The organism is Phyllobacterium trifolii (assembly GCF_014192095.1).
Taxonomy (GTDB): domain Bacteria; phylum Pseudomonadota; class Alphaproteobacteria; order Rhizobiales; family Rhizobiaceae; genus Phyllobacterium; species Phyllobacterium trifolii.
This window is the reverse complement of sequence record NZ_JACHXN010000012.1, coordinates 57,672-114,458: the sequence shown is the minus strand read 5'-3', so window position 1 is coordinate 114,458 and position 56,787 is coordinate 57,672. Positions and strand designations below refer to the sequence as shown.

General features: G+C 56.5%; 55 protein-coding genes and 1 other RNA gene (2 of these 56 running past the window's edge). 27 read left to right on the top strand and 29 right to left on the bottom strand.

The features are described 5' to 3' along the window. The 5 genes in view from kdpB to FHS21_RS18525 are tightly spaced (at most 60 nt apart) and all read left to right on the top strand, a layout consistent with a single transcriptional unit that may run on beyond the window. Window positions 1-1,560, top strand: partial view of a potassium-transporting ATPase subunit KdpB gene (gene kdpB, locus FHS21_RS18545; RefSeq protein ID WP_112523917.1) — the 3' portion only. It extends 534 nt beyond the left edge of the window; the window shows 1,560 of its 2,094 coding nt (coding positions 535-2,094); its start codon lies off the left edge, out of view; it ends in the stop codon at window positions 1,558-1,560. Between the two features lie 12 nt (window positions 1,561-1,572). Further along, a complete protein-coding gene (kdpC, locus tag FHS21_RS18540) occupies window positions 1,573-2,142 on the top strand; it encodes a potassium-transporting ATPase subunit KdpC (RefSeq protein ID WP_112523914.1) in 570 nt (189 codons plus the stop codon). Window positions 2,143-2,202: 60 nt separating this feature from the next. After that, window positions 2,203-4,908: a DUF4118 domain-containing protein gene (locus FHS21_RS18535; RefSeq protein WP_183663618.1), complete on the top strand. Its 2,706-nt coding sequence runs from the start codon at window positions 2,203-2,205 to the stop codon at window positions 4,906-4,908. Beyond that, window positions 4,905-5,597 carry a response regulator transcription factor gene (locus tag FHS21_RS18530; protein ID WP_112523907.1) on the top strand — a complete coding sequence of 231 codons (693 nt, stop codon included), beginning with the start codon at window positions 4,905-4,907 and terminating at the stop codon, window positions 5,595-5,597. Before FHS21_RS18535 ends, FHS21_RS18530 begins: the two co-directional genes overlap by 4 nt. A gap of 39 nt (window positions 5,598-5,636) precedes the next feature. Then, complete coding sequence (locus FHS21_RS18525; protein ID WP_183663616.1) at window positions 5,637-6,086, top strand: PTS sugar transporter subunit IIA; 450 nt, start codon at window positions 5,637-5,639, stop codon at window positions 6,084-6,086. A gap of 3 nt (window positions 6,087-6,089) precedes the next feature. Here FHS21_RS18525 and FHS21_RS18520 read toward each other — a convergent pair whose 3' ends face one another. The 4 genes from FHS21_RS18520 to FHS21_RS18505 all read right to left on the bottom strand — a co-directional run bounded on the left by FHS21_RS18520 (window position 6,090) and on the right by FHS21_RS18505 (window position 9,840). After that, window positions 6,090-6,353, bottom strand: coding sequence for a hypothetical protein (locus FHS21_RS18520; RefSeq protein ID WP_183663614.1), 264 nt, complete (start codon window positions 6,351-6,353; stop codon window positions 6,090-6,092). Window positions 6,354-6,421: 68 nt separating this feature from the next. Beyond that, the gene (dapA, locus tag FHS21_RS18515; protein ID WP_183663612.1) at window positions 6,422-7,402 is read right to left on the bottom strand and encodes a 4-hydroxy-tetrahydrodipicolinate synthase; all 981 of its coding nucleotides are present in this window, start codon (window positions 7,400-7,402) and stop codon (window positions 6,422-6,424) included. A 390-nt stretch (window positions 7,403-7,792) separates the two neighbouring features. After that, window positions 7,793-9,235: a TRAP transporter large permease gene (locus FHS21_RS18510; protein ID WP_112523900.1), complete on the bottom strand. Its 1,443-nt coding sequence runs from the start codon at window positions 9,233-9,235 to the stop codon at window positions 7,793-7,795. Beyond that, window positions 9,232-9,840, bottom strand: a complete 609-nt coding sequence (locus tag FHS21_RS18505) for a TRAP transporter small permease subunit (protein WP_112523897.1) — start codon at window positions 9,838-9,840, stop codon at window positions 9,232-9,234. The genes FHS21_RS18510 and FHS21_RS18505 overlap by 4 nt, the downstream gene beginning before the upstream one ends. Window positions 9,841-10,055: 215 nt before the next feature. On the opposite strand from FHS21_RS18505, the gene FHS21_RS18500 reads away from it, so the two are divergent. After that, window positions 10,056-10,550, top strand: coding sequence for a GFA family protein (locus FHS21_RS18500; protein ID WP_112523894.1), 495 nt, complete (start codon window positions 10,056-10,058; stop codon window positions 10,548-10,550). A 2-nt stretch (window positions 10,551-10,552) separates the two neighbouring features. After that, entirely contained in the window at window positions 10,553-11,389 is an 837-nt protein-coding gene (locus FHS21_RS18495) for an aldo/keto reductase (RefSeq protein ID WP_210283568.1), read from the top strand. Here FHS21_RS18495 and FHS21_RS18490 read toward each other — a convergent pair. Together FHS21_RS18490 and FHS21_RS18485 are read right to left on the bottom strand one after the other, a co-directional pair. Then, window positions 11,386-13,179 carry a chloride channel protein gene (locus FHS21_RS18490; RefSeq protein WP_183663610.1) on the bottom strand — a complete coding sequence of 598 codons (1,794 nt, stop codon included), beginning with the start codon at window positions 13,177-13,179 and terminating at the stop codon, window positions 11,386-11,388. The two genes, FHS21_RS18495 and FHS21_RS18490, sit on opposite strands and share 4 nt — an antisense overlap. Window positions 13,180-13,315: 136 nt before the next feature. Then, a complete protein-coding gene (locus FHS21_RS18485; protein ID WP_183663608.1) occupies window positions 13,316-14,116 on the bottom strand; it encodes an SDR family NAD(P)-dependent oxidoreductase in 801 nt (266 codons plus the stop codon). A 104-nt stretch (window positions 14,117-14,220) separates the two neighbouring features. On the opposite strand from FHS21_RS18485, the gene FHS21_RS18480 reads away from it, so the two are divergent. Continuing rightward, window positions 14,221-15,165: a GlxA family transcriptional regulator gene (locus tag FHS21_RS18480; RefSeq protein ID WP_183663674.1), complete on the top strand. Its 945-nt coding sequence runs from the start codon at window positions 14,221-14,223 to the stop codon at window positions 15,163-15,165. Here FHS21_RS18480 and FHS21_RS18475 read toward each other — a convergent pair. The 9 genes from FHS21_RS18475 to FHS21_RS18435 all read right to left on the bottom strand — a co-directional run bounded on the left by FHS21_RS18475 (window position 15,155) and on the right by FHS21_RS18435 (window position 23,895). Then, window positions 15,155-16,408, bottom strand: a complete 1,254-nt coding sequence (locus FHS21_RS18475; protein WP_112523882.1) for a Zn-dependent hydrolase — start codon at window positions 16,406-16,408, stop codon at window positions 15,155-15,157. The genes FHS21_RS18480 and FHS21_RS18475 overlap by 11 nt on opposite strands. 11 nt (window positions 16,409-16,419) lie before the next feature. Further along, complete coding sequence (locus FHS21_RS18470) at window positions 16,420-17,190, bottom strand: glutamine amidotransferase (RefSeq protein ID WP_183663606.1); 771 nt, start codon at window positions 17,188-17,190, stop codon at window positions 16,420-16,422. A 30-nt stretch (window positions 17,191-17,220) separates the two neighbouring features. Beyond that, a complete protein-coding gene (locus FHS21_RS18465; RefSeq protein WP_183663604.1) occupies window positions 17,221-18,312 on the bottom strand; it encodes a phosphotriesterase family protein in 1,092 nt (363 codons plus the stop codon). Continuing rightward, window positions 18,313-19,251, bottom strand: coding sequence for an ABC transporter permease (locus FHS21_RS18460; protein WP_114431221.1), 939 nt, complete (start codon window positions 19,249-19,251; stop codon window positions 18,313-18,315). Window positions 19,252-19,337: 86 nt separating this feature from the next. Further along, entirely contained in the window at window positions 19,338-20,141 is an 804-nt protein-coding gene (locus FHS21_RS18455; RefSeq protein WP_112523872.1) for an ATP-binding cassette domain-containing protein, read from the bottom strand. A 73-nt stretch (window positions 20,142-20,214) separates the two neighbouring features. Next, a complete protein-coding gene (locus FHS21_RS18450) occupies window positions 20,215-21,153 on the bottom strand; it encodes an ABC transporter substrate-binding protein (RefSeq protein WP_112523868.1) in 939 nt (312 codons plus the stop codon). A 155-nt stretch (window positions 21,154-21,308) separates the two neighbouring features. Further along, window positions 21,309-21,917: a cupin domain-containing protein gene (locus FHS21_RS18445; protein WP_112523865.1), complete on the bottom strand. Its 609-nt coding sequence runs from the start codon at window positions 21,915-21,917 to the stop codon at window positions 21,309-21,311. 113 nt (window positions 21,918-22,030) lie between these two features. After that, the gene (locus tag FHS21_RS18440) at window positions 22,031-22,921 is read right to left on the bottom strand and encodes an MBL fold metallo-hydrolase (protein WP_112523863.1); all 891 of its coding nucleotides are present in this window, start codon (window positions 22,919-22,921) and stop codon (window positions 22,031-22,033) included. An 80-nt stretch (window positions 22,922-23,001) separates the two neighbouring features. Next, window positions 23,002-23,895, bottom strand: a complete 894-nt coding sequence (locus FHS21_RS18435) for a DMT family transporter (RefSeq protein WP_183663602.1) — start codon at window positions 23,893-23,895, stop codon at window positions 23,002-23,004. 300 nt (window positions 23,896-24,195) lie between these two features. Here FHS21_RS18435 and FHS21_RS18430 point away from each other — a divergent pair, with 300 nt between their 5' ends. The 4 genes from FHS21_RS18430 (at window position 24,196) to FHS21_RS18415 (ending at window position 29,627) form a co-directional block, all read left to right on the top strand. Further along, window positions 24,196-25,572: a c-type cytochrome gene (locus FHS21_RS18430; protein WP_183663600.1), complete on the top strand. Its 1,377-nt coding sequence runs from the start codon at window positions 24,196-24,198 to the stop codon at window positions 25,570-25,572. Continuing rightward, window positions 25,569-26,066, top strand: coding sequence for a (2Fe-2S)-binding protein (locus FHS21_RS18425; RefSeq protein WP_183663598.1), 498 nt, complete (start codon window positions 25,569-25,571; stop codon window positions 26,064-26,066). Before FHS21_RS18430 ends, FHS21_RS18425 begins: the two co-directional genes overlap by 4 nt. Then, window positions 26,066-28,327, top strand: coding sequence for a xanthine dehydrogenase family protein molybdopterin-binding subunit (locus FHS21_RS18420; RefSeq protein ID WP_183663596.1), 2,262 nt, complete (start codon window positions 26,066-26,068; stop codon window positions 28,325-28,327). The genes FHS21_RS18425 and FHS21_RS18420 overlap by 1 nt, the downstream gene beginning before the upstream one ends. 145 nt (window positions 28,328-28,472) lie before the next feature. After that, window positions 28,473-29,627 carry a fumarylacetoacetate hydrolase family protein gene (locus FHS21_RS18415; RefSeq protein WP_183663594.1) on the top strand — a complete coding sequence of 385 codons (1,155 nt, stop codon included), beginning with the start codon at window positions 28,473-28,475 and terminating at the stop codon, window positions 29,625-29,627. Here FHS21_RS18415 and FHS21_RS18410 read toward each other — a convergent pair. The 4 genes from FHS21_RS18410 to FHS21_RS18395 form a co-directional block, all read right to left on the bottom strand. After that, window positions 29,624-30,562 carry a phosphatidate cytidylyltransferase gene (locus FHS21_RS18410; RefSeq protein WP_112523844.1) on the bottom strand — a complete coding sequence of 313 codons (939 nt, stop codon included), beginning with the start codon at window positions 30,560-30,562 and terminating at the stop codon, window positions 29,624-29,626. The two genes, FHS21_RS18415 and FHS21_RS18410, sit on opposite strands and share 4 nt — an antisense overlap. Next, on the bottom strand, window positions 30,555-31,214 hold the full coding sequence (locus FHS21_RS18405; RefSeq protein ID WP_112523841.1) for a lysophospholipid acyltransferase family protein: 660 nt from the start codon (window positions 31,212-31,214) through the stop codon (window positions 30,555-30,557). Before FHS21_RS18405 ends, FHS21_RS18410 begins: the two co-directional genes overlap by 8 nt. Window positions 31,215-31,233: 19 nt before the next feature. Next, a complete protein-coding gene (locus tag FHS21_RS18400; RefSeq protein WP_183663592.1) occupies window positions 31,234-31,656 on the bottom strand; it encodes a hypothetical protein in 423 nt (140 codons plus the stop codon). 93 nt (window positions 31,657-31,749) lie between these two features. Further along, a complete protein-coding gene (locus FHS21_RS18395; RefSeq protein WP_183663590.1) occupies window positions 31,750-33,300 on the bottom strand; it encodes an EAL domain-containing protein in 1,551 nt (516 codons plus the stop codon). A 353-nt stretch (window positions 33,301-33,653) separates the two neighbouring features. Between FHS21_RS18395 and FHS21_RS18390 the strand changes: the two genes are divergently transcribed. Then, on the top strand, window positions 33,654-34,040 hold the full coding sequence (locus tag FHS21_RS18390) for a hypothetical protein (RefSeq protein ID WP_112523831.1): 387 nt from the start codon (window positions 33,654-33,656) through the stop codon (window positions 34,038-34,040). A 118-nt stretch (window positions 34,041-34,158) separates the two neighbouring features. Here FHS21_RS18390 and FHS21_RS18385 read toward each other — a convergent pair whose 3' ends face one another. The 3 genes from FHS21_RS18385 to FHS21_RS18375 form a co-directional block, all read right to left on the bottom strand. Beyond that, entirely contained in the window at window positions 34,159-35,259 is a 1,101-nt protein-coding gene (locus tag FHS21_RS18385; RefSeq protein WP_183663586.1) for a porin, read from the bottom strand. A gap of 590 nt (window positions 35,260-35,849) precedes the next feature. Next, window positions 35,850-36,773 carry a helix-turn-helix domain-containing protein gene (locus FHS21_RS18380; RefSeq protein WP_112523824.1) on the bottom strand — a complete coding sequence of 308 codons (924 nt, stop codon included), beginning with the start codon at window positions 36,771-36,773 and terminating at the stop codon, window positions 35,850-35,852. A gap of 309 nt (window positions 36,774-37,082) precedes the next feature. Continuing rightward, complete coding sequence (locus FHS21_RS18375; protein WP_112551787.1) at window positions 37,083-37,367, bottom strand: hypothetical protein; 285 nt, start codon at window positions 37,365-37,367, stop codon at window positions 37,083-37,085. A gap of 228 nt (window positions 37,368-37,595) precedes the next feature. Between FHS21_RS18375 and FHS21_RS18370 the strand changes: the two genes are divergently transcribed. From FHS21_RS18370 to FHS21_RS18360, 3 genes are all read left to right on the top strand, one after another. Then, window positions 37,596-38,660: a glycosyltransferase family 2 protein gene (locus FHS21_RS18370; RefSeq protein WP_112523819.1), complete on the top strand. Its 1,065-nt coding sequence runs from the start codon at window positions 37,596-37,598 to the stop codon at window positions 38,658-38,660. Between the two features lie 79 nt (window positions 38,661-38,739). Beyond that, on the top strand, window positions 38,740-39,123 hold the full coding sequence (locus tag FHS21_RS18365; protein WP_112524209.1) for a DUF6152 family protein: 384 nt from the start codon (window positions 38,740-38,742) through the stop codon (window positions 39,121-39,123). A 53-nt stretch (window positions 39,124-39,176) separates the two neighbouring features. Then, entirely contained in the window at window positions 39,177-39,605 is a 429-nt protein-coding gene (locus FHS21_RS18360) for a DUF2214 domain-containing protein (RefSeq protein ID WP_246411095.1), read from the top strand. Window positions 39,606-39,660: 55 nt separating this feature from the next. On the opposite strand, the gene FHS21_RS18355 is transcribed toward FHS21_RS18360, so the two are convergent. Beyond that, window positions 39,661-41,133 (bottom strand): S10 family peptidase, encoded by a 1,473-nt coding sequence (locus FHS21_RS18355; RefSeq protein ID WP_183663672.1) that lies wholly within the window; start codon window positions 41,131-41,133, stop codon window positions 39,661-39,663. A 425-nt stretch (window positions 41,134-41,558) separates the two neighbouring features. Between FHS21_RS18355 and FHS21_RS18350 the strand changes: the two genes are divergently transcribed. Further along, complete coding sequence (locus FHS21_RS18350; protein WP_183663670.1) at window positions 41,559-42,053, top strand: (2Fe-2S)-binding protein; 495 nt, start codon at window positions 41,559-41,561, stop codon at window positions 42,051-42,053. A gap of 11 nt (window positions 42,054-42,064) precedes the next feature. Then, on the top strand, window positions 42,065-44,329 hold the full coding sequence (locus FHS21_RS18345; protein ID WP_183663583.1) for a xanthine dehydrogenase family protein molybdopterin-binding subunit: 2,265 nt from the start codon (window positions 42,065-42,067) through the stop codon (window positions 44,327-44,329). A gap of 67 nt (window positions 44,330-44,396) precedes the next feature. Here FHS21_RS18345 and FHS21_RS18340 read toward each other — a convergent pair whose 3' ends face one another. Next, window positions 44,397-44,696 (bottom strand): hypothetical protein, encoded by a 300-nt coding sequence (locus tag FHS21_RS18340; RefSeq protein WP_183663581.1) that lies wholly within the window; start codon window positions 44,694-44,696, stop codon window positions 44,397-44,399. A 247-nt stretch (window positions 44,697-44,943) separates the two neighbouring features. Continuing rightward, window positions 44,944-45,954 (bottom strand): DNA topoisomerase IB, encoded by a 1,011-nt coding sequence (locus FHS21_RS18335; RefSeq protein WP_112523807.1) that lies wholly within the window; start codon window positions 45,952-45,954, stop codon window positions 44,944-44,946. A gap of 117 nt (window positions 45,955-46,071) precedes the next feature. Here FHS21_RS18335 and FHS21_RS18330 point away from each other — a divergent pair, with 117 nt between their 5' ends. Both FHS21_RS18330 and ku (FHS21_RS18325) read left to right on the top strand, forming a co-directional pair. Continuing rightward, entirely contained in the window at window positions 46,072-46,371 is a 300-nt protein-coding gene (locus tag FHS21_RS18330; RefSeq protein WP_112523804.1) for a putative quinol monooxygenase, read from the top strand. A 75-nt stretch (window positions 46,372-46,446) separates the two neighbouring features. Beyond that, entirely contained in the window at window positions 46,447-47,253 is an 807-nt protein-coding gene (ku, locus tag FHS21_RS18325) for a non-homologous end joining protein Ku (RefSeq protein WP_183663579.1), read from the top strand. Here the strand turns inward: ku (FHS21_RS18325) and ligD are convergent. The 3 genes from ligD to FHS21_RS18310 form a co-directional block, all read right to left on the bottom strand. Continuing rightward, window positions 47,250-49,808 (bottom strand): DNA ligase D, encoded by a 2,559-nt coding sequence (ligD, locus tag FHS21_RS18320; protein WP_183663577.1) that lies wholly within the window; start codon window positions 49,806-49,808, stop codon window positions 47,250-47,252. The genes ku (FHS21_RS18325) and ligD overlap by 4 nt on opposite strands. A 3-nt stretch (window positions 49,809-49,811) precedes the next feature. Next, window positions 49,812-50,660, bottom strand: coding sequence for a non-homologous end joining protein Ku (gene ku, locus FHS21_RS18315; RefSeq protein WP_183663575.1), 849 nt, complete (start codon window positions 50,658-50,660; stop codon window positions 49,812-49,814). Between the two features lie 193 nt (window positions 50,661-50,853). Then, on the bottom strand, window positions 50,854-51,300 hold the full coding sequence (locus FHS21_RS18310) for a GNAT family N-acetyltransferase (protein WP_112523792.1): 447 nt from the start codon (window positions 51,298-51,300) through the stop codon (window positions 50,854-50,856). A gap of 121 nt (window positions 51,301-51,421) precedes the next feature. Here FHS21_RS18310 and ssrS point away from each other — a divergent pair. From ssrS to FHS21_RS18275, 7 genes are all read left to right on the top strand, one after another. Then, window positions 51,422-51,578: non-coding RNA, 6S RNA (gene ssrS, locus FHS21_RS18305), on the top strand. 64 nt (window positions 51,579-51,642) lie between these two features. Continuing rightward, a complete protein-coding gene (locus FHS21_RS18300) occupies window positions 51,643-52,230 on the top strand; it encodes a 5-formyltetrahydrofolate cyclo-ligase (RefSeq protein ID WP_183663573.1) in 588 nt (195 codons plus the stop codon). A gap of 65 nt (window positions 52,231-52,295) precedes the next feature. Continuing rightward, entirely contained in the window at window positions 52,296-53,120 is an 825-nt protein-coding gene (locus tag FHS21_RS18295) for a TIGR00282 family metallophosphoesterase (RefSeq protein ID WP_183663571.1), read from the top strand. Window positions 53,121-53,201: 81 nt separating this feature from the next. Then, window positions 53,202-53,939, top strand: coding sequence for a TerC family protein (locus tag FHS21_RS18290; RefSeq protein WP_112523789.1), 738 nt, complete (start codon window positions 53,202-53,204; stop codon window positions 53,937-53,939). A gap of 49 nt (window positions 53,940-53,988) precedes the next feature. Then, window positions 53,989-54,564: a biotin transporter BioY gene (locus tag FHS21_RS18285; protein ID WP_112523786.1), complete on the top strand. Its 576-nt coding sequence runs from the start codon at window positions 53,989-53,991 to the stop codon at window positions 54,562-54,564. Next, the gene (locus FHS21_RS18280; protein WP_112523783.1) at window positions 54,561-54,986 is read left to right on the top strand and encodes a DUF1284 domain-containing protein; all 426 of its coding nucleotides are present in this window, start codon (window positions 54,561-54,563) and stop codon (window positions 54,984-54,986) included. Before FHS21_RS18285 ends, FHS21_RS18280 begins: the two co-directional genes overlap by 4 nt. A 152-nt stretch (window positions 54,987-55,138) precedes the next feature. Then, the gene (locus FHS21_RS18275) at window positions 55,139-55,888 is read left to right on the top strand and encodes a YebC/PmpR family DNA-binding transcriptional regulator (RefSeq protein ID WP_183663569.1); all 750 of its coding nucleotides are present in this window, start codon (window positions 55,139-55,141) and stop codon (window positions 55,886-55,888) included. A 54-nt stretch (window positions 55,889-55,942) separates the two neighbouring features. Here FHS21_RS18275 and FHS21_RS18270 read toward each other — a convergent pair whose 3' ends face one another. Then, a protein-coding gene (locus FHS21_RS18270) for an APC family permease (protein ID WP_210283566.1) crosses the window boundary here: on the bottom strand, window positions 55,943-56,787 show its 3' portion. The gene runs 580 nt beyond the window's last position; 845 of the gene's 1,425 nt are visible here — the last part of the coding sequence; its start codon lies beyond the right edge, outside the window — the gene reads right to left on this strand; it ends in the stop codon at window positions 55,943-55,945.

Sequence of the window (56,787 nt, the reverse complement as noted above, 5' to 3'; positions counted from 1 at the left end):
ACGCAAGTTTTGTCCGACTGGCTGCGCGTCCGCATCACAGCGGCGGCCGGTTCGACCTTCATTGACCGGATGATCGCACTCGTTGAAGGTGCCGAACGCCAGAAGACGCCCAACGAGATTGCGCTCAACATCCTTCTTGCAGGCATGACGCTGATCTTCGTTCTTGCTACGGCGACAATTCCGAGCTTTGCCTCCTATGCGGGCGGCGCAATCCCGGTCGTCGTGCTCGTTGCCCTGTTCGTGACGCTGATCCCCACGACAATCGGCGCATTGCTGTCGGCAATCGGTATTGCTGGCATGGACCGACTCATCCAGTTCAATGTGCTGGCAATGTCCGGGCGTGCCGTCGAAGCTGCGGGTGACGTTGATACACTGCTCCTCGACAAGACCGGCACGATCACCTTCGGTAATCGTCAGGCGACTGAGTTCTTGCCCGTCAAGGGCGTATCGGAACAGGAACTTGCCGATGCCGCACAGCTTGCTTCACTGGCGGATGAAACGCCGGAAGGCCGCTCAATCGTCGTACTGGCCAAGGAAAAATACGGCATACGGGCCCGGGATATGCAGACGCTGCATGCGACCTTTGTGCCCTTCACCGCACAGAGCCGCATGAGCGGTGTCGATATCGATGGCTCATCGATCCGCAAGGGCGCCGTCGACGCTGTTCTTACCTATGCCAATCAGATGTCGCTTGCGACGTTCGGAGCTGGCGGAACGACTGTTGCGACACGGGCCACGGCCGAGACCATTCGTGATCTGCAGGCTATCGCCGACCAGATCGCCAAGGGCGGTGGCACACCGCTTGCAGTTGTCCGCGATGGCAAGCTACTCGGCATCATATACCTGAAGGATATCGTCAAGGGCGGCATTCGCGAACGTTTCGCCGAGCTGCGCCGTATGGGCATCCGCACGGTGATGATCACCGGCGACAACCCGCTTACCGCTGCCGCCATTGCAGCAGAAGCCGGCGTCGACGATTTCCTCGCGCAGGCAACGCCCGAAAACAAGCTCACGCTGATCCGCGACGAGCAGTCGAAGGGCAAGCTTGTCGCCATGTGTGGCGACGGTACCAATGATGCTCCGGCACTTGCCCAGGCAGATGTAGGCGTCGCCATGAACACCGGTACTGTTGCAGCCCGCGAAGCTGGCAACATGGTCGATCTGGACAGCGATCCTACCAAGCTGATCGAGATCGTCGGCATCGGCAAGCAGTTGCTGATGACTCGCGGTGCGTTGACGACCTTCTCGATTGCCAATGATATTGCCAAATACTTCGCCATTATCCCGGCGATGTTCCTGGCGTTCTATCCGCAGCTCGGTGCACTCAATATCATGGGACTGCAGACACCCCAGAGCGCCATCCTGTCGGCGATCATCTTCAATGCGCTCATCATCGTCGCCCTTATCCCGCTGTCGCTCAAAGGCGTCAAATACCGGGCTGTCGGTGCTGGCGCGCTGCTGAGGCGCAACCTTCTGATTTATGGCCTCGGCGGCGTCATTGTCCCCTTCGTCGGTATCAAAGCTATCGACGTGGTCATCACAAGCCTCGGCTTGGCGTAAAGGATTATTCCAATGTTAAAACAACTCAAACCCGCGATTATCATGATCATCGCCTTCACGGTCATAACCGGCCTTATCTATCCTTTGGGCATGACCGGCATCGCTCAGGTCCTGTTCCCGCGGCAGGCCAATGGCAGCCTCATCGAGAAGAACGGTACCGTCATCGGTTCCGAACTGATCGGTCAGGCCTTCGCCGCCGACAAGTACTTCCATGGCAGGCCATCTGCTGCGGGTGACGGGTATAATGCCGCTGCGTCCAGTGGGTCCAATCTTGGACCGACAAATCCGAAATTGATCGATCGTATCAAGACGGATCTGGCCGCCTTGCAGGCAACCAACCCGAATACTCCGGTGCCGATGGATCTCGTTACCACCTCAGGTAGCGGTCTGGATCCGCACGTCTCGCCGGAAGGGGCCTATTTCCAGGTGCCGCGCGTCGCCAAGGCGCGTGGTATCGATGAAACCCGCGTCCGCCAGCTGGTTGATCAGAACGTCCAAGGCCGCGAGCTCGGTTTCATGGGTGAACCGGTGGTGAATGTGCTGGCGCTCAACCAGGCACTTGATGGCCTGACGGCACAGTAGTTGAATGGGAGCCGGGGATCTGCAGCCGCAAACCCCCGGCTCTGGCATGAGAGGCCCACAATGCCCACTGACAGCCGCGACACCGACAGGAGGCCATCGCCTGATGCACTCCTTGAAAATGCGGAGCGCGAGACGCGAGGACGGCTGAAGATTTTTCTCGGGGCGGCACCCGGTGTGGGCAAAACCTATGAAATGCTGATGGCTGGCCGAGCGGCACTTGCAGATGGCAAGGATGTGGTGATCGGTGTCGTCGAGACGCATGGCCGCATGGAAACACAGGCGCTGGTCAACGGTTTCGAAGTGATCGGGCGCACGCAGATCAACTATAAGGATCATCATCTCCAGGAGATGGACCTCGATGCAATCCTCGCACACCGGCCAAGCCTCGTTCTGGTTGATGAACTCGCACATACAAATGCTCCAGGCACGCGACATCCGAAGCGGTACATGGATGTGCAGGAGATCCTGGCACACGACATCGATGTCTATTCGACAATGAACATCCAGCATGTCGAAAGCCTGAATGATGTCGTGGCGCAGATCACCAAGGTGCGGGTGCGCGAAACAGTGCCGGATTCGGTCATCGACCAGGCCGATGAGGTCGAGATCATCGATCTGACGCCCGCTGATCTGATCAAGCGTCTGCAGGAGGGCAAGGTCTACGTTCCTGCCAACGCCAAGCGCGCCATGGAAAACTATTTTTCGCCGGGCAATCTGACTGCCCTGCGCGAGCTTGCGCTGCGGCGTACCGCGCAACGTGTCGATGATCAGCTGCTCACCCATATGCAAGCGAATGCGATATCCGGGCCCTGGGCAGCCGGCGACCGGGTTCTCGTCTGTATCGATGAGCATCCAGGCGGCGCTTCACTTGTCAGATATGCCCGCCGTCTTGCGGATAGGCTTCGGGCGCCGTGGACAGCTGTTAACGTGGAAACACAGCGCTCGACGCGTTTTTCAGAAGCGGATCGTAATCGGATCGCATCTACCCTGCGCCTTGCGGGTCAGCTGGGCGGTGATGCGATCACACTTCCGGGCCGGGATGCGGCCGAGGAAATTGCTCGTCACGCACGGGAAAACAATGTTACACACATTGTCATCGGCAAGCCGCACAAGGCGCAATGGCGCGAACTCTTTGAAGGGTCGGTATCTCATGATCTGATCCGCCGGGCTGGCAATATCAGCGTGCATGTCATCTCGGGAAGCGAAGAGGGTGCGGGTCCCACGGTGCGGACCGCTGAGCAGGCGCCGATGGCGAGCATCAGGATCAGAGCCTATCTCTTGAGCACCGCCTATGTGATCGGTGCACTCGCATTCGGCCTTTTGCTCTCGAGCGTGGTTGACGTGCGCAACATTGCGCTCGTCTTTCTCATGGCAGTGCTCGCTTCGGCCGTTTCAGCCGGACTCTGGCCGGCTTTGTTCGCATCCGTCCTTAGCGCCCTGATGCTCAATTTCTTCTTTCTCCAGCCGCTCTACACGCTCGATATTAGCGATCCGGAAAGCGTCATCGCGCTAGCCTTTTTCTTTGGTGTCGCAGTCATTGCCAGCAATCTGACCGCACGGGTCCAGCGTCAGGCTTCGGCGGCACGTCAACGTGCACGAACGACCGAAGATCTGTATCTGTTCAGCAAGAAGCTCGCTGGGACCGGCACGCTCGATGATGTATTGTGGGCGACGGCGTTCCAGATCGCATCCATGTTGAAAGTGCGTGTGGTCCTGCTCCTGCCGGATCATGGGACAATCGAAGTGAAGGCCGGCTATCCGCCTGACGATACGCTGGACGATGCGGACATCGCGGCGGCGCGCTGGGCTTGGGAAAACAACCGTGCAGCAGGTCGGGGAGCCGACACGCTACCGGGTGCGAAGCGGCTTTATCTGCCATTGCGGACAGGACGCATGGCGGTCGGCGTCATAGGGCTGGATAGTGACAAACAGGGGCCGCTGCTCACACCGGAGCAGCAACGCCTGCTCGATGCACTGGCTGATCAGGCGGCTGTCGCCATAGAGCGCACGCAGCTTGTGGCCGATGTCGACCGTGCCAAGCTCGCAGCGGAGGCCGACCGCCTTCGCTCGGCGCTGCTGACGTCGATCTCGCACGATCTGAAAACCCCGCTTGCGGCCATCATGGGCGCAGCAGGTACCCTGAAGGAGTTTGCACCTGCCTTGCCGATTGAGGCGCGGGTGGAACTACTCGGGACTGTCATCGACGAGTCCGAGCGGCTCAACCGGTTCATTGCCAATCTGCTAGACATGACCAGGATAGAATCTGGGGCAATGGAGCCGAATTTCGCGTTCCACTACGTTGGCGACATTGTCGGCACCGCGCTGAGCCGGGCTAGAAAAATCATTGGGCAGCACAAGACGGAGGTTAATATTCCGCCCGACCTGCCGATGCTGAGGGTCGATCCGGTGCTGTTCGAGCAGGTATTGTTCAACCTTCTCGACAATGCTTCCAAATATGCACCGGAAGGTTCCTCGCTGCGAATTCAGGCCTGGACCGATGATGGCTGGGTAATCCTGCAGGTCATCGACGAAGGGCCGGGCATCCCCGCCGAAGATCTGGAGCGGGTTTTCAATACATTCTATCGCGTACGCAAGGGCGATCAGGTCACAGCCGGCACGGGGCTTGGCCTGTCGATATCACGCGGCTTCATAGAAGCCATGGGCGGCACCATTAAAGCGGAAAGGCGTATCGACCGGTCGGGTACGATCTTCACGATCAGGATGCCTGTTCCGAAGGAGACGCCAAACCTGGAAGAACTCATATGACAAATTCGAGTGTCAAGATCCTGGTTGTGGATGACGAGCCACCCATCCGCAAGTTGCTCCGGCTCGGCCTCAGCACGCAGGGCTACAACGTAATCGAGGCTATGAACGCTACCGCCGCGATCGAACAGATAGCTTTGGCGCAGCCGGATCTCATCGTGCTCGATCTCGGACTGCCAGACCTGTCCGGTTACGAACTGCTGCGCCGCTGGCGCGATGCGGGTTCGGATCTGCCAGTGGTCATTCTTTCAAGCCGGACGGATGAAGGCGGAATCGTGCAGGCGCTGGAGCTCGGCGCAGATGATTACATCACCAAGCCGTTCGGCATGAATGAACTCGTCGCTCGCATACGTGTCGCATTGCGACACAGGTTGCAGCAGCAGGGCGAGAGGCCGATTTTCGAGACAGGTGGGCTTTCGGTCGATCTGGTCAAGCGCATCGTCAAGGTCGATGGCAAAGAGGTCAAGCTGTCGCCAAAGGAGTATGAGATCCTGCGTGTCCTCGTACAGCACGCGGGCAAGGCTCTGACGCACCGGTTCCTCTTGGCGCAGGTGTGGGGAGGTTCGACGGATGTGCAATATCTGCGCGTTTACGTGCGGCAACTCCGGCAGAAGATCGAGCGGCTGCCCGATCAACCGCAATATATCACGACCGAGACCGGCGTCGGCTATCGCCTCAGAGAAGTAGAGTGAGCACCCGCGCACGCGAGTGAAAATAGAATGAGAACTGCCATGAAATTAGCCGACTATATAAAGCCGGAAAATGTAATCTTGAATCTTGATGTGTCATCCAAGACGCAGGCGCTGCAGGCAATGTCTGCCAGTGCAAGTAAACTTGCGGCAATTCCAGCCGATACGATTCTGAGTGCGCTGCTAAAGCGGGAAAAGCTGGGGTCGACTGGCGTAGGACAGGGTGTTGCCCTTCCGCATACGCGTATCGCCGGCACTAGCCGACCTGTCGCGTTGGTTGCTCGACTGACGCAGCCCATTGACTTCGAATCGATCGATGGCAAGCCAGTGGATATTGTCTTCCTGTTACTGACGCCGGACGAGGAACCCAACAAGCATCTCAATGTGCTGGCGTGTTTTTCCAGGAAGCTGCGCTCGCCCGGTGTCCTTGATCAAATGAGAGCGGCGAAAGACGCAACGTCGCTTTATTCGTGTTTTACAGAGGAACTTTAGCGCTCAGGCTCGTCTACGGTAAGATGGTTCGGATAGGTCCTGCCAGGGATCGGCGAGCAGACAATTATCGTCCTCGGCGCACCAGACCGCACCCGGCTGGTGCTCACTCTGCGCAACGGCAAAATGTATGGCCGATTGCTTGTCCGCAAAGAGACCGCCGACCAGACGCTGCCTGTCACAGACGATCCAGCAGCCGTCAATGTTGCGACCGACAAGAAAGCGGTAACAATTGTTCGAGTTGTCGTGTTTTTTTACAGCATATGCCATGATTTCTCACTTTCAGCTTCAGGCTTACCGGCCTGAAGCGATTGATTTTGTTGAATTGCGTTTTGGTACTAGACGCGCCAGACGAGCGGTGCGGTCTGAGCGTCGGAAGGCGTCTCGACTTGCTTGAAGATTGCATTGGCGCCGTCATCTGTCCCACCCAGATGATCCAAGGCCGATCGGATCTCTCCCGCTGTTTCGACGGAAACGGGCACGAGCGGCAGGCGAACTTCTTCACTCATGCCACGGCGATGCTTGAGCGCATACTTCACCGGGCATGGATTTGTATCAAGGTCAAAAGCCTTAAAGACTGGCTGCATTCTTTGCTGAATGTATCTGGCGGTAGCCCAGTCACCGGCTTTGCACGCATCGCGCAGGGCGACGAAAACGTGCGGTAAAACGTTGGCGATGACCGAGATCATCCCGTCGCCACCCAGCAGATTAAATGCATATGCAGTCTCATCGTGACCGGACAGCAGTATGAAGCGGTCATGGAATATCGTGCGAATATATTCGACGCGCTTGACTTCTCCCGTCGCGTCTTTGAGACCAACGATCGAAGGAATCTGGGCAAGCCGGTCGAGAGTGTGCATGGTAAGGTCGACACCCGTACGCGACGGCACATTGTAGACGATGATCGGCAGGTTGGTATTCTGCGCGATAGCCTCGAAGTGCCGCACAATGCCCTCCTGGCTCGGCTTGTTATAGTATGGAGTGACAATGAGGGCAGCGTCGGCGCCGCAGGACTGGGCCGCGGACGTATGGGCAATCGTCAGTTCGGTGCTGTTTGTGCCTGTACCGGCAATGACCGGCACGCGTCCGCGTGAAGTTCGTACGCAAGTTCTGATGACCTTCAGCCGCTCGTCCCAGGCAAGGGTAGGGGCTTCACCGGTGGTCCCGCATGGGACAAGGGCATCGATGCCGCATTGTATATGCCACTCCGAGAGGGTGGCGAGAGCATCATAATCGATAACGCCGTTCTGGAAGGGCGTGACGAGTGCGGTCATCACGCCCTTCCATCGTGAAGGGTCGTCTTTGCTGTTCGTAGTCATGGATTTCCTCTTATTACGATCTATCTGCAGACCCGCCCCGAACGCCGGCAAACTGCCGGCAGCAGGATGGGCCAGCTCCCTTCGCTCAGAGAGAGACACTGAGTGCGACGGCGAGTCTCAAACCGGCGGCCCCTGCCAATAGAGCAGTGAGCACCAGCAGCGTTATTAGCCTCTGGCCGTGCTTCGCAGTAAGGTTCGTTTGTTTAGTCTGGTCTAATCCTACAGTATTCATCGAGATGGTCATTTCCATGCACTCCAATGATTTGGGTACACAAAAGAAATACCATGCCCGCCGATATGAATTCCATTGCGGGTTCAGAGTAAAGATATCAAGAATTCATAAAGCGCTCTGGCTCGGCCGGCCGATGCCGACCGACGTTTCGCAGCCAATTACTTGAACGACGGCGGCTGCCCAAGATCGAACGACGGCGGATTGCCGAGGTCGTTGCCCGGAGCGGATGGCAAATTCAGCTGGATATTTTGCAGGTCGACCGCGGGCGTCGAATCAAGGAAGTAGGTAACCATCCCCGGAAAGGCGATGAGTAGACCCACAAGGATCAGCTGCAGAACCAGCCATGGGATTGCTCCCATGTATATATCGCTGGTCTTGATCGATTTTGGCGCGATGCCCCTGAGATAAAACAACGCAAAGCCGAAGGGCGGGTGCATGAAACTCGTCTGCATATTGGCGCAGATCATGACGCCGAACCAGATGAGGTCGATTCCCAGTGCGGATGCCGCGGGCGCTAGCAGTGGAATGACGATGAAGGCGATTTCGAAAAAATCGAGGAAGAAGGCGAGGATAAATATGAAGATATTGACGAAGATCAGAAAGCCGACGACGCCTCCCGGCAGGGAGGTCAGCATGGTTTCGATCCAGTGACCGCCGCCGACGCCCTGAAACACCAGACTGAACACGCGCGCGCCGAGCAGAATGAATACAACCATGGCGGTGAGGCGCATCGTCATATCCATCGCCTGATAGACGAGCTTCCAGGTCAGGCGGCGGTTCAGCCAGGCAATGAACATGGCACCGACAACACCCATCGCTCCGGCTTCCGTGGGTGTGGCAAGGCCCATGAAGATCGTGCCGAGCACGATGAAGATGAGAGCAAGCGACGGGATCATGCCGCGAGCGCAGCGTGCCAGCAGCGGCCAGCCACGGAGGGTGCGCGCTTCCGGCGGAAGCGCGGGAACGTGATCCGGCCTGATGATACTGAGGACGAACACCCAGCCCGCGAACAGCAGCACCTGAACGATGCTCGCTCCGGTCGCACCGATATACATATCACCCGGCGACTTGCCGAGCTGATCGGCAAGGACGATGAGCACAAGCGATGGCGGAATAAGTTGGGTGATCGTGCCGGAAGCCGCGATGACACCGGTGGCGTGGCGGATATTGTAGCCGTATTTCGCCATCACGGGCAGCGAAATGAGCCCCATTGCGATCACCGAGGCTGCAACGGTTCCCGTGATTGCGCCGAGAATGGCACCGACAAGGATGACCGCGTAAGAAAGGCCGCCGCGAACGCCACCGAACAGCTGACCAAATCCTTCAAGCAGGTCCTCGGCGAGGCCGCACCGTTCAAGGATGACGCCCATGAACGTGAAAAACGGGATGGCCAACAGCAACTCGTTGGAGAGGACCGAAAACATCTGGTAGGTGAGATTACCGAGGAAGTCCGGGCTGATTTCGCCCATTTCGATGCCAATAAAGCCGAAGAAAAGCCCGACTGCGGCGAGGGAAAATGCTGCGGGATAGCCGATCACCATAAAGATGATCAGCCCGAAGAACATCAACGGGGCAAGATTGTCAGCAAAGAATGTCATCATTGAACGGGTTTCTCGTAGGCAAATTCGCGAACATAATCAGTGGTGAGGGCGAGATAGCATTTGATGAGTTCTGAAATGCCCTGCAGACCCACCAGTGCGAAGCCCACCGGAAGGCTTAACTTGACGGGCCAGAGCGGAAGACCGCCGGAGTTGGACGATCCTTCATTGGTTACCCACGACAGGACGAACCAGGGCCACGTGAAATAAATCATCAGGCAACATATCGGCAGCAGGAAAAACAGGCCGCCAAGCAAATCGATCCACGTCCTCGTTCTTTCGCTGACGGAGCCGTAAACGAGGTCGACGCGCACGTGCTCGTTCAATTTCAATGTCCAGGCACCGCCCAGCATGACCATGCCGGCGAAGAGATACCACTGCAGTTCTGAAAGCGAATTTGAATTGCGGCCGTAAACGGCAAGGATGCCGCGAAACAGGCCGCCGACACCGACATTGTGGTCCAGCCAGATCATCGTGCCGATACTGTAACGCAGGAACGCGTTGAAGGCGCAAACCAGCGATGCAAACAAGACAAAATAGATCGCGACTATGGCTATGCGACGATTGAATTCATCGATCCAGCCCGTGATGGCCAGCCATCGTGACATGCAGCGTCCCCTCCCATTCACACCTTTCTGCAAGTCGGCACCTCTTGTTTGAGTTTGCAGCCGGTCTTGCGGGTTGACAGAGTTAACCCAAGGAATCGAACGTTGCAATGGCGCAGCTTTCATCAATTTCACCGAATGAAAGCAGGAGCCGTCGATCCGGAGCCTTCACTTCCTGATGCAATTGCGCAATCATCGGGAGGCAAGGAGGAACATCAATGGCGACAGATTCGGATGTCTCGGGCGGCCTGACCGGGGGTTGCGTTTGCGGCCATGTGCGCTACCGCATGGAAACTGCGCCGATCGTTGTCCACGGCTGCCACTGCCGTTATTGCCAGCGGATGTCGGGTTCGGCTTTCGCGGTCAACGCCATGATCGAGGCGGACCGCATTATACTCACCGGTGAGGGCAAGCCTGATGCGATTCACACGGCGTCGGCATTGCCAGCTGGCCAGATGATCCATCGCTGCCCGCGCTGTTCCGTACCGCTATGGGCCAATCATTCCCAGCTTGGTGAGACTTTCGCGCTTGTCTACGTCGGCACGTTGGACGACGCTTCAAAGCTATCTCCCGATATTCATTGTTTCACAACGACCAAGCATTCATGGGTCGCGTTGCCAGCGGGTGTTCCGGCCTTCGAAGGCAATTACGATGCGGAACAGGTCTGGAGTGCTGAAGCCAAAGCGCGCTTCACAACGGCGATGCAAGGTTAGATATGATGAAGCAGACGGCTCTTCCCTCAGGTGAGATGGTTCCGGTGCTCGGTCAGGGAACATGGTTCATGGGCGAGGACAGACGGCAGTTCTATCAGGAAGCGGATGCACTGCGGCTTGGCCTCGATCTCGGCATGAGCCTGATCGATACGGCGGAAATGTACGGCAATGGCGGGGCAGAAGAAGTGGTCGCCGAAGCTATCGAACACAGGCGCGACGAGGTGTTTCTCGTAAGCAAGGTCTTACCGTCAAATGCATCACGAAGGGGGACCGCACTTGCCTGCGAACGCAGCCTCAAGCGACTGAAATGTGAAACGATCGACCTTTATCTGCTCCACTGGCGCGGTGGCTACGCGCTTGAAGAAACGGTGGCTGGATTCGAAGACCTGATCAAGGCCGGGAAGATCCGGCATTGGGGTGTCAGCAATTTCGACACGGAAGATATGGAGGAGCTTCAGGCGGTTGACGGGGGCGAGGCTGTCTCGACCAACCAGGTGCTCTACAATCTCAGTCGGCGCGGCGTCGAGTTTGAGCTATTGCCCTGGTGCCAGGCACACAAGATGCCGATAATGGCCTATTCGCCGATCGAGCAGGGGCGGATGCTCAATCATCCGGCACTCGCGCGCATTGCCAAGGAGTGCGGGGCGAGTCCGGCGGCGGTGGCATTGGCCTTCGTTCTTAGCCACGACGGTGTCATCGCTATTCCAAAATCGAGTACTTCCAAGCACATACGGGAGAATCGCCGCGCGGTAGATGTGAAACTGACGGCTGACCAGCTCACCGTTCTGGATGAAGCTTTCCCTCCACCGCGACGAAAACGACCGCTTGAGATGCTCTAGATTTCTCCGGAAACATCGCGCCGCTGTCTGTCCAGTTCTTCGCTGTAGCGGCGGAGAGTATGGCTTTCAGTGAGGAGACCGATGACGCGGCGCTCGACAAGATCATTGACGACAGCCAGTTCTTCGCTTTCCGCCTTGTCAAAAATAGCGGCAGCCTGTTTGGCGTTCATCTGTGGTTGCAGGAAGTCGTTCTTGTATTTGATCAGGCCGACGATCGATTGGCCTTCGTCGGAGCTTTCGGTCACACCCGAATGTGCCTCCGGTACCAGAACCATGCCGGCATATTTGTTGTTATCGTCGACAATGATCACGCGCTGGGTTGAACCAAGCGGGAAATCACGGCGGAACTCATCGATGCTCAGATTGGACGGCGCTGTACGGACATCGACACGCATAAGCTTGGCCACGGTTAGATTGCGGATCCAGCCTACATCATGCGCACTTCTGATACTTTCGCCTCTCAGGTGGAAACGCCAGGTAGCGAAGGAATAGCCGAACAGATTGCGTACAGTGAGCGAGGCGGTAATCACCGCCGCAAGGACCAATACCGTTATCGGAAAATCGCCGGTGATCTCGAGGGCAAGGAACGTCATGGTCATGGGGCCGCCGATGACCGATACGGCCAGCGCGCTCATGCCGACAACGGCGTATATTACCGGTGTCAACGTGGCATGGGCGAAGACATAGGGCGCGGAATAGGCAAAGAGCTTGCCGAGCAACGCGCCCATGAACAGCGAGCCGAAAAACAGGCCGCCGCGGAAACCCGAACCGATGGAAATCGCCGAGGCGAATGATTTAAGCAGGAGCACGCCAATCAAAGCCGCAATTGGTGTTGTGTTATCGAGATTGAGGTGCAGCGCGCCATGGCCGCCGGAAAGAACCTGAGGTGAGATCAGCGCCAAAAGGCCGATGAGTGCACCGCCAAACAACGGCCGGATCGGTCCGGGAATAAAGCTCTTTCGCGCAATCTGCTCGATAAACGCAACCCCCTTCATGAGAAGGATGCCGGCCAGCGCGCAGAAGACGCCGAGAAGCAGAGCCGGGATATAATCTGCCGGGACCACTGTTCCGAAACTGCCGATATCGATGATGAAATTATTGCCGGCGAGCATCCGCGCGATAATTGTTGCAGCGAGTGCTGAAACGACGACGGGCGCCAGACTAAGGATCGTATAAGAGCCGATGATCAACTCGAAAGCGTAAAATGAACCCGTCAGCGGGGCATTGAACGCAGCCGCAATTGCGCCGGCTGCGCCACAGCCGACGAGGATGCGCAGGTCCGAACGACGCAATTGCAGGGAGAGGCCAATCTTCGAAGCAAGGCCCGATGCGAGCTGGGTGTAGCCGGCTTCGAGACCAACCGATGCTCCAAACCCGTTGGAGATGAGGTTTTGAGCAGCAATGATGAGACTGTCATTGAGTGAAAGACGTCCGCCATGCAGCGCGTTTGCCTCAATGGGGTCGACCATGGGCCTTTTCCGATAACGGTTGAGAATGAGCAGCACCAATCCCAAAATGGCGCCGCCCGTCACAGGTGCGACGAGCAAGAGCACATAGTCATTCGCCATGATCGACGAGAGCCGTTCGCCTTCGTTCAACCCGAAAATCAACTCGTGCATCTGCTGCGCGACGAAGCTCATGGCGGTGACGACAAAGCCCGACACGATGCCGACAGCGGCCGCCGCAAGAACGAGGCCGAGTTCGGTGCTGCGGGCAAATGCCCTCAGACGGCTTGGTGCAAGAAATATGGAGAATACGCCCAATCGGCGCAGTGCCAGTTTGCGAGACATTGTCGGCCCGGTGAGGTTTGATCAGAATGGACAGGTCGACAGCCGAGTATACGTCTATTGTGTCAATGCGTTGGCACGATTCGTAGCTTTTTTTCAGATTATGGCGCGCGCGAGCCCTGCGCGCGCCATCGGTTCTTTAGTGACTCAGCAGGCGGGCAGCCGGCCTGCTGTGTGACAGGTTGGGACCGAGCGCCTGACGCGCCACCTCGAAGGTGTTCCAGTCGACCGCATCCGGAAGAGCGGGGATGGTGACAAGTTCCCCCTGGTCGAGGCCAGCTAGAGAGGCATCAACCATGTCTTCGGCCGACATGACGATGCTCTCGGGAAGATTGCTGACGGGCAAGCCGGCGATATCCCAGAATTCCGTGCTGGTAGCGCCTGGAAGCACGACCTGAACGCGGATGCCCTTGTCCGCGAGTTCATGATGCAGCGATTGGCTGAACGCGAGGACGAAAGCCTTGGTACCGCCGTAGACCCCGTTCAGGAGTTCAGGGGAAATCGCAGCGATTGAGGAGATATTGATAATCGTGCCGCCACCGCGCTCGACGAGGCCGGGAGCGGCCGCCTTGGTAAGTCGGCTAAGGGACACGACGTTCAGCATGATCATGGCATCCATCTTGGCCGCGTCGGACTCAAGCAGCGGCGCGGCTGCGCCGACACCGGCATTGTTAACAAGCATCGTTATGCTCGCGTCGGTACGCAGGATGTCTTCAACGCGCGTTATGCCTTCCTCACTGCCGAGATCCGCAGCGACGACCTCGACTGTACGCCCGGTTTCCGTCGTCAGGCGGGATGCCAGAGCGTCAAGTCTTTCACGGTTGCGCGCAACCAGAATGAGGTCATAGCCGCGCTTGGCAAGCCGGTCCGCATAGACGGCGCCGATGCCAGAGGATGCGCCGGTGATAAGGGCAGTGCCCTTGGATAATGTGCTGGTCATGTATCTGCTCCATTGTTCGGGGATCATTCCCGCCGATGGAGAGACTTTACATTTCGGCCGCCATGTCTTAAATGTCGTATATACCACCTTTTAGGACATTCATGATGCAGCACATTGGAATCATCCTGTTCCCTGGGTTTCAGGTTCTCAATCTGGCCGCTACAACAGTGTTCGAGTTTGCCAATCTGGCTCTGGATGAGCCTTACTATGAAATAAGCCTGCTGTCGGAAAGGGGTGGGCTGGTCGCTTCGTCTGCAGGATTTTCTATCGGTACTGTACCTTTCAGCGATGCTGCATTTGATACGGTGTTGGTCGTCGGTAATAATGACGTCGAGCCGGTGTCATCGGGCCTGATCGATTTCTTGCGCGAAGTCGCCCCGCGATCACGCCGCATTGGCTCGACATGCACCGGTGCTTTCATCCTTGCCGAGGCTGGGCTCCTGGACGGGCGGCGCGCGACTACCCACTGGTTCCATGCCCGGGATTTCCAGCGGGCTTTTCCAAACGTGAAGATGGAGGAAGATCGTATCTTCATCATAGACGGGCCGATCTGGACATCTGCCGGCATGACCTCCTGTATCGATCTGGCTTTGGCCCTGGTGGAGAAGGATCTGGGGACCGATATAGCCAAGTCAGTTGCCCGAAAGCTCGTCGTCTATCATCGCCGTGCGGGTGGGCAATCGCAGTACTCGGCGCTGCTCGAACTTGATCCGAAGTCTGACCGAATCCAAAAGAGTCTCATCTATGCCAGGGAAAATCTGCACAAGGAGCTATCGGTAGAGCAACTCGCGGAGGTCGTGCATCTGAGCCCACGCCAGTTCAGCAGGGCGTTTCAGGCGGGAACGGGTCAATCACCCGCCAAGGCCATCGAGAACCTGCGCGTAGAGGCGGCGCGGTTGATGATTGAAAATGGGCGCATGCCGATCGATACAATCGCCCGCGATGTTGGCTTCGGTGATCGTGAACGCATGCGCCGCGCATTTCTGCGGGCTTTCGGGCAGCCACCGCGATACATGCAGCGGAACGCTCGAATAGCGGCTATTTCATAGCCATCTGAAGCGCGACCAGAGTTGATTCCAGCAAAACCTGTGCGCCTAGTATGGAATGTTCGGGCTCGACGAATTCCGCTTCATTGTGGCTGAGACCATCGCGGCAGGGCACGAAGATCATGGCAGCATCGGTGACCCGTGCAAGGAAAAGCGCATCGTGGAACGCGCCCGATAGCATTGGCTTGGAGGCGACACCGAGACGCGTTGCGGCCCGATCGACAGCTTGTAATAGCAGCGGAGAAAATTGCGCCGGCGGCATGTCGAACGTTCGGCGGATGACTGCTGCACAGCCGAATGCCGACGCCTTTTCTTCGCAGGTTACGCGAACATGGTCCTCCAGCCGCGCCAGTTCTGAAGCGTCCGGATGGCGCAGGTCGACACTGAAGGACACCTTACCGGGAATGGCGTTGATTGACGCCGGCTCTAGCGATATGCGGCCGATGGTCAATCGGGCCCGCTCGTCATTGGGCATGACGGAATTGTAAAGCTCCTGCAGCGCTTCGGTGACTGCCACGAGCGGATCGCGGCGGAACGAGAGTTGTGTCGTTCCTGCATGGGCGGTCTGGCCCGTAACCACGACCTCGAGCCAGCGCGTGCCTTGAATCGCATGGACAATACCGATGGGGATGTTCTCGCGCTCAAGCGATGGTCCCTGTTCGATATGCAGTTCAAGATAGCCGGACAGCGGGCTTCCCAGAGAGCGCAGGATCGCTTCCGGAAGGGCGTCGAGCGTCGCCGCAAGTTCCTCACCCAATACCCTGCCGTCTGGAGAATGGGTGGAATACCACTCGATCGGAATTGCACCCGAGGCAAAGGCCATCGATCCCATGCAGCCCGGAGCGTATTGGCTGCCTTCCTCGTTGGTCCAGGCGACCACCTCCACGGCTCTAGGTGTCTGGATACTGGCATCCTCCAGGGATTCGAGCACTTCGAAGGCTGACAATGTACCAAGCGCGCCGTCGAAGCGACCGCCCATAGGCTGGCTGTCGAGATGACTGCCGATCAGGAAGGGCGGAAGGTCGTTGGAAAGCCCAGGCCGGTGGATGAACAAATTGGCCATTGGATCCTGGAAAACGCCAAAGCCGCGCTCTAAAGCCAGATTTGCAAGTTTAGCCCGAGCACTCCGATCTTCGGGAGACAGCGCCTGGCGGTTGACGCCGCCAGCCGGGGTTGCGCCAATAGCGGCAAACTCATCCAGCCTTTGAAGGAGACGTTCGCCATTGATCCTTGCCCTCGTGTTCATTGCAGTTTGGGTCAATCTTTTGCAATCGCCCAGGCAAGCATCTGCTCGAACAGCGTCTTATAGCCCTTCCACGCTATAAAATCCGAAGGGAGCCAGTGCGGCCCGACATCGGAGGTCCAGGCGAGCGTGCGGCCTTTGCCGTAGGTGCCCGTGACCAGAAGGGGCTGCGATCCGTAGTCGGTCGATACCGTTGCAAGGACTTCTGCCCCGTCCTTGACCGTGACCTCGTTATAACCGAGCAGGATCGGCCAGTCCTTGCCGAGCCCGTGCAAAATGGGATGGCCGCCAGAGCCGGTTACGACAGGGTTGAACCCTTCGGGCACCTCAACGCGATCATCGACGGAAAGACAAGTAACGGGCAGGACCTCTTCAACTGCCGTTTTGTGATAGCGCGCACCGCCATTGATGCCCTGGAAACTGTAGTAACCTCCAAACATCAGCAGCGCACCACCATTGCGAACATAGTCGCGCAACAGGCGAAGGCGGTTCGGCGTAGTCTTCGAATGAATCCATGTATCGGGATGCAGGAGCAATGTGTTGGCGCCGATATCGGAGAGAATGATCGCCTCATATTCGGACAGCGCTTCAATCGTCTGCGGGAAATCGCGCTGCGCTTCGTGCGCCGGCATGAATTTCACGTCGAAGTCGCTGTTCTTCAACGCCTTCAGCAATTCGTCGGCGCCGGTGTGGTAAGTGACGGTCGGAAACTGGTCAAAACCCTTGATATGGGTTGCGGTGGAAACCCACGACTCGCCAGCGAGAAGAACTTTGTGTTTGGACATGAAAACTCCTTGAATACCTAAACGCAGCGATCAAGCCGCAGCGGAAAATACGGATCTGGGGTTGTCTGTGAGCATGCGCTCGATGGTTCCGGCGTTGACGCCGTGGCGCTTGAGGCGTGGCACAAAGTGCTTGAGAATATAGCCGTAACCAAAGCCGCCATAGCGTGTCAGCATCATCTTCAGGAATACGTCCTGAGAAAGCAGAACGCGGTCGCCAAAACCCATATCGACGAGTGAGCGAATGGCACGGGCGTTCTGTTCGTCGGATGGTGATTGAGCGTCTTGATCGGCGTAGTAATAATCCATGCCGATCATATCGTATTCGAGGAACGCCCCGCGCTTGGCGAGCCCGGCCTGGTAGGGCAGATCGTCGTGACTGGGGTTCATATGGCAGAGTATGGTGTGGCGAAGGTCGGTGCCTTCTCCTTCGACGATGTCCAGCACTTCGTTGGCGAGACGCTCCCAACCCGGCAGATGGATCGATAGCGGCACGCCTGTCATACGCGACGCGCGGGCGGAGGCACGCAGGGACTTGCGCTCTTCGGAGGTGAAGTCCTTGCTGACGCCAACCTCACCGATGATACCCGCCATGATCTCGGGTTGCGTATCGCCGCCGCCAACATCGTTGACGAGAAATTCGGTGACCGCATCGACATCCATCTCCTTAAGCCATTCTGGATGGGTGTGTTGCAGGTAGAAGCCGGAGCCCATGACAATCTTCAGATTTGCCATCCGGGAGATGCGCCGCAACTTCACCGGATCGCGGCCGATACCGATGTTGGTGGGATCGACGACGGTGTGACCACCGAGCGCCTGAAAGCGCTTGAGTTCAGAAAGGGCTAGATCCGTATCATCCAAAGAAACGTTGTCGCGATTCATGTATGGATTCATGCGCAATTCGCCGATGATCTCGATCGATACGGGCTGATCCGCGATAGCCAATTCGTCAGGATGGCACGGGCATTTCCACGTTGTCGCTCCATCCAGCAGAATGTGCTCGTGCATAAGGGTGACGCCCATTTCGCCGACAGGCAGAGGGCCCTGGACGGTCATCACCGTTCCGGATTTAATGCCAATCGGCGCTCGACCGCGTTCATTGGCCTGAAAGTCTAAACCGATCATTCATCTGCTCCGAATCGCGCCGCGAAACAGCCGGAAGTTCAGCCAGATCGCAACCAGGATGATCGTACCGGTGACGATAGGTGTGAAGAATGGTGACATGTGCGCAAGGATAAGGCCATTGCCGATAACGGCGACCGTCAAAGCCCCGAGCACCGTACCGATCAGCGTGCCGCGGCCACCAAAAAGGCTGGTGCCGCCAAGCACGACGGCGGCAATCACTTCCAACTCAAAGCCTTGTCCGGCATTGGACGAACCAGAACCGAGGCGGGCGGCGAGGATGATACCAGCAGCTGCCGCCGCAGTGCTCGAGAGGACATAAACCATCAACGTTGTCAGCCGCGTATCGACACCGGCGCGGCGTACAGCCTCGGCGTTGGCACCAATGCCCGTTACGTAGCGGCCGAAGCGGGTTTCGTTGAAAACCAGATAGGCGACGACTAGCACGACGAGGGCAATCAGTGCCGGGACCGGCACGCCGAGAAACCAGGCGCGACCGATGACCGTGAAAGGGCTCGTTGCTTCGACCGGAATGGAATAGCCGCCAGTGATAAGCAGGGCTATGCCGCGGATGACGGACAGCCCGGCCAGCGTGACGATGAAGGCGGGTATGCGCTCATAGGCGATGAAGAAGCCTTGGATTGCACCAATGGCAGCGCCGAGGAGCAGCATGGCTATGATGACCAGTGGCCAAGGCAAGCCCGCTTGCAATGTTACGGCCGACAGGGTGGCGACGAGCGCGAGAACAGAACCGACCGAAAGGTCGATACCGCCCGTTGTAATGACGAAGGTCATGGCAGCCGCCACGATCAGCAGTGGTGCCGATTGCCTGACGATGTTGAGGAGATTCGGCGCCGTTAGAAAGGCGTCGGTGATGCCGGAGAACAACAGGCACACAACGAGAAAGAAGATGGCGATAGAAACGACGCTGCCGTTGGCCATGAAACGATCGTGCAGCGTGCTTTTTCGTACGCGCGTTTGAGCGACGGCTGGGTGCAGCGCATCGTTGTTTGAAGTCGATGGATTGCTCACGGCCGTGCTCCATTGTCTTCGCTGCGGCGCGCCGAACGTGCTTGGAATTTGCGGCCAACAATGAGGTTCACGACGTCTTCGATGCTTGTGTCTTCAATGCGCCTTTCGGCGACATTGCGGCCCTCATACATAACCTGGATGCGGTCGCAGACCAGGAACAGATCCTGCAGCCGGTGGGTGATCAGGATTACGCTGACGCCGCGGGCGCTGACGGCACGGATAAGATCGAGAACTGCCTCGACCTCCGCCACGGCGAGCGCCGCCGTTGGTTCGTCCATGATAAGAACGGACGGTTCGAAGGAAGCTGCACGACCGATGGCAATCGATTGACGCTGGCCACCAGAGAGATTTTCAACCTTCAAACCCGTATCCGCAATGACAATGCCAAGCCGGTCAAGCATGGTGCGGGCCTCATCGTGCATCCGCCTTTTGTCAAGAAAGGGCATGCCCAATATCCGGCGTCTCGGCTCCCTTCCAAGAAATATGTTACCTGCCACGTCGACGGTATCGCACAGGGAAAGGTCCTGATAAACCATCTCCACATGCTCAGATCGTGCATCGGCGGGCGAGGAAAAAGACACGGTCTTGCCGTCGATCTCGATAGTTCCTGCGTCCGGTATAACGGCGCCGGACAGGACTTTGCTCAGGGTCGATTTGCCGGCACCATTGTCGCCGACGAGACCGAGCACTTCGCCGGGCTTCAGGCTCAACGACACATTGTCGAGTGTCTGGATCGTATTGTACCGCTTGGATATGCCGGTCATGCGGACCCGGTAGGTTTCATTGCCAATATCGTTCATCGCAATACCATTGGGTTAAAATGACGACAGGATTGGGCGCGGCATGTGCGGCCGCGCCCTTGCAGCACTTGTTCTACTTGAACATGCCGCGGAACTGGTCGACGTTGTCCTTCGTAACGATTGTCACCGGCACATTGATGATGGGCTCGATTTTTTCGCCCTTCTTCAGCTTGGTCAATGCCTCGATGGCAGCCTTGCCCTCGCCAGCAGGATCCTGCTGAACAACAGCTGTGACCCAGCCGGCATCAATGCCTTCAACGGCCTGTTTTGTCAGATCCCATCCGAAGACCTTGACGTCTCCCGTGCGACCCTGGCTCGTAACCGCCGAAACGGCGCCAACCAGAGCCGGCTCACCTGTCGCGTAGAGCGTCGTCATGTCCGGATTGGCGGTCATCAGGTTTTCGGCGGCAGTCAGAGCCACATCCTGTACGTTTTGGCCATCGACGGTATCGAGGAAAGTGATTTTCTGGCCGCTGTCCGCAACAGCCTTCTTGAAGCCGTCCAGACGCTGGTTCTGAATGAACGAATTGAGAGCGCCAATCACGCCGATCTTTGCAGTTCCCGACATGTTGGACTTGACGTAGTCAGCATAGAACTTGCCGATGTCTTCGCCCGCCTTGGTGTTGTCGACACCGACGAAGGCGACATTGTCCCCATCGGGGATCTGCGCATCGATGGCGATGACCGGGATGCCGGCAGCTTTGGCAGCAGTGATTGCAGGCTTGACGCCGTTCACATCGATCGCAACCAGGATAATGCCGTCGACCTTCTGGGTGATGTAATTCTCCATGGCGTCATTCTGGGCACTTGGAACATTGTTGGCGTTGAAGATAACCAGTTTGGCGCCGGCCGCGTCGGCGGCCTTCTGCGCACCTTCGTTGATCTGGTTGAAGAAAAGTGCCTGCTGGTTGATCGTGACCAGCGCAAAGGTATCGGCCCAGGCGGACGAGCCAACGACAAGAGACATGGCGACGGCTGCAGCACAGCCCGAAAGTATTTTGGTAAGACGCATCCCGATTCCCCTTTTATTTGATGGAACGCCCATGTGAGGGCTTGCTTAAAAAACTGAACGCGAGGGCATAATTCAAGAGACTTGAATGCATGTCAAGTAGTTTGAACCGACATTGGAGCAAGTTCAATCTAATGCCAAAAGGGCGGCCACCGCGCCTAGAACGTCGGTGGTGTATTGACCCAGAAGATACTTGCACGCTTGTTGCCCGTGTTCCGGTAGGAATGGGGCAGATCGGAGTTGAAGACGAATGCGTCCCCTTCCGTCAGCTGAAAATGTTTTTCGCCGACGGTAAGTTCCACTTCGCCCGCCAGGATATAGCCCACTTCTTCGCCTGCGTGCTGGATCGGGCCTGCGCTGGCTCCATCCTTTTCGATATGATGGATGTTGCATTGGAGCAGGTGCCCAGGCGAATAGGGAATGACGCGCTCCAGCGAGATGCCTTCACCGCGCCGCAAAGGATCAAGCGCGATCAGTGGCCTTGCGCCTGCGCGAAAGACGATACCTTCCTCGCCGTCCGACTCTTCGAACATCCAGCCGATATTGGTTTCGAGAACCTGGACCAATCGGTGCAGCATCGGCAGGGAAGGCGATGCCTTGCCATTCTCGATTTTCGACAACAGGCTTTCTGAACAGTTGGCGGCTTCGGAGAGGGCCTTCAGTGTCAGGCCGCGTGTCTGCCGTGCCAGTTTCAGCCGTATGCCAAGCCGAGCCGGATTTGTCTCGGTGATACCGTTTGGCTGTTTTTCGAGTTCAATCTTGTTCATGCCTTGCCGTGACCTGTCAGCTGGTCATTAGGTTGTGAATTCGTAAATCTGGCCAGCAGATTTAGAGTGCACGACCTCGCATACCTTGGCGCTCATGACCTGACAATGCAAGGTCAATCCCATTTCGCGTCGCCGAGTGCATTCAAGGGTATTTTCAGAAAACGTTCACCGTTCGCTTCTGGTTCAGGCAGCCGACCACCATTCATGTTGACCTGCAGGGCTGCCAGAATAAGTCTGGGCATGGGCAGGGTCTTGTCGCGGGCTTGTCTCATTGCCACGAACTCTGCTTGAGAATTGCATTGAGAGACGTGGATATTGTGGCGCTTCTGGTCGCCCACAGTGCTTTCCCACAGAGGTTCACGCCCCCCTGGTTGATAGTCGTGACCGACAAAGACCCTGGTCTCGTCCGGGAGCGCAAGAATCGCTTCAATGGACTGCCATAGATGCTCGGCGCTCCCTCCGGGAAAGTCACAGCGGGCGGTTCCGCCGTCCGGCATGAACATTGTATCGTGAATGAAGGCGGAATCGCCAATGACATAGGTGATCGATGCAAGTGTATGGCCCGGTGAGAACATCACGGTCCCGGTCAGCTTCCCAATACTGAAATAATCTCCGGCATTGAATAGGTGGTCCCATTGCGATCCGTTTGCCGGAAAATCCGGCCAGTTGTAGAATTGCTTCCATAAGGCCTGAACCTCGACGATATGGCTGCCGATCGCGGTCGTTGCGCCCGTGCTAGTTCGCAGATAGTTGGCTGCCGAAAAATGGTCGGCGTGCGGGTGGGTCTCGAGTATCCACTCGACCTTTAGGCGATTGGCGTCAACGAACTCCAATATTCGGTCAGCGTTGACGGTTGCCGTTGCTCCGGACTTTTCGTCGAAATCCAGAACCGAATCGATAATCGCACAATGTCGGGTCAAGGGATCCGCAACGACGTACTGGACGGAATTCGTTCGTTTGTCGAAGAATGCTTGAACGTCCGGTTTTATGGCGGCTTCCAACATTTTCGCGCGTCCCCCGAGCTTGAGCTCGACACGATTCTCGCCGCTTTTGGTTCAGCTTGTCAATCAGCGTAAAGATTGGGTCATGATACATTATTTTGTTGAACCAGGCGTTGTGCTTTGGCCTTTCGCGATGCGCCGGAAATCACATGAACGATCACCGCAGCGAAAACGATCGATCCACCAAACACTGTACTCTTGCTTGGCGCCTCGTTGAACACGAGCCAGACCCAGAATGGCGCCAAGGGGGCATCGAGGGAACCAATCAGAGCGGTTTCGATCGGCGGAAGGAGCTTGGCCCCAAGTGTAAAGAGGGCAAGGCCCACGGCAGAAACCAGTATGCCGAAAAGCGCAATGAGCATCAGATCATGGGCCGTCACGCCAAGCGGATCGCCGAGTGGCCAGCAGACGAGGGAACTGAATAGAGCCGACAGACAGGCCGCTGGCATGACAGAAACATCCGGCGAACGGCGGACGATGATCATCAGCACCGCCATACACAGTGTCATGCCAAAGGCGAGAGCATCGCCGAAGAAAGTGCCTTCGATGCTGAAACCAACCATAAGCGATACCCCTATCGCAGCAGCGATGCTGGCGAGAATGGCACTCCACGTCGATCTTTCGCCGAGAACGAACCAGCCAAGAATTGCGGCCACAAACGGGATGGTGGCATAGATGACAGCGACATGCGCTACGGTGGTTTCCTTCAAGGCACTGATGAAAAACACCATGCCGAGTGCGGAAATGCCAACGAAAAGCCAGCCAGCCCGACCCATGTCGCGGAAGCTCGCCCAGAACCGGCCGCGCTCGGTAAAGGCCATCACCGTTGCTATGCCGAGTGAACCGAAAATCCCGCGCCATGCGAGAATGGTCCAATTGTCCTGCGGGATGACGCGCGTGAACAGACCCGCAAGGCTCCATGCAATTGCCGAGCCGGTTACGAAAATCAGTCCCAATTGATAAGCCGATGGCCTCATGATTGCCTTGATGGTTCGAAGACCGGATACATACGTGATCTAGCGCCGCTGTTGCGGGAGATGGCAAGGCTACGAAGGCCAAAATTGAGATGCTACTGACACGTGATGTCAGTTGTTGCGTAAGAAACGGCTTATGTAGTTTGTATAACGATCACACAATCTTGATTGCATTGCGTCCCGGCTTAATTGACCCAAGTTGCTGATATATCTAACATTGGATTCGTTCTAAGTTCTCGCCAACTTTTGCACGCGCCGCATATCCCGGCCCGATAGTTGGACGTTTGATCCCAAGGATTGCCTGTGAAATTCGGTCGTTTTCTTACCGGTCTTGGAGCCCTGATCGTTGTCGGTGTAGCGGGCGCTTTTGTTTACGCGTGGAAGCCAAAAATTGCTCCAATCAAACCACCAGATCGCGGGTCTTTCCATCAAGCATTGGTCGAGCATGGGGCGAAACTCGCTGCCGTCGGCAACTGCACGGCTTGCCATACCAATCCAGGCGGAAAATCCTTCGCCGGCGGGCTGACCATTCCGACACCGTTCGGGACGATCTATTCCAGCAACATCACGCCCGACGCGGAAACCGGAATAGGAACATGGTCGGAAGCGGCTTTTCAGCGGGCCATGCGCGAAGGTGTCGGACGCAAGGGTGAGCATCTCTATCCCGCGTTCCCGTATGATCACTTCACCAATGTCTCGGATGATGACAATCGTGCCCTGTATGCCTTCCTGATGACCCGTCAGCCGGTGAAGGCCACGCCGCCGCCGAACGAGCTGCCTTTCCCCTTGAACGTGCGTCTGGTTCTGGCTGGCTGGAAGATGCTGTTCTTCAGGGATGGCGCCTATCAGGTCGATGCGAGCCAAAGCGAGGAGTGGAACCGCGGTGCCTATCTGGTCAACGGTCTAGGCCATTGTGGTGCGTGCCACACACCGCGCAACGCGCTTGGCGCCGAAAAAGCTTCACTGCACCTTGCCGGCGGCGAAGCCGAGGGTTGGAGTGCTTTCGCCCTCGACGGATCGTCGCCTGCGCCCGTGGTCTGGGACAAGGATAGCCTCTACACCTATTTGCGGCAGGGCTGGCACCCGGATCACGGTGTGGCCAATGGCCCTATGGGTGAAGTCACCGGAAATCTCGGACTGCTGCCCGACAGCGATATTCGTGCAATGGCGACTTACATCGCATCGATCATGGGCGAACCTTCGGCGGAGCGTCGCGCCAAGTCAGACAAACTCCTAGAAGAGATAAAATCGGGCCCGATCACGTCTGCGATAAGCGCTGATCCATCGGCATCAGGCGGAAAGGGCGCTGTGATCTATGAGGCTGCTTGCGCCGTTTGCCATGAAAACGGCCGGCCGCAACCGTTCGGCGGACTTGATCTGCGGCTCAGCTCCACGGTGCATGCACCAGACGCACAGAACGCCATCAACATGGTGCTCTACGGTCTTCCAGCAGCAAGTGGCCGGACGAGCGCTATCATGCCAGGTTTCGCCGATGTGCTGACAAACGATCAGCTGAACGATCTGCTTGGCTATCTGCGCCAGCATTTTACTGATCAGCCAGCTTGGACGGATGTCGTCCAACGCGCAGCCGATACCAGAACCGGTAAATACCATGTCAGCGTCCGGCCCTCCGACGGGATCGAGCGCGGCCCCAGCAACATAGGAGCGGAGGATCAGTGATGAAACTCAACGTCAATGGCAGCACGCACGAAGTGGATGCCGATCCGGCGACGCCGCTGCTCTATGTCTTGCGCAACGACCTTGAACTCAACGCCGCCAAGTTCGGTTGTGGACTGGGGCAATGCGGTGCCTGCACCGTGATGGTGGACGGGAAGGCAATTTTTTCCTGCCTGACGCCGATCCTCTTGCTTGAGGGACGCGAGATCAAGACTGTGGAGGGTCTCGGAACCATCGATAGCCCTGGCCCGATGCAGCAGGCGTTTATCGAGGAGCAGGCTGCGCAATGCGGCTACTGTATTCCCGGGATGATGATGCGGGCCCAGGCATTGCTGCAATCGAAGCCCGATGCGAGCGATGCAGAAATCCAGACGACGCTTGAAACCAATCTGTGCCGTTGCGGAACGCATATGCGTATTCTCAAAGCCGTGAAACGAGCACGCGAGCTGATGAAAACAGCGGCCATGGCACCTGCAAGCGGCGAAAGGAAAGTCTGATGAACGCTCCCCGCTTACCGAATGTTACACGCCGCAATCTGTTGTTGGGTACCGGGGCGCTGGTCGTCAGTTTTTCGCTGAAAGACCATGCCTTCGCCCAGGAGAGCGAACTCAATGTACCGGCGAAACCGCCAGAACCGGTAGCGGCCGGTCCCAAACTGCCCGGTAGCCTGGCCGATACGCCTTCACTGGACGCATGGATCCGGATCGATGCGGATAGCTCGGTCACGGTCTATACCGGCAAGGCAGAACTCGGGCAGGGAACCAAAACGTCGCTGCGTCAGATCGCGGCGGAAGAACTCGAAGTTCCACCTGCATCGATCAATCTGATTACTGCTGATACGGCAATTACCCCGGACGAGGGCTTCACCGCTGGCAGCCAGACGGTCCAGAACAGTGGCACGGCAATCCGCAATGCCGCGGCGCAGGTACGCGAGATCCTGATCCAGCAGGCCAGTGGCAAATTGCAAGTTCCTGCCGATCAGCTCAAGGCGCAAAATGGTCGTATTGTCGGACCTGATGGCAAGTCGATCGGATATGGCGAAGTGGTCATGACCGATATGCTGCATGTGGATGCGCAGCCGAAGTCCAAGCTCAAGTCCCCGGACGCTTATGAATATATTGGCAAGCCGTTCGCGCGTGTGGATATCCCGGCCAAGGTTACCGGCGGTCCGGCATATGTACAGGACATGCGGCTGCCGGGGATGTTGCATGCCCGCGTCGTTCGCCCGCCAAGCTGGTTCGCGACGCTGAAGGATATCGATACCGCTTCCATCAAGGCGATGCCGGGTGTGGTTGCTGTTATTCGCGATGGCAATTTTCTCGCAGTGGCTGCGGAGAAGGAGTTTCAGGCCGTACAAGCCATGCGGGCTCTGACCAATCTTGCGGAGTGGGAAGAAAAGCCTCGCTTGCCGAATGAACAGGATCTACCCGCCGTTCTGCAAAAGAGCGAAAGCGAGCAGGGCGTCGTCGCTGAGGCCGGCGGCGATTTTACTGGCGGCGTAAAGACATTCAGCGCTCAGTTCATGCGGCCATATCAGATGCATGCATCGATCGGACCCTCGTGCTCCGTGGCTCATCTCGACAACGGCACAATGACAGTGTGGACCCATACCCAGGGTGTTTATCCGGACCGCAAGGCTATCGCGCAAATGCTTGGCATGCCGCTGGACAAGGTGCGCTGCATCCATACGGAAGGGTCAGGTTGTTATGGACACAATGGCGCCGACGATGCAGCCGGCGACGCTGCATTGATTGCACGTGCCCTTCCAGGCCGCCCTGTCAAAGTACAGTGGATGCGCGATCAGGAGCACCTCTGGGAGCCCTATGGTCCAGCAATGCTGACCAAGGTCAGCGCATCACTCGATGCATCAGGCAAGATCGTCAATTGGAAATATGACCTTTGGAGCAACACCCACTCGGCACGGCCCGGCAGTGCGGGCGCACTGTTACCTGGGCAACTGATGGCGTCGGGGTATCCACCAGACAAACCCGTGATGAGCATCACGCCGCTTGGCAATGGCGATCGCAACGCCATACCGCTTTACTCCATTCCCAATATGCGGGTGCTTTGGCACTTCGTTGCCGATATGCCAGTGCGGGTTTCTTCGCTACGCGGGCTGGGCGCCTATGCAAACGTCTTTTCGATTGAAAGTTTCATGGATCAGCTGGCGAAGGAAGCAGGAGCCGATCCGGTTGAGTTCCGCCTTAAGCACATGGAGGATCCAAGGGCACGCAAGGTGATCACGACGGCGGCCGAGGCTTTCAATTGGTCGAGCGAGCCCATGCCAGAAGGACGCGGCCGGGGATTTGCCTTTGCCAAATACAAGAACCATGCCGCCTATCTGGCACTGGCGATGGAGATCGATGTCGACAAGGAAACGGGCAACATCCGCATACCGCGCATCGTTTCTGCGGTCGATTGCGGCGAGGCGGTGGCTCCCGACAGCATCCGTAACCAGACCGAGGGCGGCATCATCCAGTCGTTGAGCTGGACGATGTATGAAGAGGTCAACTTCGACAATACCCGGATCACGAGTTCGGATTGGTCGACCTATCCGATCCTGCGTTTTAGTGCCGTACCGGGTAGTCTCGACGTTCACATCGTCGACAATCCCGGTTCGCCCTATCTCGGCGTCGCCGAGGCTGCGCAGGGACCGACATCCGCCGCACTTGCTAACGCAATCGCCAATGCGACTGGCAAGCGCCTTTACGATCTGCCTTTTTCGCCGGCGCGGGTGAAAGCAACGCTCGGAGTTTGACACGACTTCAGCGTAACCTGATTTGGCTGGAGCCTTTTGCATCATGCGGTCTTGATTGGTGGGATGCCCTGTCGCATAACTGCGGCGCATTCATCCGCAGCCAGCATTCGCAGCGCGCCACGCCACAGATATCAGGAATCAGACTATGCCAAATACAATCCTGCCCAGCTCCGGTGTTCTTGTCGGTCGCGCCAAAATTCCCGGCCATGCCACCCCGCGGATTGTTTCGGTGCGTGATGGCGTGGTTTTCGATATTACTGCCAAAGCAGCGCCAACCGTGCGTGATATCGCCGAACTCGACAATCCAGCCAGTTATGTTGCCGGAACTGCGGGGACCAAGCTTGGCGATGTAGACGCCATCATTGAGAACAGCTGGGCGGAGAAATACGACCCGGCGTTTCCTGCGCTGCTTTCTCCGATCGATCTGCAGGCTGTAAAAGCGTCAGGCGTAACTTTCGTCGCTTCCCTGCTCGAACGGGTCATCGAGGAACAGGCGAAGGGCGACAAGGCGAAGGCCGACTCGCTGCGCGACGACGTTCTCAAGCTTATCGGCGCGGACCTCTCAAAGATCGTGCCGGGTTCCCCTGCGGCAATGCAGGTCAAGGAGGCGCTGATCGCCCGTGGCGTCTGGAGTCAGTACCTCGAAGTCGGGATCGGTCCCGACGCCGAAATCTTCACCAAGGGTCAGCCCATGTCGACTGTGGGCTTCGGTGCCGATGTGGGGTTGCACCCGATTTCGAGCTGGAACAATCCGGAACCGGAAATCGTGCTGGTCGTTTCAAGTGCCGGGCGCATCGTCGGTGCAACGCTCGGCAACGACGTCAATCTGCGCGATGTTGAAGGACGCTCGGCGTTGTTGCTGGGCAAGGCGAAAGACAACAATGCCTCGGGCTCTGTCGGACCATTTGTCCGCCTGTTCGATGGCGATTTCACAATCGAGACCGTCAGGGCGGCGGAACTCAGCATGCGTGTTGAGGGCGAGGACGGGTTTGTACTTGATGGCCATTCCAGCATGGCGAAAATATCGCGCACGCCGGAATCTCTGGTCGAAGCCACGATCGGAAGGCACCACCAGTATCCGGACGGACTTGTGCTCTACCTCGGCACCATGTTCGCGCCGGTCAAGGATCGCGATGGGCCGGGCAAGGGTTTCACCCACAAGATGAACGATGTCGTTTCGATCTCGACACCATCATTGGGAACATTGTCGAACCGCGTCCGTCTTTCAACTGAATGCGCCCCATGGACTTACGGTGCCAGCCATCTTTTGCGTGATCTCGCAAAAGCAGACCTTCTCTAGGTCCAGAAATAACGGACGATGTGAAAGAAGATCGGGGCGGCAAAGACCAGACTGTCAGCCCGGTCAAGCATGCCGCCGTGGCCTTCGATCATGTGGCCCCAATCCTTGACGCCGCGATCGCGTTTTATCGCCGAGGCGACCAATCCGCCGAAGAACCCCATGATGCAGGCGAGCGCCGCCATCAGGCCGGCTTGTGCCGGTGTGAAAGGCGTCAGCCAATAAAGCGCGGCTCCGAGGAGTGATGCGCTGATGACACCGCCGATCAAGCCTTCCCAAGTCTTGGACGGTGATATTTTTGGCGCGACCTTGTTCCTGCCGAAGAGCTTGCCGAACACGTACTGCAGCACATCGCTGCCCTGCACAGTGGCGATCAGAAATGCAATGAGCAGGAGGCCTTTGCCTTCGAAACCAGGTATCGGAAGTGTTAGCAGAGCCGGTACATGGCTGAGGCAATAGACCGAGAGCATGATACCCCATTGCTGCTCGCTGACGCGTTCGAGGAACCGCTCCGTGTCGCCGGAGATTGCTGTCAAAGCGGGCATCGCAAGGAAGCAATAGACCGGCACGAAAATGGAGAACATTCCGTACCATTCGATCCAGAGCAGATAGTACTGAACCGGAATAATGATCAGAAACATGCCCAGGAGTATCCAGTGGTCACCGCGGCGCGTGTGTGTCAGCGTCACATATTCGCGCAAGGCCGCAAAAGAAACAAAGGCGAACAGCAGGATGACGCCTCCCTTGCCGAAAAGGAATGCAATGGAGATGGTGGCGATCATGATCCACCACGCCTTGATCCGCGAGTTCAAATTGGCGAGTGTTGAAGGCAGAACATCGCCTTTGCGTGTGCTCTTCCAGCTCAGCGCGGTCGCGACGGCGCTAGCGGCCGTCAATATGCCAAGGAGGCCAAGGAACAGCCAGATCGTTTCAGCCATGGTTGAGTGACCTCTGGTGTTCCGGGTTAAGCTCAAGGAGAGCCCGCCGCGCCCTGTCGAGAAAAGCATGACGATCTTCGGCGGGCGTAAGCTCGACAGGTAGGCCGAAGATGACGCGGCAAAGCAACGGCACCGGTAGAAACGCTCCCTTTGGAAGAACACGCGACATGTTTTCGATCCAGCACGGGACGAGTTCGACATCGGGCCGGGCGAAGGCCAGGTTGTATAGGCCCGAGCGGAAACGCAGCAGTGGCTCATCGGTCATGTTGCGCGTGCCTTCGGGGAAGATGATTAGTGAGTGACCATTGTCGAGTGCGTCCAGCATGATAACCATCGGATCTTGCTCACGCTCCACCCAGTTCCGCTCTACGAGCACCGTATTGAGCAGGTCACGGGCGAGGACGTGCCGGATCCTGGTTTTCCGCCAGTAGTCAGCTCCGGCGACTGCCCGGGTACGCTCGCGCTCTTCCGGCAGCAGGCATGTGGAAAGCAGAATGAAATCGCCGTGACTGGCGTGATTGGCGAAATAGATTCGCTGGCGCTTCGACGGCGCACAGCCTTGCCAGATCGGGCGCACGCCGGTTATGGCGCGCGCGACGCCGGCAAGCACCATGGCAGCCGCTCGCCGCAATAGCGGTTTGTTTTCGATCATATGCCCCCTCCGGTTGTTTTTAACCGGTCCACAACCCATAGGCTGTTATCGCAGCGAATAAAGCAAGAAAAGCCGCAAAAGCAAGGTGCAGTTTCATCAAGAGGCTGTTGGTTCGCGTCATGCGCGCTTGCAAAGGTCGCGTCCTATCCGGCCGCTTTCGCAAATGCATGCGCGCGAGAATGTCGTCCACCGCGCGGCAGCCCTCCGTTTCGTCGTCATGGGATGCGATAAAGCGAAACAGCGCGGCATCGAAACGAAGATAGACGGCCAGGAAAAGGGTCAACAACCCACCAATGATCAACAACGGCCAGAGCCAGCTGAAGAGCGGACCTCCGGCATCGCCGATGATGGAGGATACGACCAGCAGGACGCATGTAAAAAAACCGTAGGTATGTGCCCGGTGTTTCAATCGGGCCGCGAAGGTTGCGGCGTCTTCCTCCATGGAAATCACCTCATTTGATTGTGCGTATGGCTTGTTGTTACATATGATCCAGGAGGGGACGGATTTCAAATCAGTTCGGGACGCACGAGACGCTCACGTGAGCGAATTCAGGAGCTCCCTGATTGTTGCCGCGCTGGTAGGGCGGCCGAAGAGCCACCCCTGTCCGTCAACCTTGGGAACAAGAGCCGCAAAATAGTCACGCTGGGCGGGTGTCTCGATGCCTTCGACGACGATATCCAAATGGTGGACATGGGCCATCCCGATGATCTGCGGTACGATTGATACCGAGACGGAACCGGTCCCGATCGTCTGGGTAAAGGATCGGTCGATCTTTATCCCGTCGACATTGAGCTCACCGAGATAGGCTAGGCTCGAGTATCCGGTACCGAAATCATCGATGAATATCCGGTGTCCGCGGGATCGCAGGCGCTTGATCGCTTCTATGGCGTCGGCAGCGTTGGCCGTAGAACGTTCTGTGATCTCGAGCACAATCTGGCTACTGGTGACGTTCGCCTCCTCGAGACGTGATGCGAGTTGGGCACTAAAATCACGGTTGAAAAGATCCGCAGCGGTTATGTTGATGCTGACGTGAAAATCAGGATTGGCATCGAGAACCGGCGCCATGTCCTTAAGCACATTTTCGATTACACAGATAGTAAGCCGGTTAATCAACCCGGCTTTTTCAGCAACGGGGATAAACACGTCCGGGGGGATCGCCTCTCCATTCTCCTTCCAGCGCACAAGCGCCTCGGCTGCTACGGTGCGACCTGTCGCTATGTCGACGATAGGTTGATACTCCATCGTCAGCCCGTTGTGCCCAAGTGCCTGTTGCAACCTCGTTTTCATGCTCAGATTGTTACGCCGAAGCAGGATGATAATCGTAGCGAGAGCAGCACCGAGCGTAGCACCAAAAATGGAAATTATCGTCGTGATCGGCTGCGCTGATGCTTCAAGCTGACTGACCTCGGCGTGAACTGTCACGCATGCCATATCCCGGCAGACATTACGATAGACAGTATCCCCGATCCGGCCAACGCCATCCGGCGGCTTCACGTCGAGCTTGCCGATATTCAGTGACCCGAACATCCCGACTGTAGAGGATGTGCCTTGCGGATTGTACATCACAACATAGGCATATGCGGAATTCTTGAGCGTTTCGAAAGAGGCGGGGTCCAGTACGACGTTTGCCTTGCCAATACCGATAATCGGGGCGCTGGAATTGGATATGGCCACACGCGAATTCGCATAGATCAGCTTCCCCGCGGGCGTTTCGAGATCATGCGCAACCAGCGGCATCGGCTTTTTTCCGTTACCGAACACAGCCGAGCAATGAAAAAAGCCGTCGCTCACTCTGCCCATGTCCTTGAGATATCTGGTGCCGAACAGCACGTCTCGTAAATACGATATTTCCTTGTCCGAACAAAAAGGATAGGGCGACGTATTGATGACCGTCAGCATCATGTCGGCTTCGGTAAAAACATCGACCGCACGATCGAGAAGGCGTTCAGAGAAAATTCGCATCTGGCCGCGGTCACTTGAGATGACGACAAGCCTGCTGATCCACGTACCGCACAGGGCGCCGGCGGCAATCAGCACAGCAATTAATACTACCCTGTACCATAGCCGATCAAAATAGCGCGACATTCGGAGAATCCACCAAGCCTTCCAACACGGATCGACACGCCGCTGACTCAAGCGCAGTCTTAGCAATGACACCACGACCGTTAATATTTCTCTGATTTTTCCGGAGTTCTCCAGAGAAACTAAGTAGTTTGATTTAATTCCGGCCGTCGGAGCGAACGCGATGACTTTGGCTCTTGCGACAATATAGTTTTTGGTTCCCGCAAACGTGACGACAATATCAGCAATATTGCAGGTGCTATCCATGCTGACATGAATGCGTCGACCCTCGTGCTACGGTGGAGCGCAGCCGGCCAATGTTTGCGACACAGGATCTGGCTGACTGCAATGAAGTGAAGAAGAGAGGAGAATTCACCATGTCCAGGATTGATCGTCGCGCCTTGATTCTCAGTTGCGGTAGTGCCGTAATCGCTGCGCCCGTTGCGGCAGCGGCTTTTGCTATAGAGCCGCTACGCCGGGACAGGGAACCGTCCCGCGACCTGCTGGCACTAATCAAGGCGCACGAGACAACGTACGAAGCTTTTGGCAAGGCAATCCAGGCAACGGATGGTAATAATCGCGATCATGACAAAGCCAGTCAAGCAGAGGAAAAAGCCCTTCTGGCTGTATGCGCCTATTCTGCGATCAGCGAGGGGGATCGCCGGACCAAGGCCCAATATCTTTTGAAGATTGCGGCGCGAGGAGAGCTCGACCTGGCAGAACAGATGCAGGCTCTTCTCCACTCGGCGCTGCCGAAAGAATAGGATAGATCGGTTGTCGCGATAAGCAGGGACCGAGCGGAGCCGATCGTTCAGCCTGCAAATAGAAACAGTCGGGGCGGCGAGTTGGGATCCGCCGCCCCGATTTCATCTGGAAGTTTGATTAGAAGTTGCGCTGGAAGCGAACGATGCCGCCGAACGCATCATCGTCACCACCATTGGCGATCGAGTCTTCCTTCCGTGCGCCATCAAACTTGGTGTAGTTAATTTCCGGCGTGATGGTGAAGCCCGGTACCAGCTGATAGGCTACATTGAGAGCGAGAGCGTATGTGCCTTCATCTTCGTATGCGGCCTGAGCATTGATGGTCGCCTTGTCGGTTACCTTGGCGGCAAAACCACCCCAGGCAGCCCAGTCGCCCTGCCATTGGGCAAACCAGTTGGTTTCGCCAGTGAAGAAGGAATTCCTATCGAAGTCAGACTGATAGGCACCCAAGACCCAGACCGAGACCTTGTCGGTGATGTTGAAGTCCACACGCAGATTGGCAGCCATGTCTTCCTGTTTGGAATCGTAAGCGACCGTGCCGGCAATCTTGCCCCAGGCCTGCTCCCATTTCGCACCGGCTAGAACGTGCGGCATATAATCGTCGATCACGTTGTCGCCGAACTCATCGGAACCCTGTTCGGCAGCGACGATCGCCGAAAAACCGTTGCCCCCGACGAACGTATAGCTGATCTGGTTCGACTGTCCGGACTGGTAGTTGATCACATCGTCCTGAATGATGTCACCGGCATACCCGACCCAGGAGCCGAAGATTTCGTCGTCCGTACCGATCTTGAAGCCGCCAAGCTCGATATAAGCTGTTGGAACAGACCCGCCACTATCTTCGCCATCATCATACTGGAAGCGGCCGACGATGTAGGAACGCAATGTACCGAGTTCGGTTTCCGAACGGGCGTCCATACGGATTTCTGCACGTGTTTGCTTGTGATAGGTCTCGTCACGCGTACCATCTGCCTTGAGGCGACCGAGATTCGAACCGTCATACGGATCGTCGCCGGCCTGTGCATCGTAACGGACCATGCCCCCGACCTTGAGACAGGTTTCGGTGCCTGGAATGTAGAAGAAGCCAGCACCGTATGCGTCGCAAACGCGAACGTATTCGACGGGCTCCGGTTCAGCTACAACGACTGCATCCGCAGCGCGAGCTCCCGTTACCGCAACAAGTGCAGCAGCGGAGCCGAAGAGAAGACTTTTGATATTCATGCCGATCTCCAGTTATGGACGATGAGTTAAGTGAGAGCATACGAATGAATCCGGATGCCTGGGGCCTATGTCTTCCTGCAGGGTGGGCTAGGTCAAAGGACATATCCAATGGCATTTTGCGGCCCGTCGTGGTGTTGCTAGAATGTAACATTTGGATTTGTGGGCATGAGCTTCGCAGAGGCTTTCTAGCCTGTCATCGACCCGCCGCAACCGACGGCAGCGCCGGCGCTCCGGGCAACTTCACGCAGTGTTAGGTGGTATGACGTGCATGTGATTGATCTTGCGGCTGAACACTATCGTTGCGGTTGGTTTTTGGCGAAACCAGTCGGAGACTAGCCTTCACAGCTAAGTTTTGATGGGAATTTGATTTAGGAAAGCACCTGATTATGTCCTTTGACTGCCGACGAGATCGGATGCAACGTCAATATGCACCAACTTGCCGATGCAAAAATGGCGTCGGAAGGAGGGTGTGTTGATCTCCAGTCAATAGCCAAAGACCCTGCCCCTCGGGGCGGGGTTATGGGTTGAGTTCAGAGAGCGTGAGGGCGCAACGCTGATCTTCACCGTCCTGCGAACAAACGCAGAATTGCCTATGCACAACGCCCTATGGGAAGGAGATCATAATCCTTGTTTGCAAGATGCATTCCGAATTGCGTTTTCGCCACATGGGCTGCGACCATATTCTCAAAGGCATCAACAAGAGGAGGAAGGATCTTGACCTTTCGACCGCCCGCCTCAAGCAGGCGCACCAGCCCTTCAGCTTCTGCTCTTTTCATGAGCCGGCGAATATGTGTCCGCGATACACCGTAGAGGCTTCCGATTTCGTCAAATGGAAAGCTCACAAGGCTGTCCCCGGGCGAATTCTTTAACGACATCAGTTTGCAAAGAAGTATCTCGCCGTTGCCGCTGGCGGCAAACAACCGCGAACCTGGCTGACCGGATATCCACGTGCTGATATCAAGCAGCGAGTGCAGGCTGGAGGCGAAATATCGTTCCATGAAACCACCGGCATCGTCCAACAAATCCCGATAGTGCCTTAACGGAAACAATCTATCGGCCGCCGCCACCGCCACCTCTACGATGTTCTTCGCACAGCCCACTAAGCTATCGGTTGGCTGAATGAGATGAATTCTGTGATCAGTTTCATCCTGTATACGTTTGACAAGGCCAATCTTCTCGAGAAGATCGATGCTCGCCGCAGTCGCACTGAGGCTGCACAATTTGGCGTCAGTGGTAATGCGTTGGATGGCCGATATGGTTGCGCCGTGGCTGCCGCTGGTGTGGTCGAAATGCAATGCAAGGACCGCCATGCAAATCACCTGTCTGGCCATGGTCGCCATCACTTTGTTGGCCATGTAGTGACCTTCGAACAAATTGACCACTCCCTGCGAGAATATCAGCGCGGCGGGGGCAAAATGCGGATTGTTCCGAAGAATCGCTACCCGCTGTACCAACCATCGCGACCTGGTCTCATCGGCAATGAAGGGATCAAAATCAACAACGTTGCCGTCCATGTGCACGATTCCCGTCGAACAAATATGCGGTCAACGGCCGTGCAAAAAGCTGGCCATGTATTGCCGCCCACCCGTACTAGTCCGCCCGAATTGACAACTTCGGTGATTCTGGCGCTAACATTTTATATGGTGGTTATAATGAATAAACAATAATGACGGCCATTATATATGACGGTACTACGAATCTTGGAGGATTTTGCTCAATGTAAGCAGCCTCCGCGATCGGCTCACACACATTATTGTGATTGCCGAATCTTGCCGGCGCTCGTGGGTGGCTACTCTGGTGGCTTGTCCGCCAGTGCATTTGCTCTAGCGGTCTCGAGTCGAACGCTTATGCGGCTCCTTGTCCGCAACGAGCTTCGCAAGTTTGGAAACCGACCACGGCCTCTCGGCCCCGGTATCGTTGGCGACCTGAAGAATCCGGATCGGCAAGCAAACAGCAGTATACCAATCCTCGCCGCGAGCAGTTGCCTCCGCCTTTTCAAGCGCGGTGTCCAATTCTTCCTGTGTGACAAGCCCCTTGGCGACCAATAAGCGATTGATCGATGCGATGGCCAGGCAAAGACCTTCAAGTTGCTGGTTGACTCCATGCATAGCGATATCCTCCGACCGATATTTGGGCGAATGAAATGTGCCCTTGGATTCAACGCACAAGAATGCAGTTTGATCCGTCCAGCCAGGGCGCTATGGGGCTCTCGTCATAACTAGGACACAACCGGGTGCAGACTCATGGCAAGGGCTTTCCGCGCCTTGTCAGCTTGATTCAGTGAACCCGAATCGCAGTTCGCCGCAAACCGAAACAGAATGCTGAGGCTCAATTCCATGTATTCCGACGTTGACCGCACCCCGGTATCGATCATTATTTCCAACTACAATTATGCACGCTTTCTACGGCCTTGCATCGATAGCGCACTAGGGCAGGATTACGGAGATGTCGAGGTCATCATTGTCGATGATGAATCGACCGACAATTCCGTGGAGATCATCGAATCATATGGCGGCAAGGTGCGCCCGTGCCTCAGAGCACGAAATGGCGGGCATGCGGCGGCATTCAATACGGGGTTCGCAGCGTCCTCGGGAGAAATCGTTCTCTTTCTGGATGCTGACGATTACCTTTACCCAAATGCGGTATCAGAGGCGGTCAGCGCCTGGGAAGCGACAATCGCCCAGATGCAATTCAGACTGCATATCGTTGATGAAGAAGAACAGATTAAGGATATCTTCCCCCCACCCGAACTACCGTTCGATTCCGGTGATGTTATTCCGAAACTCTTGCGCAAGGGCCGTTACCAAACCACGGTGACAAGCGGTCTTGCCTTTGACCGGTCGACGCTGGAAACGATCATGCCGATTCCTGAACCGGACTTCAGGCAAGGGGCTGACGGATATCTGGTTACGCTGGCACCTCTCTACGGGAAAGTGACGTCGATAGAGGCCTGTCTCGGAGCTTACCGAATCCATGGGAGCAATCACTCGGTCTTTGCAGAGAAATTTGGCCAACGCGCACGTTGGCGGGTAGAGCATGATTTCCGTCGCCTGGAGGCCCTGTCGGACCAAGCGGCGGAGATCGGCCTGACAGTGCCGCCCGACGCCAATCTGCACGATCCGGTTCATTTGGAAGAGCGCTTGGCATCCTTGTGCGTGGACGAACATCAGCACCCCGTGGCCGATGATTCCAAGCTGGCTTTGGCCGTAGCAGGTGTAACCGCCAGTCTGGAAATGAATGCATCCTTGCGCCGTCGGGCGGTCCTTGCGGCGTGGTTTTTATCCATCGGAGTGCTGCCGCGGCAGATGGCAAAGACGGTCTTGTCATGGAAGCTTGTTGCATCGTCCAGGCCGGCATTCCTTTCACGGATGTCAAAGATTATCCGGCATACGATGGAATAAATCTATCTTGAACCGTGTTCTGGTGCTCGAAATGGCCTATAATCATCGACGAGACGAGCTGGCAGAGGAGGCAGATATCATGACGAATTTGTACGGTCGGTTCCTTGGCGGCGCCGTCTTTATGACGGCAATTGTCTCTGGCGCTGCAGCGCATCACGGCTGGTCTTGGGCCGAGGCCGATCAAATAGAGCTCAAGGGTGTAATCCGTGAACTCTATATCGGCCCACCGCACCCAACGCTCGATGTGGAAACTGCGAATGATGGTCTTTGGCGTGTGGAACTCGGCAACCCGCGTCAGACCGAACGCTCCGGCTTTGTCCACGGCTCGGCAAAAATCGGCGATGAGATAGTTGCACTTGGCAATCGGTCCACTGACCCAGGTGAAAAACGGATGAAGGCAGTGCGGATCGCCGTGGGCGGGAAGACATTTGACATCTACCCCGAGCGCATAAAGACGAACTGACCAGCGTTTTGATGGAGTTTTTGCAAGCGCTTTCCGAATGGCCCGGAGCGGTGATGCTCCGGCGGTTTCAGATTGCCTATCTGCTTGTCAACGCGGCGCACATTCTTTCGATCGGTCTTGTCGTGGGCGCTATCATCACGCTGGACCTTAGAATACTGGGGCTATTCAGGCAGTATCCGATCGGCGCGCTTGGCCCACCTCTTTCACGTGTTGCCGCAGCAGGTATTGCGCTTGCCATTCTCACTGGATTGATGCTCTTTTCGGTGAGGCCCATCGCATACATTCACAATACCGCCTTCCTCATCAAGGTTGGGGTAGTCGGGTTGGGTATCGCCAACGCTTTGCTGCTCAGTCAACATAGCCATTGGCGGCTCGCACTTATGAACAAAGAGCCGTCCAGGAGAGTGCAGCTTTCAGCATTCCTATCTATCTCCCTTTGGGTAAGCGCCATAATTGCCGGTCGGTGGATCGGGTTTCTCTAATTAATATTCAAGCCTGATCACATTCCTGTCGTCGCCTATCTGGAAAGCTATTCCACTATTCCCCTTGAGCCCTTCCGGATTGTCCGGAAAAGAAAGTTCTTGCATCTGCGGTCAGGTCACGCCGGGAGCTTGACCGCGTGTAGAACATATGGCCACCACGATAAAGCTTGAGGTCGACCCGGCCAGCAGCAAGCGACGACGGCAGATGGTCAATGACATATTTGCTGATCCCGTAGGGCGTTATTGCATCGCTGTAACCCTGTGCGACCAACAAATGAAAAGACGGTATGACCGAGAGCAGATCGCGAATATCGCCGGTCGCGCTAGCCTGGGCGCGCATACCACCGTTCTTGCCGCGACGGCCCCATTCCCACCGCTCGTTAACGTCGTTCGCGAGCAGTCTGTAGGTCAATTCAGTGCGAAAACCCAGTTCATTACGGGCGTAGCTGGCAAAAGCCGCCCCATATGAGCGCGTGAACCCATCAAGGATAGGATCGTTGCTTCGGTCAGCGTCGGACTCAGGATAGGGGTCTGAGACGGCAAAGGACGCATCGTAAGGACTGACAACCTCGAATTCGGTGCCCTTCGAGTGCTTGACATAAGTGTCGTCAAGAAAGCCGCGCGTCCGGCCTACAACTGCTTCAGGTATGCCGGTTAATTGTGAAATCCGCGCGTAGAAGGCCTTTGCCTCGTTTCCTGACGGTTCAGGTCCCGCAAGCGTCACAAGGTAATCGGTCATGGCAAATTGTTCCGCATTCCGGACCGCGGTCGGATCGAAGGCGTTGCGGCGTTCCAACTCTGCAGCAGCAAGCGAAGGAAGTTGAAGGGCCGCTCCCAACGGATACTGCCTCTCCCCAAATAAGAGCTGTCCGTCGATGAGTGGCGACAGCATGACAATTCCCGAAACAAGAATGCCTTGATCATTCTTGAGCGCAGAGGCGACTTTTGCGGCGCGAAAACCACCGTAGCTCTCGCCAAGCAGATATTTCGGGGAAGCCATGCGCTCATTGTGATTGACGTAGAGCGCGATTGTCTTGGCAATGCTCTCCGCATCTTGGCCAACCCCATAGAAACTCGAAGCTACGCTGTCGCTCGCCGCACGACTCCAACCCGTGCCAACAGGATCGATCAGCACAAGGTCAGTGAACTCCAGCCAACTATCCGGATTGTCCATGAGCGTCGGGCTGGTGCCATCCTGTCCGTTCGGGCCGAAATCAAGGATGCGTGGCCCGACCAGTCCAAGGTGGAGATAGGCCGATGCGGCGCCGGGCCCACCGTTGAAGGCAAAGGTGAGGGGTCGGCCCGGCTGACGATTGCGGGCGACATAGGCGGTATAGAAAATCTTGGCGGTACGCTCTCCATTTTGGCCAAAGAGGCTAAAGGTTCCCGCGGTTGCGGTATAGGCAAGGTCCTGCGTTCTGGTTTTTAAGACGTGACCGGTAACTGAATCCGCGTCCAAAAGGCCAAGAATGCCAGTTGAAGTGTCGGCCTCCGCCTTCGAAGGGTTGGCCTTATCTTCACCACTCAACGGTGGCCGCGATTGCGTAACTTTCCCATTATTATCTGCGCCATCGTCTTGCCGTGCATTGTCTTGCGGAAAAGCCGGCGAAGTTAGCAGTGCAAAGGCGACGGCTAGACGCAGAATGGTGCGATGGAAATACAAACTCTCTTTCTCCTTCGATGCGGTGGCGTCGGCACAGAGTGTATTCCTTCGCCCGAGAGAGGGAACTCAACACATATTGATCTAACCCAGATGGCGACGGTTGGCCGGTAAATGCCATTGCGACACCGTAAAAATTGCGGGCCTCGCTCCAAAGTATTTCTGGCTATGAACTTCACGCGCCAAGCACATGTTCGTGATCGTGCATCTATACGAGTGTCTCACACAGTTTCCACAAGCATTAAACCTTGCCCGGTCTGCCTGTCCTGCCTATCGTAAAGAATAGGGCAATGATGTTTACCGATTCACGGGAGGAAGATGTGGCTACGAAAGAAATCCAGCTTAATGTTGATGGTAATAATCATGTAATTACAGCGGATCCAGAAATGCCGCTGCTCTATGCTCTTCGTGACGATCTCGGCCTGCGGAACCCTCGTTTTGGCTGTGGTCTGGCACAATGCGGTGCATGCACGGTGCATATTGACGGACAGGCCGTCCGTTCATGCGTGACTCCGGTCGACTCAGTTGGCGTCGGCAAGGTCGTTACTCTGGCCGGTCTCGGTGGGGGGAATGGCAAGGCTCACAAGATCCAGACGGCATTTATTGAGGAGCAGGTTCCGCAGTGCGGCTATTGCCTCAATGGCTGGTTGATGACCGCGGCAGCGTTCCTGGAGGCTAATCCCAATCCCAACGATGGCGAAATTCGTGATGCACTGAGCGGGCTGAAATGCCGCTGCGGTACACATTACAGTATCATGCGTGCCGTCAAGCGCGCTGCACGGGCGTGAGGGAGGTGACCATGACGATCAATGTTAACCGGCGCACGGTTCTCGGTGCCTTCGGCGCCCTTACAATTTCCGTTGTACTGCCCGGCCACAAGGCGCGCGCGGCCGTCTTAGGTGCTGCGACACAGCCTCCGCTGAAACCCGAAAATCTTTCCTCCTATATCCAGGTCAATGCGGACGGGACCGTTGTCGCCTTCTGGGGCAAGATGGACATGGGCCAGGGCACTGATCTGGGCGTTGCCCAGATGGTGGCCGAGGAGCTCGACCTCCCAATATTCAAGGTCTTCGTCCAGCAAGGCAATACGGCGACCAGCATCAACCAGGGCGGAGCTTCGGGCTCCACCGGCATCCAACAGGGCGGCACAGCGCTGCAGAGTGCCGCTGCAGAAGCGCGCTATCAACTTGTCGACATGGCGTCGAAGCAGCTTGGTGTACCCATCCCGGACTTAAAAGTGGACGATGGTGTCATCAGCTCCCTTGCTGATCCGGCGAAGTCGGTGACGTATGCCGAACTGATCGGCGGCCGCTTCTTCGATACGCAGCTTGAGTGGAATCAAAAAATTGGCAACAGCCTCTTCGTCAAAGGCAGAGGCACGATAAAGCCTGTTGCCGACCACAAGGTTATCGGCAGTTCGCCGATGCGCCGTGACGTGCCGTGGAAGGTCATGGGAAGCGGCGACTATGTCGTGGACATCAAGGTGCCGGGTATGTTGCACGCAAGGGTGATCCGGCCCGAAGTGGCGGGTGCCGTACCTGTCGAGGTCGATGCAACTTCGGTCAAGGACATACCGGATGTGCAGATTGTGCGGGAGAAAGGCTTCCTGGCTATCGTTGCGCCGCGGGAGTGGGATGCGATCAGGGCTGCCGATCAGCTCAAGGTGACATGGTCAGATTCGACACCGAATTTCCCGACACAGGCCGGTATTTTCGATCACCTCCGGAATGCAAAATCGGTTCATCGTGAACCGGGCGAAGATGTCGGCGATGTTGATGCTGCCTTCGCGGGCGCGGCCAAAGTCGTCGAGGCGACCTATGACTGGCCGTTCCAGAGCCATGCGAGCATGGGCCCGGCCTGCGCCGTGGTCGAAATCAATGGAGACCGAGCGACGTTGTGGACTGGGTCACAGAAACCGCATTTTTCCGCCGCGGGCGTTGCCGCTATCCTGGATATGCCGTCGGAGAATGTGCATGGCATCTGGGTTCCCGGCCCCGGCAGCTATGGCCGCAACGATGCCGGCGATGCGGCTGCAGACGCAGCGCTTATCGCCAAACTGACGGGTAAACCGATCAGGGTTCAAGGTATGCGGAAGGACGGTACAAGGTGGGACCCTAAAGGCCCTGCCTCTATCCATACAGCACGTGCCGCGCTCGACAAGGATAACAACGTTCTTGCCTGGCATTTCGAATCCAAGGGCTTCTCCCGGGTTGACGTCAACTCCAATGAAAGCGCAACGCGCGATACACTGGCTGGTCAGCTTATCGATACCCCGCTAAAGCCCGGCGTCGGCTTTGGCGTGCCGGAAGAGTCGTACGGTTTCCCGGCGAAGCGAAAGGCCTGGGAAACAGTCGCCCCGCTGCTGGACCGGGCATCGCCGCTCCGGACCACGCATCTGCGCGATCCCGTCGGGCCGCAAATCCACTTCGCTTCCGAATCATTCATGGATGAGGTAGCCTATGCCATCGGCGTGGACCCGTTAGAATTTCGCCTCAAATACATTACCGACCCTCGTGACATTGCTGTCGTCAAGGCCGCAACGGAAAAGGCCGGCTGGCAAGCCCGCACTGCCGCACGTCGGCAAAGCGCAGGCGACGGCAAGTTCAAGGGGCAGGGGATGTCCTATGCGCAGCGCAGCGGTACAAGGGTGGCCGTCGTCTGCGAGGTCGAAATCGAGAGCAAGACCGGTCGGATATGGGCCCGGAAATTCACCGTGGCTCACGACTGTGGCATGATTGTCAATCCACGACAGCTTACGCACACAATCGAAGGCAATATCGTCCAGGCAATCAGCCGCTCAGTGCATGAGGAGGTGCAGTTCGACGACAAGAACGTCACCAGTGTCGATTGGGAGACCTACCCGATCCTCGATATTACCGAGACACCGGAAACAATCGACGTGGTTCTGATCGATCACAAGGAACTACCGCCGAGTGGCGCCGGCGAACCTTCCATGCGACCGGTTGCAGCGGCTATCGCCAATGCGATATTCGACGCGACCGGCGTGCGAATCCGTCAGGCACCATTCACGCCCGATAAGCTCAAAGCCGCGGGACTGGCCTGAAATTGATCGCCTTGCTCAAGGACTTCACGAGAAGCCGTATTGCGGTTCGGCTTCTCGCTCTGTCGCGCTAGTGTTCGGTCATGGATTGATGCGTCGACGCAGCCGCATTTTTGAACGGAAACGGTTTTTGAAAATGCCCGCGTCCCGCCATGAAGTTGAGTTCACGATTTGCTGCCATAGCCGCCAGCTCGTCCTCATCACGAACACCGCTTTCATAGATAGCCATGATGACGCGAGCCAGATCGTTACAGCGCTCATGTGTCCTTGGACACCGATCCAATAGCTGCGATGCTCTATTGTGAGCCCGCTGCATGATTTCCCAATCCGTAGTCGCGAATATCCGTCGATCTCCATCTGTGAATGTCATGACACGCTCCCATCTGTTCAGCGAGAACACATCTCAATTTGCGGGCCGCCATTCCGCGTAATTGTTGCGGCAGCACAGAAAAAAGCTAAGCGCATTTTCCGTCCTGCCGCAAATTGAATTGGATTCACTTGTCGAATGCACCACTTACCGCACTGCAAAATGACGGCTCCGATGGGCAAATTTAGCAAGCGGGTTATGCGCGGATAATAAAAATTGGGGATGGCGTTGAATGGACCGCCCTCCTGGTTCATTCAGTTGCCTGCTCAAGGAGCCTCATCAGCCCGGTTTCAGGGCCCGTAAGACCTTTCCGATGGGGTGCACGCAGAAGCGAACTATTGAGTTGGCCGGCATTGAAACATTCGGTCACAAGGGGATGAACATAACTCGATCGTGTAACCGCGGGTGTATTGCGCAGGAATTCGCTAACATTGCGCATGGCCGCAGCAAGAGCCCGCTTCCGGGCGGAATCGGTGTTGGCATCGTTCCGCGCCAGGAATTCGAGTGCGCGGGCAGATCCATGAAAAGTCCTGAAATCCTTGGCGCTGACTTTTGAGCCGGAGATTTCTTGCAGATATTGGTTCAGTTCTCCTGCGTGCAGGCTGCGCCAGCACTGCTTGTCCTTGTATTGGAATAGCCTTCCCCGCCGTTTCAGGGCCTTTAAGCGCCGGACGGCGGCGCGGTCGCTGATCGCTATTTCGTTCTTCTTTTTCGATTTACCGGCAAAGACGAAGTTCGCGATATTGCCGTTGATCTTGAGATCGCTGTTTTTGAGTGAGGCGATGCCTCGACCACCATCCTTGGCATATTTTTCATGCCCGGCCCGGAAAGCCTTCTGATCGATCAGTTTCACTGCGAGCGCGACAAGCGGGCGACTTGATGTGGGCGGACGCTGCATATCACGCAGAATGCGCTTGCGGATACGTGGAAGCGCCTTGCCAAAGGCAAGCAGCCTGTGCGTTTTGATGCTGTTGCGCACGTCCTCCCACTTCGGGTGGTAGATATATTGTCGCCGTCCAAGCGTGTCCAAGCCTACAGCCTGAATATGGCCGTCGCATTCATCGCAGCAACAAACCTCGGTCCACGCAGGAGGAATTACCAGAGCAGTGATGCGCTCGATGTGCTTTTTTGAGACTGGACGTCCATTGGTGCGGACGTAATGGAATGTGTCTCCAAATGGCTCACGCTTTAAGGCGAATGTCTCCGGATCGACCAGCTTAAGCCCAACTATTTCAGCATAATACGCATAGTCCGGCTGCATTTCTTCACCCTGTTGTTGCGGTTGAGGAACGTTTGTCGCGACGGGACAGTTCCCTGCGACGCAAAAAAGGTGCAAGCTTGCCACGCAAATCCTGTTCCAGTTCGATAAGGAACCACCATGACCAAATTTGCTCTTTACGTGCCCCTCGAAGCAAAAGCCGGAAAAGAGGAAGACGTCGCGGCGTTTCTCCAGTCGGCTTTACCGCTGGTAAATGAGGAATCCGGAACCATCGCATGGTTCGCGATACGTCTCGGTAAAAGTTCCTTTGCAATCTTTGACGCATTTGCTGACGAGGGCGGTCGCAACGCACATCTTGCGGGGAAAGTTGCTGCCGCGCTGATCGCGCGAGCAGATGAGCTTTTCGCCAGTCCGCCGCAGATCAACAAGGCCGATGTCCTTGCCTCCAAACTACCGTAGCGCTACATGATTGATTCTATGGAACGAATTCTCTATCAGCCCGTTTTTGACGGACATATCGGGGGAGCAAGAGTCATGGCACCGCGTTCATTCTGGAAAGGTTATTTGAAGCTTTCGCTCGTCACCTGCCCGGTGGCGATGGTGCCCGCAACGACGGACAATGAAAAGGTCAAGTTTCACACACTTAACCGGAAAACCGGCAACCGCGTTGTCAGCCAATATGTCGATTCCGTAAGCGGCAAGCCGGTGGATGAGGACGACGAGGTCAAAGGCTATCAGCGTAGCGAAGACGAATATGTCATGCTCGAGGATGACGAGATCGAGGCGGTGGGGCTTGAGAGCACGCGAACGATCGATATTTCGATGTTTGTGCCGCGCGATAGTATTGATTGGGTCTGGTACGACAAGCCACACTATCTGACGCCGGACGATCCGGTCGGTGAGGAAGCTTTTTCGGTCATCCGTGATGCGATGGATGCAACCGGCCAGGTCGGGATTTCGCGGCTGGTTATGTACAGGCGGGAGCGCGCGGTAATGCTGGAACCGCGAGGGCGCGGCATTGTCTTATGGACATTGCGGTATGGCGATGAGGTGCGTGATCGCGATGCGTACTTCGGGGATATCAAAAATGACAAGGTTGACAGCAATCTCATGCCGTTAGTGAAGACGCTGATCGATGAGCGGATGAAGCCTTGGGATCCCAAAATGGTTGATGATCCGGTTCAAGATCGCCTGCTGGAGATTATTGCGGCGAAGAAGAAGGGCAAGAAGCGTCCGGCAAAGGCAAAGGAAAGCACCTCGGAGCCTCCAAGCAATGTCGTCAACATCATGGATGCTTTAAAGAAAAGTATCGCCAGCGAAAGCAAATCGAAAAAACGCTAACTGTTCCTTTTTGTCTTGGGCTTTTCAATGGGAGCGGCTGCTGCGCGAAAATCGGTCCAGGGATCGCGTTTTATCGCGGCAAGACGAGTCGCCGTGTTCAAAACCGTGAAATAGGCCGGGCCGATACCCGGAGTAAGTTCATCCCATTCGAGTGGCATTGAAACGGCGGCGCCTGGACGCGCCCGGGTAGAGTAGGGCGCCACTGCTGTCATACCGCGCTGGTTGCGCAGATAATCGATGAGAATCTTGCCCGTGCGTTTCGACTTGGTGATCGTCGAGACATAGGAGTCAGGACTGTCGGACGCCATGGAATCGGCGAGTGCTTTGGTGAAAGCCTTGACTTCCGGCCAGGTAGCTTTGGGTTTGACCGGGGCCACCACGTGGAGACCCTTGCCCCCGGACGTCTTGACGAAGGCGGCTAGACCTGCCTGTTCAAGTCGTTCCCGGGTTTCAAATGCGCCTGCTATGACCTGCTCCCAAGGTACATTCTCACCCGGATCGAGATCCATGATGATGATGTCCGGGCGTTCCCAATCTGCAATCGTCGAACCCCAGGGGTGAATTTCCAGCACCGCCGACTGCACCAGACCGATAAGCCCATCAAGATCATTGATACTGATCAGCGGTTCGTCGTCTTTGTCTTTTGGATCGGTGACCAGGGCGATATTCGAATTGAGGCCCTTCCACGCATGCTTCTGAAAAAAGGTTTGGCCAGCAATGCCTTCCGGACCCCGGAGCAACGCCAAGGGCCGCGCAACGATGAAGGGAGCAATATACTTCCAGACCTCGGTATAGTAGTCCGCCAGACCTTGCTTGGTGACGCCTTCTTCGGGCCAATAGATGCGGTCGGGATGGGTAAGTTTCACTGTGGGCCTCTCCTGTTGTGGCGATGCCTTTGCCTTTGGCGTCTCGCGCACGACTTCGCTTGGATGTTTGTCCTCTCGCAGGCCGCGGAACGCTGCATGACGCAGATTGTTATCTGCCGTCCAGGCGCGGAATTCCACCTCAGCGACAAGTTGCGGTTTCACATAGCGCACCAGCCGTGCCGCATCGGCGCTCAGCCGTTCGGCAAAGGGGCTCTCCGGCGCGCGAATGCGTTCGAGCCTGCGAAACAAATCTTCCGCCACCGAAGCGCTGTACCCTGTTCCGACGCGGCCAACGTGTTCAAGTTTCTTGCCGTTGTAAACGCCCATAACGAGCGAACCGATCGCCCTGCGCGATGTCGTGGATGGGACGTAGCCCCCGATGACGAATTCCTGCCGTTGTGAGCATTTTGCCTTGATCCAATCCTTGACGCGGCCGGAGCGGTATGGCGCGTCGCGAAGCTTAGACACGATACCTTCGAGGCTGAGCCTGCAGGCGTGATCGAGAATAAGCGGCCCGTTTTCTTCGAAATGTCCACTATAGCGGATCAATCCGGGCGCATCGGCGGTCAGTTTTTCCAGCATGGCCTTGCGCTCGACCAAGGGCAAATCTTGCAGGTTAAAGCCGTCAAGATAGAGGAGGTCGAAAACGTAGAAGACGAAACGATCCGTCCGGTTGTCGCTGAGATCGGCTTGCAGGGCGGAAAAATTGGAGGCACCTCCAGCTGTTTCGACCACGAGTTCACCATCGATCAGAGCGGTGCCAACAGGCAAACTCTGAAATGCGCTGACGATTTCTTTGCCGAACCTCTTCGTCCAGTCGAGGCCGTTGCGAGTGAACAGCTTGACCCGGCCTGCCTCGATGCGCACCTGCAATCGATAGCCGTCAAACTTTATCTCGTGAATCCAGCGCTCGCCCGAAGGCGGCTTTGGCGCAAGTGTCGCCAGCGTTGGCTCGACAAAAGAGGGAAGGGGTGCCTTCCTGGCTCCGTCGATTTTTGAGGGATCGGGAACATTCGCCGCTTGGGTGTCAGAAGATCGTGCTTTGACAGCTTTGGCGGCGGCTTTGCCATTGGCAGTCTTTTTTTTATCGATCTTGCCGGTCTTTGAGGACCAGCCGGGGTCTTCACCAGCGACATCGGCGATTTCTCGCCCGGTCTTTACGGATTCAGGGCGCTCTTCAAGGATATCAGGATCGCTTTCAGTACGCGCTGCATCATCTTCCGCCTTTATGAGCAACCAGTTCTCGCGCTTTTCGCGCGGCTTGCCATGCATGCGAACCAGATGCCAACACCCTGAAAGCTTTTCGCCGTGAAGTTCGAACTCCAGGTGGCCCTTGGCATAACCGTACTTCTGGTCAAAGACCGGGGTCCAGGTGCCACGGTCCCAGACGATGACAGTACCACCACCATACTCGCCCTTGGGTATCGTGCCCTCGAAGCCTCCATACTCCAAAGGATGGTCTTCCACGTGTACCGCAAGCCGCTTCTCACTCGGTACCAGGCTTGGGCCGCGCGTAACGGCCCAACTCTTCAAAACGCCATCCATTTCAAGGCGTAAATCGTAATGAAGTCGCGTTGCATCGTGCTTTTGGATGACGAAACTATTACCGGCCTTGCGCGACTTGCGTCCCTTTGGCTCTGATGTTGTCTTGAAATCGCGTTTTTTCCGGTATGTTTCAAGCGCAACCATAAATCAGCTCGCCTTCCTCCGTGCGGGTTCCGCCTTGGGTTTGCGGGCTTGCGTCTTTTTGGGTTTCGCCTCTTTCTTGCCTGCACCCGCGCTTTGCCGCAGTGCCTCCATAAGGTCGACGACCTTCTCGGACTTGGCGGGTTGCTTCTTGGGGATCGGCTTGCCTTCGAGTTTCGCCCGGACCAGTTCGGCAAGAGCGGCCTCGTATCGGTCCTTATACTCGGAGGGGTCAAAGCTGCCGCGTTTCGTTCCGATAATATGCTTGGCAAGGTCCAACATCTCGCCGGTGATCTTCATCTCAGGGATATCGCTAAACGCATCCTTGGCTGAGCGGATCTCGTAATCGAAGTGCAACGTGTTGGCGACCAGTCCACCGCCTACTGCGCGGATTAAAAGCGTGCGAGCGCGGCGGAAAAGCACCGTTTGGGCAAGCGCCGCCACCTTCTTGTCTTTCATGCCCTCACAGATGAGGGCAAAGGCTTCCTGGCCGTGCTTGTCACTAGGTGCGAGATAATATGGTTTGTCGAAATATATATCGTCCACATCGTCCGTGGCGACGAATGCTTCGACTGATAGCGTCTTGTCGCTCTCCGGAACGGCAGCAGCAACCTCTTCGGGCTCGAGTACGATGTAATCGTTGTCGCCAACCTCGTAGCCCTTGACCTGATCTTCCTTTTCCACAGGCTTGCCGCTGTCGGAATCGATAAACTGACGCTGAACCCGATGGCCTGTCGCACGGTTTAATGTGTGAAAAGCGATGCGATCGGAGGTCGAGGCAGCGGTGTACAGCGCTACAGGGCACGAAAGCTCTGCAACCTTCAGGAAGCCTTTCCAATTTGCTCTTGGCGCCAACGCTCAACTCCCATGGCTCGTATTGCGAAATGCACTTGAGGTGGATTAGTTCCGAAACCCTTGTTGGTCCGTATGTCGACGGCATGATGAATGGACGGGACGGTAACAATCTTGGCAGAAGAATACAACTTGAACGGGAAATAGCAGGGTTGGCAAACAACGGCGGGCCGTATGATTGGAGCGCGCCGGAGGCTCAAACCATTTTCACATACTTGATGAAAGGTGTTACTTTCGCGATCCTGTCGTAGAGTTGGCGTGCTGTCTTGTTGTCCTGGTTGGTTGTCCAATAAACCGAATGCGCGCCAGACTTGGCGGCCTCGGCATGGACGGCTTCGATCAATGCGCGACCAACGCCCTTGCCGCGTACCTCCGGGTCGGCGTATAGATCCTGAAGATAGCAGACATCCTCGATACTCCAGTTGTGCCGATGAAACAGGTAGTGCGTTAGCCCGACAGATTTGCCTTCAAACTCGGCGATGAAGCCGCGATACTCGTGATTAGCACCGGAAGTCAGCCTCGCGAATGTTGTTTGGTAGACTTCTTCCGGCACGGTGGTCTCGTAAAAGGCGAGATAAGCAGTCCAAAGCCGGCGCCACTGGGCCTCATCGGATTTTTGCAAGGGGCGGATTTGAACGCTCATCTATATTTGTCTCCTGATCTGCCAGGCGCGAGATTAGGGTTGCGATTTAATGAGCGCAAGAGGTTGAAATTAGCCGACAACCCTACTGGTGCAATCCAACCAACCGTCCTATATTTGGGTTGGCGTTCTGCGCTTCTCGACAGGAGAGACATATTCCCCGGGGCCTTAATGATCCCTTAGGGAGCTGTCCCTGAGGAGGCCCGTGGGCTTCTTCACACGGCACCCACCTACTTTGTAGGTTCCCGGGATCGACTTCTCCATCGGTTGTGTGGACGCCGCTTTGAATTTTTTGTGCTCATCCGAGCTGGACTCCAGCTTCCAGCCCCTCATGAAGTCACCCGCTTGAAGCACCGTTCCTCCATCAAAGATCTGAAGAAGAATTTGAGGCTCGAAGCTCTGGCCCGCCGCGACGCGCTTTCCACGGAGTATCGGATTGAAGCATCAATGCGCATCGCCGACGCTGGCGTCGCGACCCTTGTTGTAGATCCGGGGACCAACGTCTCGGGTTTCTGGCCTATCCGGTCGGAAGTGGATCTACGCCCCCTGCTTTTTCATATGCGCGAAAAAGGTGCGCGGTTGTGCCTTCCGGTCATTATCGACAAACAGACGATTCTTTTTCGCGAACTCGTGCGCGGTGCGCCGATGATTGCCACGGGTTTCGGCACAGCTGGACCGCCCGAGGATGCGGCGGTTCTCGATCCTTCGTTCATGCTGGTCCCTCTTGCCGCTTTCGATGAACGCGGTCATCGTATCGGCTATGGTGCTGGCTATTATGATCGGGCAATCGCGCGACTAAAGGAGATTGGCGTCAATCCGCGGTTGATCGGCGTGGCTTTTGACTGTCAGCAAGTAGAAATCGTGCCTGATGAACCGCATGACGTGCCGCTGGAGGCCGTCCTGACGGAAAGCGGGTTGCGCAGCTTTGGCTAGATCGATAAAGCCAATCAACAATTACGAGCCCCGAAGGAACGGGCGCTCTCACTCAGGATGTGCGCGTGAGATTACTTTTTCTTGGTGATATGGTGGGCCGCTCTGGCCGGACGGCCGTTTATGAACAATTGCCGGGCCTTATCTCCGATCTGAAACTCGACTTTACAATCGTTAACGGTGAAAATGCGGCCGGCGGCTTTGGCATCACCGAAGAGATTTTCCACGATACGATCAATGCGGGTGCGGACGTCGTCACCACCGGCAATCATGTTTGGGATCAGCGCGAGGCGCTGGTCTTCGCCGCGCGCGAGCAGCGCTTCCTGCGCCCCGCCAATTTCCCGCTGGGGACGGCGGGAAAAGGTTCGGGCATATTTCTTGCCAAAAATGGCGCCCGGGTTCTCGTTTCCAACATCATGGGCCGGGTTTTCATGCATCCGGATTTGCACGACCCCTTCACGATAGCCGAAGAAATCCTGGCGGCATGTCCGCTCGGGGAACAGGCGGATGCGGTGGTCTTTGATTTTCACGCGGAAGCGACGAGCGAGAAACAGTGTTTCGGCCATTTTGTCGATGGTCGCGCCAGTTTCGTGGTGGGCACTCATACACATGTGCCGACGGCAGACGCGCAGATACTCAATGGCGGAACCGCCTACATGTCCGATGCGGGAATGTGCGGCGACTATGATTCCTCGCTCGGGATGGACAAGGAAGAACCGCTAAACAGGTTCTTGTCCAAGGTTCCGAAAGGTCGGTTTGAGGCTGCAAATGGGAAAGCCACCATCTGCGGCGTTGGCGTCGAAATATCAGACAGCACCGGGCTTGCCGAAAAGATCGCTCCCTTGCGTCTCGGTCCGAGGCTTGAAGAAACCATTCCATCATTCTGGAAATGAGTTGACCGAAGGAGGGCGCTAACCTAAGTCGAGGCACGCACCTCTATACCATCCGGGCCACTAACCTCAGGAACGACCCCCATGGAAGCGCTAATCTCCTATTTTGACTTCATCTACACACCATCCGGTCTCATAGCCCTTGTCACGCTTGTCGTGATGGAAGTGGTGCTCGGCATCGACAATCTTATCTTCATTTCGATACTCACCAACAAGCTGCCGAAGGAACAGCAGGCGCGTGCCCGCCGGCTCGGCATCAGCGCCGCACTTGTGCTTCGCCTTGTGCTGTTGTTCACAATCTCGATCATCGTCCAGCTCACCGAACCAATATTCGAAGCCTTCGGGCATGGGTTTTCATGGCGCGACCTTATCCTTATCGCAGGTGGTCTGTTTCTGGTGTGGAAGGCCACGAAGGAAATCCACCACACGGTTGACCACGAGGATGCCAAGGACGATGTCATCGGCAAAACAGTCACGCTGTCCATGGGTGCCGCCATCGTGCAGATACTCGTGCTCGATCTTGTGTTTTCCGTAGATTCCATCATTACCGCTGTCGGCATGACTGATGAAATCGCCATCATGGTGATCGCCGTGCTCGCTGCCGTGACTGTCATGCTGCTTGCAGCCGAGCCGTTGTCCAAATTTATCGCCAACAATCCGACTATAGTCATGCTTGCGCTTGGCTTCCTTTTGATGATTGGTATGACGCTGATCGCCGACGGGTTTGGTTACCATGTTCCCAAAGGCTACATCTATGCGGCGATGGGCTTTTCCGCCCTTGTCGAGGCGCTCAACATGCTGGCGCGCCGCAGAAAAAAGTAATGTTGACTACAGTTCGACTACCTTAACGCGTGCTAGAGGATTTGCATCAATGACCCAGACCACTTTTGCCGAAGCTTTCGTTCCGCTTAAACTCGCTAACCGATCGCTCGCATACAAGGCGCTAGCAGTGGCGATCGGCACTGCGTTTCTTGCGGTCAGTTCGTGGATTTCGGTTCCGATGGTTCCGGTGCCAGTCACCATGCAGACCTTCGCGGTCACCATGGTAGGCGCTCTCTATGGCTGGCGGCTCGGTGGCATCACCGTCATCGCATGGCTTCTCCAATCTTTCATCGGATTGCCTGTTTTGGCCGAGGGCATGCCGGGCCAGATTGCCTTTGCAGGTCCAACAGCTGGATATCTGTTTTCCTTTCCTGTTGTTGCGGTATTCGTTGGTCTTCTCGCGGAACGTGGGCTGACGCGTAATCCATTCGCGGCTTTCGGTGTCATGCTTCTCGGCAATGCGCTATGCCTTGTGCTCGGTGGGGCGTGGCTGGCAAACATGATCGGCCTCGAAAAGGCATGGATTTTCGGTGTTGCGCCATTCATCATCGGCGGCGTACTCAAATCGGCGCTGGCTGCCGCAACGATCGAAATGTTCCGCCGCTCGGGTATTCGCCTCTCTTGACGGTCAAGCTTCGCGCGCACCATCTGCTCTGCGTGCTGACCTATGTCGGTAAAGGCTATAGTCCCGCCTTTACCGCAAACTACGACAGCATCGTTGCGAGATTGGTGGCGGGCGAGGATATCCTGATTGAGGAGGGGCCGGACGATATCTGTCAGCCCCTTCTTGCGACGACCGAACCGCATTGCTTGCGCGACAGCGTTATTGAGCGTGATATCAAGGCGATGCATGACGTTGCTGATCTGCTTGGCAGGCCGCTTCAGGTCGGCGACGTTATGACCCTCGATGCAGTAACAGTCGGAAAATTCCGGGATGCCTTTACGAAAGGCCAAACTCGACGCGCTTGTATCGGTTGTGAGTGGTTTGAACTTTGCTCCGTGATATCGAAATCCGGCTACCAAGACACCAGACTGAAGTTTGAGTGAACGCCCGTAGCGACTGGTGCTGGACGAGGCGCCGCTTTTTACCTATAAGGGCGCCATTCCAGAAGCATGTTTCCGCTCGGTGCAGCCCGCAACTTCATTGCAGGGCCCTGAAGTGAAACATCAACAACCGCAAGAAAGCACGCAGGGGTGCCATGGCAGGCCATTCACAATTCAAGAACATCATGCACCGCAAAGGGCGCCAGGATGCCGTTCGGTCGAAAATCTTTTCCAAGCTCGGCCGCGAAATAACGGTCGCTGCCAAGCAAGGTCTGCCCGACCCGTTGATGAACCCGCGCTTGCGTCTGGCCGTACAGAACGCCAGGGCGCAGTCGATGCCAAAGGACAATATCGAGCGCGCCATCAAGAAGGCGTCCGGTGGCGATGCCGACAACTACGAGGAAGTCCGCTATGAGGGCTATGGCCCGGGCGGCGTTGCTGTCATCGTCGAGGCATTGACGGACAACCGAAACCGTACGGCCTCCAATGTGCGTGCGGCCTTCACCAAGGCTGGTGGTGCATTGGGTGAAACCGGCTCCGTCGGCTTCATGTTCAATCGCGTTGGTGAAATCACCTACAAGCCCGAGGCAGGCAGCGCTGACAAGGTTATGGAAGCTGCGATCGAGGCTGGTGCCGACGATGTGGCGAGCGATGAAGAGGGCCACGTAATTCTGTGCGCTTTCGAAGACATCGGCGACGTTTCAAAGGCGCTGGAAGCTGCGCTTGGTGAAGCGGAATCAATCAAGGCGATCTGGAAGCCTGCGACGACCGCTCCGGTTGATGAAGATAAGGCGCAGTCGGTTCTTCGATTGATTTCGACATTGGACGATGACGACGACGTGCAGAACGTTTATGCGAACTTTGAAGTGAGCGACGAAGTCCTGGCCAAGCTCAGCGCCGCCTGATCCTATTTAAAATAATGACCCGCCAGGAATGTCCTGGCGGGTTTTTGTTTGAGCTTAGTTGACCGGGCCGTCCCCGCCAAGAGCTTCCATATCCGCGTCAGTCGGCCTTATGCCTGTAGCGCGATTGACCAGAACGGTAACAACCCATAGCACCACACCGATCCCGATGAGTATCCCGGCGATCTTGTATTGCACTGGATCGCGGCCCGTCCAGGGGCCTGCGAAGAAGGCGCAGCAGATTGCACCGACGATCGGCAGAAACGTCGGCGTGCGGAAGTGATCGTGATCGACACTTTCTTTTCGCAAGACCAGAACTGCAATGTTCACGATCGTGAAAACGAAAAGAAGCAATAATGCCGTCGTGCCACCAAGAGCCGGAACCTCACCCACAAACAGGATGAGGGCAAACGCCAGCAATGTCGTGAAGGCGATCGCCAGATATGGCGTGCGGCGTCTGGCGTGTACTTTGCCGAAAATCGGCGGCAACACGTGTTCGCGGCTCATGCCATAGACAAGGCGGCTCGCCATCAACATGTTGATCAGGGCACTGTTGGCAACGGCGAACATGGTGATGAAGCCGAAAATCCACAGCGGGAAATTCGGCGCCCCGGCCTGGACGACCTTGAGCAGCGGGGTTTCGCCTTCGCCAAGATCGGCAGGTGTAACGAGGGTGATGGCGGAAATAGAGACCAGCACATAGATAGCGCCGGTAATGAAGAGACCTGCCAGCAGCACTTTTGGAAATATTCCTGACGGATTCTTGCATTCCTCGGCCATGTTGACCGAGTCCTCGAAGCCGACCATGGCGAAAAAGGCGAGAGTCGTCGCCGCCATAACCGACCAGAAGACGCTGGTATCCGGAGACGTGGCAAATTGCGTGACGCGGGAGACGTCGCCCT

Excerpts from the sequence above, each read along its gene's own strand:
- FHS21_RS18455 (WP_112523872.1), bottom strand. The coding sequence starts at position 20,141 with ATGAACGATATTGGCAATGAAACCTACCGGGTCCGCATGACCGGCATA.
- FHS21_RS18395 (WP_183663590.1), bottom strand. The coding sequence starts at position 33,300 with ATGTCGCGCTATTTTGATCGGCTATGGTACAGGGTAGTATTAATTGCT.
- FHS21_RS18365 (WP_112524209.1), top strand. The coding sequence starts at position 38,740 with ATGACGAATTTGTACGGTCGGTTCCTTGGCGGCGCCGTCTTTATGACG.
- FHS21_RS18380 (WP_112523824.1), bottom strand. The coding sequence starts at position 36,773 with ATGGACGGCAACGTTGTTGATTTTGATCCCTTCATTGCCGATGAGACC.
- FHS21_RS18390 (WP_112523831.1), top strand. The coding sequence starts at position 33,654 with ATGTCCAGGATTGATCGTCGCGCCTTGATTCTCAGTTGCGGTAGTGCC.
- FHS21_RS18370 (WP_112523819.1), top strand. The coding sequence starts at position 37,596 with ATGTATTCCGACGTTGACCGCACCCCGGTATCGATCATTATTTCCAAC.
- FHS21_RS18445 (WP_112523865.1), bottom strand. The coding sequence starts at position 21,917 with ATGAACAAGATTGAACTCGAAAAACAGCCAAACGGTATCACCGAGACA.
- FHS21_RS18330 (WP_112523804.1), top strand. The coding sequence starts at position 46,072 with ATGACCAAATTTGCTCTTTACGTGCCCCTCGAAGCAAAAGCCGGAAAA.
- FHS21_RS18340 (WP_183663581.1), bottom strand. The coding sequence starts at position 44,696 with ATGACATTCACAGATGGAGATCGACGGATATTCGCGACTACGGATTGG.
- kdpC (WP_112523914.1), top strand. The coding sequence starts at position 1,573 with ATGTTAAAACAACTCAAACCCGCGATTATCATGATCATCGCCTTCACG.
- FHS21_RS18470 (WP_183663606.1), bottom strand. The coding sequence starts at position 17,190 with ATGTCCAAACACAAAGTTCTTCTCGCTGGCGAGTCGTGGGTTTCCACC.
- FHS21_RS18505 (WP_112523897.1), bottom strand. The coding sequence starts at position 9,840 with ATGTCACGATGGCTGGCCATCACGGGCTGGATCGATGAATTCAATCGT.
- FHS21_RS18415 (WP_183663594.1), top strand. The coding sequence starts at position 28,473 with ATGCCAAATACAATCCTGCCCAGCTCCGGTGTTCTTGTCGGTCGCGCC.
- FHS21_RS18285 (WP_112523786.1), top strand. The coding sequence starts at position 53,989 with ATGACCCAGACCACTTTTGCCGAAGCTTTCGTTCCGCTTAAACTCGCT.
- FHS21_RS18410 (WP_112523844.1), bottom strand. The coding sequence starts at position 30,562 with ATGGCTGAAACGATCTGGCTGTTCCTTGGCCTCCTTGGCATATTGACG.
- FHS21_RS18335 (WP_112523807.1), bottom strand. The coding sequence starts at position 45,954 with ATGCAGCCGGACTATGCGTATTATGCTGAAATAGTTGGGCTTAAGCTG.
- FHS21_RS18345 (WP_183663583.1), top strand. The coding sequence starts at position 42,065 with ATGACGATCAATGTTAACCGGCGCACGGTTCTCGGTGCCTTCGGCGCC.
- FHS21_RS18495 (WP_210283568.1), top strand. The coding sequence starts at position 10,553 with ATGATGAAGCAGACGGCTCTTCCCTCAGGTGAGATGGTTCCGGTGCTC.
- FHS21_RS18475 (WP_112523882.1), bottom strand. The coding sequence starts at position 16,408 with ATGAACACGAGGGCAAGGATCAATGGCGAACGTCTCCTTCAAAGGCTG.
- FHS21_RS18485 (WP_183663608.1), bottom strand. The coding sequence starts at position 14,116 with ATGACCAGCACATTATCCAAGGGCACTGCCCTTATCACCGGCGCATCC.
- FHS21_RS18375 (WP_112551787.1), bottom strand. The coding sequence starts at position 37,367 with ATGCATGGAGTCAACCAGCAACTTGAAGGTCTTTGCCTGGCCATCGCA.
- FHS21_RS18385 (WP_183663586.1), bottom strand. The coding sequence starts at position 35,259 with ATGAATATCAAAAGTCTTCTCTTCGGCTCCGCTGCTGCACTTGTTGCG.
- FHS21_RS18500 (WP_112523894.1), top strand. The coding sequence starts at position 10,056 with ATGGCGACAGATTCGGATGTCTCGGGCGGCCTGACCGGGGGTTGCGTT.
- FHS21_RS18405 (WP_112523841.1), bottom strand. The coding sequence starts at position 31,214 with ATGATCGAAAACAAACCGCTATTGCGGCGAGCGGCTGCCATGGTGCTT.
- ku (WP_183663579.1), top strand. The coding sequence starts at position 46,447 with ATGGCACCGCGTTCATTCTGGAAAGGTTATTTGAAGCTTTCGCTCGTC.
- FHS21_RS18435 (WP_183663602.1), bottom strand. The coding sequence starts at position 23,895 with ATGAGGCCATCGGCTTATCAATTGGGACTGATTTTCGTAACCGGCTCG.
- FHS21_RS18360 (WP_246411095.1), top strand. The coding sequence starts at position 39,177 with ATGCTCCGGCGGTTTCAGATTGCCTATCTGCTTGTCAACGCGGCGCAC.
- FHS21_RS18310 (WP_112523792.1), bottom strand. The coding sequence starts at position 51,300 with ATGAGCGTTCAAATCCGCCCCTTGCAAAAATCCGATGAGGCCCAGTGG.
- FHS21_RS18420 (WP_183663596.1), top strand. The coding sequence starts at position 26,066 with ATGAACGCTCCCCGCTTACCGAATGTTACACGCCGCAATCTGTTGTTG.
- FHS21_RS18290 (WP_112523789.1), top strand. The coding sequence starts at position 53,202 with ATGGAAGCGCTAATCTCCTATTTTGACTTCATCTACACACCATCCGGT.
- FHS21_RS18465 (WP_183663604.1), bottom strand. The coding sequence starts at position 18,312 with ATGATCGGTTTAGACTTTCAGGCCAATGAACGCGGTCGAGCGCCGATT.
- FHS21_RS18450 (WP_112523868.1), bottom strand. The coding sequence starts at position 21,153 with ATGCGTCTTACCAAAATACTTTCGGGCTGTGCTGCAGCCGTCGCCATG.
- FHS21_RS18440 (WP_112523863.1), bottom strand. The coding sequence starts at position 22,921 with ATGTTGGAAGCCGCCATAAAACCGGACGTTCAAGCATTCTTCGACAAA.
- FHS21_RS18520 (WP_183663614.1), bottom strand. The coding sequence starts at position 6,353 with ATGGCATATGCTGTAAAAAAACACGACAACTCGAACAATTGTTACCGC.
- dapA (WP_183663612.1), bottom strand. The coding sequence starts at position 7,402 with ATGACTACGAACAGCAAAGACGACCCTTCACGATGGAAGGGCGTGATG.
- FHS21_RS18350 (WP_183663670.1), top strand. The coding sequence starts at position 41,559 with ATGTTTACCGATTCACGGGAGGAAGATGTGGCTACGAAAGAAATCCAG.
- FHS21_RS18275 (WP_183663569.1), top strand. The coding sequence starts at position 55,139 with ATGGCAGGCCATTCACAATTCAAGAACATCATGCACCGCAAAGGGCGC.
- ligD (WP_183663577.1), bottom strand. The coding sequence starts at position 49,808 with ATGGTTGCGCTTGAAACATACCGGAAAAAACGCGATTTCAAGACAACA.
- FHS21_RS18490 (WP_183663610.1), bottom strand. The coding sequence starts at position 13,179 with ATGTCTCGCAAACTGGCACTGCGCCGATTGGGCGTATTCTCCATATTT.
- FHS21_RS18525 (WP_183663616.1), top strand. The coding sequence starts at position 5,637 with ATGAAATTAGCCGACTATATAAAGCCGGAAAATGTAATCTTGAATCTT.
- FHS21_RS18530 (WP_112523907.1), top strand. The coding sequence starts at position 4,905 with ATGACAAATTCGAGTGTCAAGATCCTGGTTGTGGATGACGAGCCACCC.
- FHS21_RS18480 (WP_183663674.1), top strand. The coding sequence starts at position 14,221 with ATGCAGCACATTGGAATCATCCTGTTCCCTGGGTTTCAGGTTCTCAAT.
- FHS21_RS18510 (WP_112523900.1), bottom strand. The coding sequence starts at position 9,235 with ATGATGACATTCTTTGCTGACAATCTTGCCCCGTTGATGTTCTTCGGG.
- FHS21_RS18535 (WP_183663618.1), top strand. The coding sequence starts at position 2,203 with ATGCCCACTGACAGCCGCGACACCGACAGGAGGCCATCGCCTGATGCA.
- FHS21_RS18460 (WP_114431221.1), bottom strand. The coding sequence starts at position 19,251 with ATGGCCAACGGCAGCGTCGTTTCTATCGCCATCTTCTTTCTCGTTGTG.
- FHS21_RS18400 (WP_183663592.1), bottom strand. The coding sequence starts at position 31,656 with ATGGAGGAAGACGCCGCAACCTTCGCGGCCCGATTGAAACACCGGGCA.